Source organism: Kitasatospora sp. NBC_00070 (assembly GCF_045041205.1).
In the GTDB taxonomy this organism is placed as follows: domain Bacteria; phylum Actinomycetota; class Actinomycetes; order Streptomycetales; family Streptomycetaceae; genus Kitasatospora.
On record NZ_CP108247.1, the window covers coordinates 6,316,350 to 6,374,020 of the forward strand.

The window sequence follows — 57,671 nt, forward strand, 5'->3', positions numbered from 1 at the left end:
GGGAGCCCGACGGCCGGGTCAGCCCGTCAGCCGGCGCTCCAGCGGGGTCCGGAAGCGCGGGGTGACCCGGGCCGGGCCGAGCCAGGCCGCGAGCCGGTCGGCCTCGGCGTCGACCGCCGCGACGGCTTCGCGGGGGAGCGGCTCGAGAGCCTCCCAGCGGAGCCCGCCGTCGGTGCGCTGGGCCCAGCCGCCGACCACCCGGCCGTTCCACCAGACGGTCGGGCCGATGTTCCCGGAGCGGTCGATCAGGTCGGCCCGGTGGGGGACCGGCAGGTACCAGTCGCGCTGCTGCCAGCCCATCGGGGTGGGGTCGAGCGAGGGGAGCAGCGCGGCCCACGGGGCGGGCTCCGGCAGCGGGTCGAGGTCGTCCGGGAGGGCGTGGCCCTCGCCGCAGTCGAGGTCGACCGCCACCGCGCCGCAGGCGGCCAGCGCCGCCCTGACCTCGCGGACGCCCCAGCCCGTCCACCAGCGGACGTCCTCGGTGGTGGCGGGGCCGAAGGCGGCCAGCCAACGGCGGGTCAGCTCCGCCTGCGCCTCGGCCACCGGGAGCCCGGGCAGCGCGCCCTGGACGGCCCAGTGGTGCTGCCCGCTGGTCCAGCCGCCGACCGGCCGGCCCCGGACGATCTCGTTCTCCATCCCGAGCACCCGGAGCAGCCGGACCCCGATGGTCTGCCTGGCCTCGTACGGCTTGCCCACCGCGACCGTGATCGCCTCGCGCAACTCGGGCACCAGCTCGCCGAGTTGGCTGCCGGTGGCCTGGCCGGCCGCGGCCAGGGCGGCCAGCGTGCGGCGCTGCACCCCGGCCAGCCAGTCGGCGTCGAAGCCGCCCTCGGCCGCGAACGCGAGCAGCCCGCGCCGCTCCTTCTCGGCCACCTTGCGGGTGGTGGAGGCGTACAGCACCGGGGCCAGGCCGGTCGGGACCACGAACAGGGTGTGCCGCATGCCGTGCATCCGCACCAAGGTCCGGTCCTGGTACAACGCCCGCTCCAGATCGGCCGGTTCGGGCCGGGCCAGCCGGGCGGCGGTGGACAGGAAGACGGACGCGGGGTCGGTCGCGTGCAGGGCCACCAGCGCCTCGGTGACCTGCTCCGGGGAGGCGGCCCGGTGGGTGGGTGCGAGGAGTTGACGGGTCGCCAGCCGGGCGCGGCGCTGCCGGTCGTCGATCCTGGGACGGGCGGTCATCGGGCGGCCTCCGAGCTGGGTGGGACTCCGAGGTTCTCACGGGACACCGTCAACTCCCTTTCGGGAGCGCTCCCATGGGGAGTGCCGTGTTCACTTGCTGAAGTCGGTCAGAAGGCTTGACGCCTCCGCACCTTCATGGGTTGATATGCCGTGAGCTCAGGGGCCGCCCTGAGATGCGGGGAGTCGTTCACCCGTCGAGTCGGTCAGGCAGTACCACCCCCATCCACCGTTCCTCGCAGGGCCAGCTGATTCCAACAGTGTGGGAGCGCTCCCACGTTGGGCTCGACTCTCCCGCTCCTCCGCCCCACCGGATCTCCCCCCACCCGAAAGGAATCCGCACGTGTCAGGACAGCTCCTCCGCCGCCTCCGAACGGCCGCATTCGCGACCGCGCTCGGCGCGGCGACCCTGCTTCCGATGGCGAGCACCGCGCACGCCGCGACCCCCAAGGTCGACAACCCCTATGTCGGCGCCGGCGTCTACGTGAACCCCGAGTGGTCTGCCAACGCCGCAGCCGAACCGGGTGGTTCGGCCGTCTCCAACCAGCCGACCTACGTCTGGCTGGACCGGATCGCCGCGATCAGCGGCTCGAGCAGCTCGATGGGCCTGCGGGCGCACCTGAACTCCGCCGTCAGCCAGGCCACGGCCGCGGGCAAGCCGTACGTCTTCCAGGTGGTCATCTACGACCTGCCCGGCCGCGACTGCGCCGCGCTGGCCTCCAACGGCGAGCTCGGCCCGACCGAGATCGGCCGCTACAAGACCGAGTTCATCGACCCGATCGCCGCGATCCTGGCCGACCCGGCCTACGCGAACCTGCGGATCGTCACCACGATCGAGCTCGACTCGCTGCCGAACCTGATCACCAACGCGGGCGGCACCGCCACCGCCACCCCGGCCTGTGACGTGATGAAGGCCAACGGCAACTACGTGGCCGGCGTCGGCTACGCGCTGAACAAGTTGGGCGCGATCTCCAACGTCTACAACTACATCGACGCCGGGCACCACGGCTGGCTGGGCTGGGACTCCAACTTCGGCCCCACCGCGAGCCTGCTCTACCAGGCCGCCAACGCCTCCGGCTCCACCGCCGCCAACGTTCACGGCTTCGTGGTGAACACCGCCAACTACTCGACGTTGAAGGAGCCCTACTTCACCATCAACGACACCGTCGGTGGCCAGTCGATCCGGGGCACCTCGAAGTGGGTGGACTGGAACCGCTACGTCGACGAGCTGTCGTACGCCCAGGCGTTCCGGGCCAAGGCGGTCGAGGCCGGCTTCCAGTCGAACGTCGGCATGCTGATCGACACCTCCCGCAACGGCTGGGGCGGCGCCAACCGGCCGACCGGCCCGGGCCCGCAGACCAGCGGTGACGCGTACGTGGACGGTGGCCGCCTCGACCGCCGGTTCCAGACCGGCAACTGGTGCAACCAGTCCGGTGCGGGCCTCGGCGAGCGGCCCACCGCCGCACCCGAGCCGGGCATCGACGCCTACGTCTGGGTGAAGCCCCCGGGTGAGTCGGACGGCGCCAGCAAGGAGATCGCGAACGACCAGGGCAAGGGCTTCGACCGGATGTGCGACCCGACGTACACCGGCAACCCGCGCAACAACAACAACATGTCCGGCGCGCTGCCGGACTCGCCGCTGGCCGGTACCTGGTTCTCCGCCCAGTTCCGCGAGCTGCTCAAGAACGCCTACCCGCCGGTGGGCGGTGGCACCGGTGACACCGTGGCCCCGTCCGTGCCGGCCGGGCTGGCCGCGAGCGGCGTCACCGCCTCGGGTGCGACGGTGAGTTGGGCCGCGTCGACCGACAACGTCGGTGTGACGGGGTACCAGGTCTTCCGTAACGGTGTGCAGGTGGGCACCTCGGCCACGACCTCGTACGTGGACAGCGGTCTGACCGCCGCGACGGCGTACAGCTACACGGTCAAGGCCCGCGACGCGGCCGGCAACGTCTCGGCGGCCTCCGCCGCGCTGGGCGTCACCACCTCGGCGGGCACCGGTGACACCGTGGCCCCTTCCGTGCCGGCCGGGCTGGCCGCGAGCGGCGTCACCGCCTCGGGTGCGACGGTGAGTTGGGCCGCGTCGACCGACAACGTCGGTGTGACGGGGTACCAGGTCTTCCGTAACGGTGTGCAGGTGGGCACCTCGGCCACGACCTCGTACGCGGACAGCGGTCTGACCGCCGCGACGGCGTACAGCTACACGGTCAAGGCCCGCGACGCGGCCGGTAACGTCTCGGCGGCCTCCGCCGCGCTGAGCGTCACCACCCTGGCCGGTGGCGGCGGTGGCAACGCCGGGTGCACCGCGACCTACAAGGTGAGCAGCGACTGGGGCGCCGGCTTCAACGCCGACGTCACGGTGACCAACACCGGCACCGTGGCCACCAAGTCCTGGAAGGTCACCTGGACCTGGGGCGGCAACCAGCAGATCACCAACCTGTGGAACGGCAGCGTCACCCAGAGCGGTGCGGCGGTCTCGGTCGCCAACGCCGGCTACAACGGTGCGGTCGCGGCCGGTGGCAGCACCGGCTTCGGCTTCGGCGCCAACTACTCGGGCGGCAACAGTGCCCCGACCCTGAGCTGCACCGCCACCAGCTGACGGCGGTTCAGTGAACGGCGGCCGATCCCACGCCGGTGGGGTCGGCCGCTTCGGCGTCGGCCAGGCCGAACGCGGTGTTCACCAGCGCGACATGGGTGAACGCCTGGGGGGCGTTGCCGAGTTGGCGGCCGGTGGCCGGGTCGTACTCCTCAGCCAGCAGGCCCAGGTCGTTGGCCACCGCCAGCGAGCGCTCGAACAGCTCCCTGGCCTCGGCCCGCCGCCCGGTCAGCGCGAGCGCGTCGGCCAGCCAGAACGAGCAGGCCAGGAAGGCCCCTTCGGAGCCGGGCAGCCCGTCGGTGTCGGGGGCGGCCCGGTAGCGGCGGACGAAGCCGCCCTGGTCCAGCCCGGTCCGGACCGCGTCCACGGTGCGCACCACCCGGGGGTCGTCGGGCGGCAGGAAGCCGGACTTGGCGATGAACAGCGTGGCGGCGTCCAACTCCTCGGCGCCGTACGACTGGACGAAGATCCCGCGCCGGGCGTGGTAGCCGTACTCGCAGACCTCGGTGTGCACGGCGTCCCGCAGGGCGCGCCACTGCTGCACCGGCGCGGGCAGCCCGGTGGCCTCGGCCAGCCGGACGGCGCGGTCGGCGGCCACCCAGACCATCACCTTGGAGTGCACGAACTGCCGCCGCCGGCCCCGGACCTCCCACAGGCCCTCGTCCGGTTCGCGCCAGTGCAGGGTGAGGAAGTCCATCAGGCTGCGGAGCAGCCCCCAGACCTTGCGCTCCATCGGGATGCCGGCCCGGTAGGCGAGCTCCAGGGTGTCCAGCACCTCGCCGTAGACGTCGAGTTGGAGCTTCCGGACGGCCGCGTTGCCGAACCGGACCGGGGTCGAGTCGAGGTAGCCGGGCAGCCAGTCCGCCTCGGTCTCCGGCAGGGTGCGCTCGCCGGCCACCCCGTACACCGCCTGGAGGTCGCCGGGGTCGCCCGCGATCGCCCGCAGCAGCCACTTCCGCCAGGCCGCCGCCTCGTCCCGGAAGCCGCCGCGCAGCAGGGCCGCCAGCGTCATGCTGGAGTCCCGCAGCCAGCAGAACCGGTAGTCCCAGTTGCGCTCGCCGCCCGGATGCTCGGGCAGCGAGGCGGTCGGGGCGGCCACGATGCCGCCGGTCGGGTCGTAGGTGAGCGCCTTGAGGGTGATCAGCGAGCGCAGCACCTGCTCCCGGTACGGGCCCTGGTAGCGCAGGCCGTCGGCCCAGGACTGCCAGCCGGCCAGGGTGCGTCCCAGCAGCTCGGCCGGGTCCACCCGGGGGGTGTCGGTGCGGTGCGAGGGCTGCCAGGTGAGCACGAACGGGACCTGCTCGCCCGGGTGCACGGTGAACTCGGAGACGGTCGCGCCGTCCTCGCCCCAGGTGTGCACGCCGGGCGGCACCCGGAGCCAGGCGGAGTCGGGCCCGGCCACCGCGATCCGGTGGTGGTCGGTCCGGCGCACCCAGGGCTCGATCCGGCCGTGGTTGAACCGCAGCCGCAGGGTGCCCCGGACCCGGACGGCGCCCTCGACCCCCTCGACGATCCGCACCAGGCGGGGCAGGCGCTCCCGCCGGGGCATGAAGTCGGTGACCCGGACGGTGCCGGCGGGGGTCCGCCAGAGTGACTCCAGCACCAGGCTGGCGGGCCGGTAGCGGCGCTCGGTGCACCGGCCGCCGGTGACGGGGGCCAGCCGCCAGGCGCCGTGCCGGTCGGTGCCGAGCAGCCCGGCGAAGCAGCTGGGCGAGTCGAAGCGGGGCAGGCAGAGCCAGTCGACCGATCCGTCCCGGCCGAGCAGGGCGGCGGTCTGGAGATCTCCGAGGAGCGCGTAGTCCTCGATGGGTCCGGCCATGACGGTCCCATTCTCGTCCGGCGGGCCCGGAACGGCGCCTCTTCGGGAACGTGCCCCTTCCGTCACACCGGCCTCCCCTGTTTCACTGCTTGCAGCGGAGAGGCGATGATAGGAAGATCCTCATGCTTTGTAGTCCACTCCACGTCCGGTAGGGATGCCGTCATGCAGCAAGCGAACTGGGTCCCCGACGGTACCGACACCGAGAAGCCGAACGCGGCCCGGGTGTACGACTACTACCTCGGCGGCTCGCACAACTTCGAGGTCGACCGGGTGATGGCCCGGAAGGCGATGGAGTTCTGGCCCGAGCTCCCCGAGATCATGCGCGCCAACCGGGCCTTCCTGCGCCGGGCCGTGCAGCACCTGGCCGAGCAGGGCGTCACCCGCTTCCTGGACATCGGTTCCGGCATTCCGACCTTCGGGCCGGTGCACGAGATCGCCCGGGCGATCCGGCCGGACAGCCGGGTGGTCTACGTGGACCACGACCCGATCGCGGTCGCGCACAGCCGCCTGCTGCTCAAGGACGACCCGCAGAGCGTGGTGGTCGAGGCCGACCTGCGCAAGCTCGACGACCTGCTGTCCCGCCCCGAGGTGGTGGACCTGCTGGCGGCCGGGGAGCCGGTCGGCCTGCTGATGGTCTCGGTGCTGCACTTCATCTCGGAGGAGGACGACCCGTACGGGCTGGTGCGGACGCTCCGGGACGCGTTGCCGCCGGGCAGCGCGCTGGTGGTCTGCCACGCCTCGCTGGAGGGCCGGCCGGACCAGGCCGGTGCCCACCAGGACCTGTACAGGCGCACCCCGACCCCGATCACGATGCGCAACCGCGAGGCGATCACCCCGTTCTTCGACGGCTTCGAGCTGCTCGAGCCCGGCCTGGTCTTCCTGCCCGAGTGGCGCCCCGAGGACCCGGCGTCGGTCGGTCCGCACCCGGAGCGGATGACCGGCCTGGCGGGCGTCGGACTGCTGCCGTGACCACGGGGTCGGACGGGGCGGGCCGGGTGGACGCCCCCACCTGGTTCCACCAGGAGTGGGAGCGGCTGCTCCGGAGCGGCCACGGCATGGCCGTGCACCCGGGCATCCTGAGCCGCCTGGTGTCCCGGACGGCCGTGCTGCTGCACCGGGCCCAGCACGAGGAGCCGTTCCGGCCCGAGCTGGCCGGGCAGGCCGGCGCCCAGCTGGTGGAGGCGCACTTCACCGACCCGGCGGTGCTGGCCAGGGCGGTCGAGCTGCTGCAGCTCGGCCCGGTCGGCGACGGCCGGGGCCCGGCGCTCTGCGGCGCCTTCGCGGCCGGCTGGGCGGAGGCGCTGCGGGAGCGCACGCTGCGCGAGCAGGAGGCGATCCGGCTGGCCGCCGACACCGCCCGGCGCGAGGTGGAGAAGGCGCTCCGGGAGTCGGAGAACAAGTTCCGCGCGCTGTTCGAGAGCGCCGCGATCGGTATCGGCATCGGCGACACCGACGGCAAGATCATCTCGGTCAACCGGGCGCTCGGCGAGATCTTCGGCATCGGCTCGACGGACATGACGGGCCGTCGGGTGGACGAGCTGGTGCACCCCGAGGACACCCCGGGGGTCTGGGAGGCGTACGAGGACCTGATCGCCGGGCGCCGGGAGTACTTCCAGTTCGACAAGCCGTACTACCGGCAGGACGGCGAGGTGGTCTGGACCCACCTGACCGTCTCGCTGATCCGGGACGACGAGGGCGTGCCGCTCTACCAGGTGGCCATGCTGGAGGACATCACCGACCGGTACCGGCTGCAGGAGCGGCTGCGGCACCAGGCCACCCACGACCCGCTGACCGGGCTGCCGAACCGGGTGGCCTTCTTCGAGCGGCTGGAGAAGCTGTTCGAGGAGCCGGAGCCGGGGGCCAGGTTCGGCCTCTGCTACGTGGACCTGGACGGCTTCAAGGTGGTCAACGACAGCCTCGGGCACGACACCGGCGACCAGCTGCTGGCCGCCGTCGGGCAGCGGCTGGAGACCGCCCTGACCCCGCTCGGCCACCTGGTGGCCCGGCTCGGCGGCGACGAGTTCGTGGTGCTGCTGGAGGACTGCCGGGGCGAGCAGGAGGCGGTGGCGGCCGCCAAGACGGTGCTGGCCGCACTGGCCAAGCCGGTCCAGGTGGGCGACCACTCGCTGGCGGTCGGCGCCAGCGTCGGCGTGCTGGAGCGCCGGGTGGCCACCACCACCCCGGGCGCCGCGGTCCGGGCCGCCGACCTCACGCTGTACCGGGCCAAGGAGGCCGGTCGCGGCCGCTGGACGCTGTTCGACCCGAAGGAGAACGCCCGCGCGGTCAGCCGGTACGCGGTGTCCGTGCGGATGCCCGCCGCGCTGGACCGGGGCGAGTTCTTCATCGACTACCAGCCGCTCTGCTCGCTGGCCGACGGCTCGCTGGTCGCGGTCGAGGCGCTGGTGCGCTGGCGGCACCCGCAGCTCGGGGTGCTCGGGCCCGACGAGTTCATCGGGGTGGCCGAGGAGACCGGCCTGATCATGCCGCTCGGCCGCTGGGTGCTGGAGCAGGCCTGCCGCCAGGCCACCGACTGGGTACGGGAGTTCGGCCCGGACGCGCCGCAGATCAACGTCAACCTGGCGGTCCGGCAGGCCCGCAACGCCGGATTGGTCACCGACGTCGAGCGGATCCTGCGGATGACCGGGCTGCCGCCCGGCAAGCTCCAGTTGGAGATCACCGAGTCCACCGTGGTCGGTCCCGAGGACGAGGCACTGAAGGCCCTGCACGGGGTGCGCGACCTCGGCGTCTCGCTGGCGGTGGACGACTTCGGCACCGGCTGGTCCAACCTGGCCTACCTGCGCGACCTGCCGGTCTCCTGCCTGAAGATCGCCGGCTCCTTCGTCGGCGACCTGCACGACCCGGCCAAGGACGCGCACACCGGCTGGCGGATCGTCAGCGGACTGGTCTCGCTGGCGCACACCCTCGGCCTGACCGTGACCGCCGAAGGCGTGGAGAGCGGCGCGGACGCCGAGCGGCTGCGGCAGATGGGCTGCGACTGGGCGCAGGGCTGGCACTTCGGCCGCCCGGTCCGGCCGGACGAGATCTCCCGGCGGATCGCCGAGGAGCGCCGCAGGCCGTAGCCGGAGGGTTCGGTCTGCGGAATTCACAATGCGGACATAAGGGTTGACAGGGGACACCCTCCGGGCGGACGATGAGGCCCTGGCACCAGTTCATTCGCCAGTTGCCCGTGACAGTCGGCGCACAGCCGCCCGAGACCGACCGGCGCACTTCGGAGGGGTTCGGGGGAGTCCGTACCAGCCCGCCGTGCCGCACGTCGTTCTCATTCCAGAACCGGGGCCCGCCCCGCGCCCAGCGCGGCCGGTCCGCCCCGTCTCCCGGGTCACGCCTGTGGGGGGCCCGCGTGCCCGCAGCCTCGGAGAAGGCCGTTTCGCGATGAGCATCACGCTGCCCCCCAACGTCCTCCCGTACCCGACCCGTGACGACGGCCGGCCCAGGCGACGAGCCTCCGACCGACCGCCCGCCGACCGGCCGATGCGCCGGGTCGACGACCGGACAAGGACCAGGCACTCGGTCAGCCTGGTCGTCCCGGCCCAGAACGAGGCCCGCAACATCCCCTGGGTGTTCGAGCAGATCCCGAACTGCGTCGACGAGGTCATCCTGGTCGACGGCTCCTCCACCGACGCCACCGTGGCGATGGCCGAGCACTGCCTGCCCACCGTCCGCAAGGTACAGCAGAGCGCCCCCGGCAAGGGCAACGCGCTGCGGACCGGCTTCGCCGCCGCCGAGGGCGAGTACGTGGTGATGATGGACGCCGACGGCTCGATGTGGCCCGGCGAGATCCCGCACTACCTGCACTTCCTGGACCACGGCTACGACTTCGTGAAGGGCTCCCGGTGCATCGCCGGCGGCGGCTCACTGGACCTGACCCGGATCAGGGCGCTCGGCAACCTGGCGCTGCTGACCGTGGTCAACCGGCTCTACCGGACCAGACTGACCGACCTCTGCTACGGATTCTGCGCCTTCCGCCGGGACTTCCTGGACCAACTCGACCTGCGCTCGGCCGGGTTCGAGATCGAGGCCGAGATGATCGCGCACGCGCTGCGGTCCGGCCTGCGGATCGCCGAGGTGCCGAGCCTCGAACTTCCCCGCCGCAGTGGCCGTTCGCACCTGCACGCCGTCTCGGACGGCCGCCGGGTGCTACGGACGCTGCTCGCCGAACGTCCTGGCGGCAGCGGAACGGCCGGCCACGCCTCGGGGGAGCGGTGATGAACGGCATCGACCGGCGCGCCGCAACGGCCTGCCCCTGCCCCGCCGCCCGGGACTCGCTCTACACCCCCGTCCACGTGGTCGAACTGGACCTGGCCGAACCCGGTGAGCTGCGCTCGCCCGGCGGCACCGGGCCGGCCACTCCGGACGGCCGCGTGTTGGCGTTGGTGCGGCTGCACGGACACCCGCTCGGACTGGTCACCGCCACCGGCAGCGCCGACGATCCGGTCGGTCTGCGCCGGGCGCTGGTCGAAGCCGCCTTCAGCGAGATCCGCATCACCGCACACCAGTTGACCACCGCGACGGTCCGGGCGCCCCGCAGTCGGGTCGGCGGCGCCCGGTCGTCCGCGGAACCGCCCGGGATCAGCGTCGTGATCGCCACCCACAACCGGCCCGAGCTGCTCCGCCAGTGCCTGGACTCCGTGCTGCGGATCGACAGCCCGCGGTACGAGGTGCTGGTCGTCGACAACGCCCCGGCCGGGGACGACGCGAAGACCCTGATCCGCGAGCGGTACGCCGACCGGGTCCGCTACCTGCGCGAGCCGGTGGCGGGCCTGGCCCGGGCCCACAACCTCGGACTGGCCGCTGCCCGGGGCGAGTTGATCGCCTTCACCGACGACGACACGCTGGTCGACCGGGACTGGCTGACCGCCCTGACCACGGCCTTCGCCGAGGACCCGGACGCCGGCTGCGTCACCGGTCTGATCCTGCCCGCCGAGCTGGAGACCGCCGCGCAGGCCGCGCTCCAGCAGCACGGTGGTTACGACAAGGGGTTCGCCGCCCGGCGCTGGTCGCTCGACCAGCCGTCCGGCGACCCGCTGTTCCCGTTCACCGCGGGGCGGTTCGGCTCCGGCGCCAACATGGCGTTCCGGACCGGACTGCTGCGCGCGATCGGCGGCTTCGACCCCGCCACCGGTGTCGGCACCCCCGCGCACGGCGGCGACGACCTGCTGGCCTTCTTCCGGATCGTCACCAGCGGGCACGTGCTCAGCTACCAGCCGGACGCGATCGTCTGGCACCGGCACCGCCGGACCCCGGACGCGCTGCCCGCCCAGCTCTACGGCTACGGCGCAGGGCTGGGCGCCTACCTGGCCGCCGCGGTGGCCGCCGAACCCCGGCTGCTGCCCGCGCTGCTGCGCCGGATCCCGCGCGGGGTGCGGCAGGCCGCCGCCCAGGCCCGGAGCCGCACCACGCCGAGCGGCCGACGGTCCACCCGGATGGCTGCGTTGGAGCTGCGCGGGATGCTGTACGGGCCGGTCGGCTACCTTCGTTCGCTGCACCAGGCCAGAGCGGAGTGAGGGCGATGGCCACCGCCCTCTCCGGGTCCGGCACCGCCGACTGCGGCTGCCCGCTGCCGCTGCCCTGCCAGTGCTCCTACCCGGCCCTGCTCCGGGCCCGGCTCAGGGCCGCCGTCCCGTCCGAGCCGCTGTTGCACAACGGCCATGTGCTGACCGCCAGTTCGCTGCTCAGTGCGGCACTCGGCGCGTTCTTCTGGCTGCTCGCCACCGCCTGGTACAGCCCGGAGACGGTCGGCCGCAGCTACGCCGCGCTGTCCGCCGCCGCGCTGCTCTCCGGGGTCGGCCAGTTCAACCTGGGCGACGTGCTGATGCGGTTCGTCCCCACCGCCGGGCCGCACACCCGGCTGCTGCTGCTGCGCTGCTACGCCGTCAGCTCGGCGGCCAGCGTGCTCGCCGCGGTGGCCTTCCTGCTGCTGATCCCGGTGCTCGCCCCCGGCCTCGACTTCCTGCGCGACCCGGCGGTGGCCGTTGCCTTCGTCGCCGCCAGCGCCGGGTACACCCTGTTCGTGCTCCAGGACGGCGCACTCACCGGGCTGCGCCGGCCCGGCTGGGTGCTCGGCGAGAACACGCTGTTCGCGGTCGCCAAGGCGGTCCTGCTGGTCGGCTTCGCCCTGCTGGCGCTGGACTCCGGCATCCTGCTGGCCTGGAGCGCCGCGCTGGTGGTCTCGCTGGTGGTCACCAACGGCTACCTGTTCGGGCGGGCCGTACCCGCGCACGCCAAGGCGGACCGGGACGGGGTGCCACCGCCCCGGCTGGTGCGCTACGCGGCCGCGGACTACGTCGGCGCGCTGCTGCGGACCGCCGCCTACAGCCTGATGCCGCTGCTGGTGCTCGGACGGCTCGGCGCCGACCAGAACGCCTACTTCTCGCTGGCCTGGGTGATCGCCTACACCTGCTACCTGGCCACCCTCAACATGGGCAGCTCGCTGATCGTCGAGGCCGCCCACGCCCCCGAACGGCTGGCCGAGCACGGGCGCCGGGTGCTCCGGCACGCCGGACTGCTGGTCGGCACCGGAGTCCTGCTGCTGGTGGTCGCCGCCCCCTGGGTGCTGGCCGCCTTCGGCCCGGACTACGCCGCGAACGGCACCACCCTGCTGCGCCTGCTCGCCCTCTCCGCACTGCCCAACCTGGTGCTCGGCGTCGCCATCGACGTCTGTCGGGCCCGCCGGGCGATGGGCTGGGTGATCGGCCTGCAGGCCACCCTGCTGGTGGTGGTGCTCGCGCTGACCGTCTGGCTGATCCCGCTGTACGGCCTGACCGGCGTCGGCCTGGCCTGGCTGATCGCGGAGAGCCTGCTGGCCCTGCCGCTGCTGGTCACGCTGCCGCGCTGGCTCCCCCGGGAGACGAGCCCCCGGACGACGAAGGGAAGCGAGTGAGATGACCGACCGACTCGACCCGGTCCGCCCGGGGGCCGGAACGCAGCTGACGGGGCATCGGCTCACCCTGAGCGTGGTGGTCTGCTCGTACACGATGGCCCGCTGGCCCGACCTGGTCGCCGCCGTCGGCTCGCTGCAGAGCCAGCACACCCCCGCCGACGAGCTGCTGCTGGTGGTCGACCACTGCCCCGAACTGGCCGTCCGCGCGGCCGGGGTGCTGGCCGGCGTACGGGTGGTGGCGAACCGGGAGCAGGCCGGCCTCTCCGGCGCCCGGAACACCGGGGTGGCGCTGGCCAGGGGCGACGTGGTCGCCTTCCTGGACGACGACGCCACCGCCGACCCGGACTGGACCGAGCGGCTGCTCGCCGGGTACCTGGACCCCCGGGTGCTGGGCGTCGGCGGCCTGGTCCGGCCGCGCTGGGAGACCGGCCGGCCCGCCTGGTTCCCGCCCGAGTTCGACTGGGTGGTCGGCTGCTCCTACCGGGGCATGCCCGAACAGGCCGCCCGGGTAAGGAACTTCATCGGCGCCAACATGTCCTTCCGGCGGGCCGAACTGCTGGCGGCCGGCGGTTTCCGCCCCGACCTCGGCCGGATCGGCAACCGGCCGCTCGGCTGCGAGGAGACCGAGCTGTGCATCCGGCTGGCGGCCGGCCGGCCGGAGGTCGAACTGCGCTACGAACCGGCCGCCGGGGTCAGCCACCGGGTCCCCGAGGGGCGGACCAACTGGACTTACTTCCGGGCCCGTTGCTACGCCGAGGGCCTCTCCAAGGCGGTGGTGGCCCGGCACACCGGGAAGGGCCCGGCGCTGGCCAGCGAACGCCGCTACCTGCGCAGCACGGTGCCGCGCGGGATGGCCAGGACGGTCCGTCCCGGCGGCGGCGGCCCGCGCGAACTCGCGGCCCTCGCCCTGGGCGTGGCCGCCACGTTGACCGGCTACGCCAACGGCCGGTTCGGCCGGGCCGGCACGCTGGGCCGGCTGGTCGGCCCGGCGCACCGGGCCGAGGACCCGGAGGGTGCGCCATGACCGTCGTCCCGGTGTTCCTGTACCACTCGGTGTCGGACGACCCGCCGCCCTGGATCGCACCGTTCACCGTCACCCCGCGCACCTTCGCCGAGCAGCTGGACCGGATCACCGACGCCGGCCGCACCGTCGTCCCGCTGCACCGCCTGGTGGCGGCGCTCCGCGGCGGCCCGGCACTGCCCGCCGACGCGGCGGTGCTCACCTTCGACGACGGCTTCGCCGACTTCTACTGGACGGTGGCCCAGCTGCTGACCGAACGCGGCCTGCCCGCCACGCTGTTCGTCACCACCGGCGCGATCCACCCGCCGGGCGGGGTGGCGGCCGGCAGCCTGCTGCCGCCGGCCCCGATGCTGAGCTGGCGTCAGCTGACCACGCTGGACGCCTGCGGCGTGGAGATCGGCGCGCACACCCGGACCCACCCGCAGCTGGACACCCTGCCGGGCCGCCTGCTGGCGAGCGAGATCGTCGGCTGCCGGCAGGAGCTGGAGGACGTGCTCGGCCACCCGGTGACCTCCTTCGCCTACCCGCACGGCTACTCCAGCGCCGTCGTCCGCCGACAGGTCTCGGAGGCCGGGTTCAGCTCCGCGAGCGCCGTGCTGAACGCCCTCAGCTCGGGCAACGACGACCCGCTGCGGATCGCCCGGCTGATGGTCCGGGCCGACACCCCGGCCGAGCGGTTCCGGAGCTGGACGCACGGCGAGGGCGCCCCGGTGGCACCGCTCAGGGAGCAGCTGCGGACCAAGGGCTGGCGGCTCTACCGCCGGGCCAGGGCCGCCGTGGGCAGCCCGGTCGGCGGGCCGCCGGAGATCTGAGACCCGCCGCCGGATCGGTGGGCCGGTCGGTCTCAGTGCTGCCAGACCCGGACCCAGTCCACCTGCAGCCGGGCGGTGTCCACGCCGTCCGGCGGGGCCTTGGGGTAGCCGACCGCCAGGTTGAGCAGCACCTCCATCGGCTGGTCCGGAATCCTGGTCGGGTCGGTCTCCCGGTGCCGGGCCACCCCGTCGACGTACCAGGTGAGCGAGTCGCGCTCCCAGGCCAGCGCGAAGACGTGGAAGCCGGCCGGGTAGTCGGCCGGGCCGACGTACGCCGCGTCGTGCTGGTCGGAGCCGTCCGGGCCCGGCCAGTGCACGGTGAGCTGGGCGGTGGTGGCGCTGGTGTCGCCGAGGAACTCGACCACGTCCAGCTCGGGCGGGGTGGTGCGGCCGGCGGGCATCAGCCAGAAGGCCGGGAACATGCCCGACTCGGCCGGGATCCGGATCGAGGCGGCGAAGTAGCCCCGGGTGAAGGTGAACCGGGGCTGGGCGTTCCAGCCGTCCCGGCCGGTGCTGACCATGCCCGAGGTCCACGGGTAGCGCCGGTCGTCGCTGCCGTCGGTGCCGCGCCGCTCGGCGGTCAGGGTGAGCAGGCCGCGGCCGACCGAGACCTGGGACGGCAGGTACCACTCCAGCTCCCGGTTGCCCCGGTTGGTGCAGCCCCGGTCGTTCCAGTCGTAGCAGGTGGCCCACTGGCTGCGGTCCAGCCGGGCGCCGTCGAACTCGTCCTGGAAGACCAGCTGCCAGGGCCCGGGGGCGGCCGGTGAGGCGCCGTCGGCCGGGCCGCTGGCGTTGGACGGCGCGCCCGGGGTGTTCCACACCTCCTGGCCCGTGCCGCTGCCCGCGTTGCAGGCGGTGACCAGCAGCAGCGCGGCCAGCGCCACCCGGCCGAACGGCGGCCGGGCCAGCACCGCCGAGGTGGTCAGCACGGCGAGCAGCAGGACGGCCCGGGCCGGGGTGAACCAGCCGCCCAGGAAGAGTGCGACCGCCAGCAGCGTCTCGACGGCGAGGCTGAGCGTGACCGCCAGGACCACCGTGGTCAGGGCGCGCCGTCCGGCCCGGGGCGGCCTGCTCAGCGCCAGGCCGGGCCCGACCAGCAGGTAGACCAGGGTGACGGGCAGTCGGACCGGCGCGGGGAGGGCCAGCGCGCCGAGCGCGACCCAGCCGGAGGCGGCGAGCAGCAGCGGGACCGTCAGCTTCGAGCGCCGGACCCGCCGGAAGACCCGTGGTGTCATCGGTGACGCCTCCTCAGGCCGCGTTCGGGACGAAGCGGTAGACCACCGCGTCGTCGTTGCGGTACACCACGGTGAACCGGGGCGCCCCGTCCACCGCGGTGCCGAGCCGGGCCACCGTGTCGGCCGGCAGTACGCCGGTCAGGTAGCACTCGGCGGCCTGACCCCGGTTCAGGATCAGGTACGCGGGGGTGCCGGCCTCGGCGAACGAGGTGGCCCTGATCAGCCCGGCGAGTGGGTCGGCGAGCAGCAGCTGCTGGGTCTCCCGGCTCTCCTGGGTGAGCTGGATGCGTGGGTGCAGGTCGTATTCGGCGACGCCGCCCGGTACGTCGCCGGTGACCGAGACGATCACCGCGCCGGGCGGGGCGAGCGCGATCATCCGGCGGGCGGCGGTGACCTCGCCGGGGGAGAAGTAGTTCATGTTCTCCTTGCTGTAGTAGCCGAAGAACAGGCCGCCCAGCAGGCCCAGCGTCACCACCACCGAGGTGACCGAACGCAGGGCGGGCAGCCGCCCGGGGCGCAGCAGCGCGGCGACCAGGAAGGCGCTGGCGGGCAGCGCGAACAGGTAGACCCGGAAGATCATCTCGCCGCCGTAGCTGTTCGCGGCGAGCAGCGGCAGCGGCGCCACCGCGAGCAGCGGCAGCCCGGTCCGGCGCACCCAGGGCTGCCGCCAGACCGCCGCCGCCGCGAGCAGGATCACCGCCGCCGACATCCCCCGGTCCACCCAGGCCACCACCACCTGGCCGGGCGCGGCGGCGCCGAGGCCGGCCAGCCCGGAGACGACGTTGCCCTCCGGGGAGGTCAGCCCGGCCGCGAAGTCCGACAGGTTGGCCGCCAGGAAGGGCCGGGCCACCGTGGAGTACCAGACGCCGGTGAGCACCAGCAGCCCGGCCAGCGCGGGCAGCACCGCCCGCCGGTTGCGCCGGGGCAGCGCGAGCGCGGTCAGCGAGCAGAGCAGCATCAGCGGGGTGAGCTGGTGCGAGACCACGATCGCGGCCTCCAGCAGCAGCACCACCAGCAGCCGGCCGAGGCTGGGGGCGGCCCGGGCCGGGGTGAGCGAGGGCCGGGCGCCGCCGCCCGGCCCGGTCCCGCCGTTCGGCAGCTGCCCGGCCACCAGGGCCAGCACCGTGACGAACAGCAGGAAGGCGAACGCCTGCGGGGCGAAGTAGTCCTGGCCGACCCAGGCGCAGCAGTAGTAGACCCAGAGCGCGCCCCAGACCAGCCGCCGGTCGGTGGTGAAGGTCCGGTAGAGCAGCAGCAGCGGCGCGATCAGCAGGGCGTTGGTGGCGGCCGGGGCCCAGGCGGCGTACCCGAGGGCCGACTCCGTGCCGGTGACCCGCAGGAAGAGCCCGTTCAGCACGAAGAAGCCGGGCCACTGGTTGTAGATGTCGAAGCCGCCGGGGCGCGGCACCGCGCCGTCGTTGCGGATCATCGCGTCCAGCACCGCGATGTGCTTCCAGGCCCAGGAGTACCGCAGGGTCGGGTAGAGCAGGCTCGGGGTGGCGTGGATCATCCCGATCAGGCCGAGCAGATACGCCGTCAGCCACCCGGTGCGGACCCGGGGGTCACGCAGCGCCAGCCAGAAGCCGAGGGTCAGCAGCACCACCGCGATCCAGTACAGCGGCGGCAGCACCTGGAGCAGCCCCAGGTCGTTCATCGCGGCCAGGTCGACCGAGCGCAGCGAGAGCAGCCAGAGCAGCAGCGCGACCGGCAGCACCAGGTACGGCGCCGGCACCCTGGCCCGCCGGCCGGCCGCCGGCGGCGTCCTCCCCGGTGTCGGCGCCGGACGCGGTGGCTAGCACGGGGGTGCCCCGGGCCGGCCGGGTGGTGACGGGCTCACCGGACGGCCCCGGCGACGGTGGCGCAGATCCGCTGGGCGGCGAAACCGGTGCCGCAGACGAACCGCATCAGCGGCCCGAAGGTGGCCGCCGACGCCAGCCCGGTGAAGTACAGGCCGGGCACCGAGGACTGGAAGGTCTGGTCCAGCCGGGGCGCGCCCTCGATCCGGCGCAGCCCGCGCCGGAGTTCGGGCCCGAGCAGGCCGAGCCGGTCGACGTCCACCCGGTAGCCGGTGGCGGCCAGCACGTGGTCGGCGTCCAGCAGCTCGGTGCCGCCGCCCGGCCGGTGCAGGGCCAGTCTGACCCGCCCGGCGGACTCCTGGGCGGAGCCCAGCCGGTGGCCGGTGAGCACCGGCACCCGGCCCTCCACCCGGTCCCGCAGCCACCAGGCGCCGGACGGCCCGAGCACGGTGCGGACGAAGTGCAGCCTGGTCCGGTCCGGCAGGTGCCGGAAGGCCCCGGGCGCCCGGCTGAACGCGAACAGCGACCAACCGGGCCCGAGCGGCGAACCCGGTTTGGTCACCCGGACGGTCAGTGTCCGGTCGGTGCTGCGGTCGGTCTCCGGAGGGGTGCCGAACAGCACCGTGTCCGTGCGGGCCACCACGGTCGGCTCGGCCCCGGCCTCGTGCAGCAGCGCCGCGCTCTCCAGGGCGGACTGCCCGGCGCCCAGCACCGCCACCCGCCGCCCGGCGAACCGGGTCAGGTCCTGGTGCTCCGAGGAGTGCGAGGCCAGGCCCGCCTCGGCGAGCGGCGCCAACTCCCGGGGCAGGTACGGGTACGCGCCCAGGCCGGTGGCCAGCACCACCTGACGGCTGGTGAACTCCTCGCCGTCCTCCAGCGCGATCCGGAAGGCGGTCCGCCCGGCGTCGATCCGGCGCACCGTGGTGCGCTCCAGCGCGGGCACGCAACGCTCCTGGAACCAGAGGCCGTAGCGGATGAACTCGTCGATCGGGACCGGATAGAGGTCGCCACCGGTGACCCGGCCGTCGGCGGTCCGGAAGTCGTCCAGCCGGTGCACCTCGGCCGGGTCGGAGATGGAGGAGGCCGAGGGCGTGGACTTGAGGTACATCCCGGCGGGCATCCGGGCCCGCCAGCTCTCCATCGGCTCACCGAACACCCGTAGCGGCACTCGGCTGCCGCGCAGGTGGGCGGCAGTGGCGAGCCCGTACGGGCCGGCTCCGATCACGGTCACCGGCACCGCTTCGGCGGTGGTCACGACGACCACCCCGACCCGGTCCGACAGACGGTCAACAGACGGTTGGTCAACATCCGGCGCCCTCCTCGAACGGAGCACCCCTCAGTCCAGGGTGCACCCGCGGAGGCGACCGGGAACACCCCCCATTCGGGTCACGGCCGGTGTCGCTGCGTACTCGTGCGCCCCTGCACTGGCCCGACCGGCCCCGGTGGCGCGAGAATTGTCCTCACCGGCACGGCACGGGGAGGGGGCATCGCCCGTCCGGCGCCGGACAGCACCAGCGATGAGGCCGACATGCCGCAAGCCCGGATCGAGCCGGACCGCGCGACCCCCGCCCTGCTGGTGAAGATCGGGCACTACCCGCAGCACCACGGCGGGGTCGGGGTGATCCGTACCCTCGGCCGGCTGGGTGTCCCGGTCTACGCCATGGTGGAGGACCGCTGGACCCCGGCCGCGCTCTCCCGCTACCTCACCGGTGCCTTCGTCCGCCGCACCGACGGTTCGGAGGAACCGGCCGCGCTGCTGGCCGTGCTGCTCGAGATCGGCGCCGCGATCGGCCGTCCGACCGTGCCGGTGGCCACCGACGACGAGGCGGCCGTGCTGCTGGCCGAGCACGCCGGGGAACTCTCCCGGTACTTCCTGCTGCCGCCGGTGCCGCCCACGCTGCCCAGGCTGCTGGCCAGCAAGGCCGGGCTGTTCGAGGTCTGCCGCCGGTACGGCGTGCCGAGCCCGGCGGCCTGGGCGCCGCAGGGGTACCGGGAGCTGCTGGCGGTGGGCCGGGAGCACGGCTACCCGCTGGTGCTGAAGAACCTGGAGGCGTGGACCAGGCTGCGGGCCCCCGCCGTCCGGCACACCACGGTGGTGCACGACGAGGCCGAGCTGAAGGCCGCCTGCCAGCCGGAGCCGGTGCCCTCGGTGCTGGTCCAGGAGTACCTGCCGCCGGAGCAGGCCGAGGACTGGATCACCCACCTGTACTGCGGCCCGGACGGTGCCCCGCCGCTGGTCTTCACCGGCCGCAAGCTCCGCTCCTGGCCACCCGGCGCCGGGGTCACCACCCGGGCGCAGTCGCTGCCCAATCCCGAACTCGCCGATCTGGCGGCCGAGTTCTGCGGCCGGATCGGCTACCACGGGGTGGCCGACCTGGACTGGCGGCTGGACCGGCGGGACGGGCAGTACAAGCTGGTGGACTTCAACCCGCGCACCGGGGCGCAGTTCCGGCTGTTCCAGAGCACCGCCGGGGTGGACGTGGTGCGGGCCCTGCACCTGGGGCTGACGGGCCGTCGGATCCCGGCCGGCCCCCAGCTGGTCCGCAGTTTCGGGGTCGGTCAGCTCGACCTGCCGTCCGCCGTGGTCACCGCCTGGCGGGAGCGCCGGCCGCCGGTGGACGTGCTGCCCAGGGCGGCCACCGAACGGGGCTGGCTCTGCCGGGACGACCCGCTGCCCGCGCTCGGCGAGGCGGCCCGGTTCACCGGCACGGTGGCGGAGCGGCTGCGCCGGGCGGCGCGCCGGCCCTGACAGGGCGGCTCAGCCGACCAGCTCGGTCAGCGCGATGGCGTGGTTGGTGTGCTCGACCTTGGCCCGGAGGTAGCGGACGTTGCTGGCCGAGACGTGCACGCCGGTGGGGACCCGCTCGGTCACCTCGATACCCAGCCCGGCCAGCTGGCCGGCCTTGTCGGGGTTGTTGCTGAGCAGCCGGACGCCGGTGACGCCGAGGGTGCGCAGCATCTGGGCGGCGGCGGTGTAGTCGCGGTCGTCCTCGGGGAGACCGAGCGCGGTGTTGGCCGCGTAGGTGTCGAGACCCTGGTCCTGCAGCTGGTAGGCGTCGAGCTTGTTGTAGAGGCCGATGCCCCGGCCCTCCTGGCGGAGGTAGAGCAGGTAGCCGCCGGTCTCGGCGATCCGCTCGACCGCCTCGCGCAGCTGCGGGCCGCAGTCGCAGCGGGCCGAGCCGAACACGTCGCCGGTCAGGCACTCGGAGTGCAGCCGGACCAGCGGCGCACCGGGGCCCGGCTCGCCGAGCCGGAGGGCCAGGTGCTCGGCGCCGTCGGTCAGGCCGTGGAAGGTGAAGACCTCGGCGGTGACCCGGTAGCCGTCCGGGAACACCAGCGGGATCTGGACGTTGGAACGTACCGTCGCGGTGCTCAGCTGATCCGTCATGCCGGACCTCCTTCGGGCTGTTTCGAACGACCGTACACTGTTGTTCCAATTTGAACAACATCCTTCCGGGCTGTCCCGTTCGGCTCAGCATCCCCCTCCGCCCCGGGCCCGCCGCCCGCAAGCTGGTGAAGGCGGACGAGCTCCCGAGCGAAGGAAGAACATGTCCAAGGCATTCGGATTCGTGGCGTACGGCGGGCCGGAGCGACAGGAGTTCCTGGACCGGCCGGTGCCGGTGCCCGGGCCGGGGCAGCTGTTGATCGCGGTGCACGCGGCCGGGGTCAATCCGGCGGACTGGAAGGTCCGGCAGGGGCTGTTCGGCACCGCGCAGCCGACGCCGCGGGTGCTCGGACTGGAGGCGGCCGGGGTGGTCCAGGTGCTCGGCGAGGGGGTGACCGGCCTGGTGGTCGGCGACCCGGTGTTCGGGCCCACCCCCGGCGGGGCGTTCGCCGAGCACACGCTGCTGGAGTCGGACAACGCCGCCCAGGTGCCCGACGACGTGTCCTTCGCCCAGGCGGCCACCCTGCCGGTGGCCGCCGCGACGGCCTACGACGCGGTCGAGCAGCTGGCCCTGACGCCCGGTCAGGTGCTGCTGGTGCTCGGCGTCGCGGGCGGGGTCGGCAGCGCGGCCGCGCAGATCGCGGTGGCCCGGGGCGTCAAGGTGCTCGGCACCGCGAGCGACCAGAGTCGGGAGTACGTGGCGAGCCTGGGTGCGACCCAGATCGCGTACGGCGAGGGGGTGGCCGGGCGGGTGAAGGCCGCCGCGCCCGGCGGGGTGGACGGCATCCTGGACCTGATCGGCGGCGACGATGTCCGGTCCGCCGCGGCGGCGCTGCGCCCCGGCGGCCGGCTGGTGTCCACCGTCGACCCGGTCGCCGCCGTCGAGCTGGGCGGCGCGTTCGTGAAGCGGCGGAACAGCGGCGAGGTGCTGACCGCACTGGCGGCGCTGGTCGCCAACGGCGGCCTGGACCCGCACGTCTCGGAGACCTTCACGCTGGACCGCGCGGCCGAGGCGATGGCCGCGGTCGAGTCCGGCCACGCGCGCGGCAAGTGCGTCGTCGAGATCCGCTGAGAGGGCGCACCCGATGAGGATCACCGAGAGCCGGCCGGGCGCGCCCTGCTGGGTCGAGCAGGGCAGCGCCGACCCGCGGGCCGCCCGGGCCTTCTACGGCGAGCTGTTCGGCTGGCGGCCCGAGACTGACCCGGACCCGGCGGGCGGCGGCTACACCGTGATGCTGCTCGGGGACGACCCGGTGGCCGCGATCACCCCGCTGTCCGCCCCGGGGCGGCCCGGCGTCTGGACGGTGTCCCTCGCCAGCGCCGACGTCGACGCCACCGCGGCCACCGCCACGGCGGCCGGCGGCCGGGTGCTGACGGGGCCGGCCGAGGCCCTCGACCTGGGCCGGTACGCGGTGCTGGCCGATCCGGCGGGTGCGGTCTTCTCGGTCTGGCAGGCCCGCGCCTTCCGGGGCGCGGCGGTGCTGGCGGAACCGGGGTCGCTGGGCTGGATCGAACTGGCCACCCGGGACGTGCCCGGCGCGCTGGCCTTCTACCCGGAGCTGTTCGGATGGAGCGTCAGCCCCGCCGAGTCGTACACCCAGTGGGGCCTGGACGGCCGGGACTTCGGCGGGGTGCTGGACATGGGCGAGCAGTTCCCGGCCGACCTGGCGCCGTACTGGATGCCGTACTTCTCGGTCGCCGACGTGGACCTGTCGGCCGAGCGCGCGGTGGGGCTGGGCGCCGAGGCGGTGCTGCCGCCCACCGACGTGCCGGACGGGCCCCGGCTCGCGGTGCTCCGGGACCCGCTCGGCGCGGTGTTCGGGATCTACCTGGACGACACCTCGGGCTGACGCTCGGCCGGCCGCCGCTCCGGCGCCCGGCGGCGGCGCAGCTCACCGACGGCGGCGGCCAGCGTGACGGCCGCCGCCGTGTACGGGACCCAGTCGCCGAGCCGCAGGTACCAGGTGTCGGCGCCCGGCGCGGCCAGCGGCAGGGTGACGGTCAGCGCGCCGCTGTCGTCGGTGCCCAGTGCGGCCAGCCGGCGGCCCTGCCGGTCGTACGCCACCGACTCGCCGGTCAGCGCCGCCTGCACCACCGGGCGGCCGGTCTCGGCGGCCCGCAGCGCACCCAGCGAGGCGTGCTGCTGCGGCGCCCAGGAGGACTGGAAGGTCGAGGTGGAGGACTGGAAGACCAGCATCCGGGCGCCGTCGGCCGCCGCCACCCTGGACATGTCGGGGAAGGTCGACTCGAAGCAGACCAGGGCGCCGAACGGGAGCGGCCGGCCCGCCCGGTCGGTGCCGTGCAGCAGGTGGAAGGCGGCGCCGGGGGCCCGGTTCTCGCCCGCCGCCTTGCTCACCCCGGTCAGCCAGCCGAGCACCGGCCGGAGCGGGACGTACTCGCCGAACGGGACCAGCCGGATCTTCCGGTAGCGCTCCGCCACGCCGTCCGGGGTGACCAGCACGGCGTCCTTGGAGATCTTCCCGTCCGCCTTCCTGGCGTCCTCGCCGACCAGCAGCGGGGCATCGGTGGCGACGGTCAGCTGCCGCAGCCGGGCCAGTGTCGCGGGGGAGCGGTCCAGGTCCTCGGTGGTGCTGCTCTCGCCCCAGACCACCAGGTCGAGCGGCCGGCCGGCCAGTTCGGCGGTGATCCGCTCGCCGGTGGCCAGCCGCTCCTCAGGACCGGCGGTCTGGCCGGGCTGGACCAGTGCGACGGTCGCGGTGTCGCCCGGCGCGGGCGCGCGCTGGGCGGCGAACAGCAGCGGACCGGCCAGCAGCGTCGCGGTCACCGCCGACACCGCCAGCAGCCGGACCGGGAGCCGACGGCCGGTCAGCAGGATCAGCACCCCCACGTTGGCGGCCACCACCGCCGCGCTCACCAGCCACGCCCCGCCCACCGAGGCCAGCCCGAGCACCGCCGGGTGCTGCCACTGACTCGCACCGAGCAGCGCCCACGGCCCGCCGAGCGCGTGCCAGGACCGGACGAACTCGGTGCTCACCCAGACCGACGGCACCACCAGCAGCGCGAGCGCGGCCCGCCCCGGGGTGGCCGGTTGGTGCAGCAGCCGGTGCACGGCGAGCCCGACCGCACCCTGGAGCGCCCCGAAGACCACCGCGAGCGCGAGCAGCCCCGGGCCGATCGACGGCACCAGCCAGTACATCGCGGTCAGGATGAACCCCGCCCCGAACCACCAGCCCCGGACCGCCGCCTCCCGCCCGGTCGCCGCCCGCCGCATCAGTTCCAGCCCGGGCACCAGCGCCACCCAGGCCAGCCACGCCAGACCGGCCGCCGGGAAGGTCAGCACGGGCAGCGCCCCGGCCAACACCGAGGCGTACCGGGCGGGCTGGCGGAGCGAGGCAGGCGGTCTCATGCCCCCACGCTAGACCCGTCCCGCCGGAGTCGGCGGGACCACCGCGCCTCGGGCCGGGGCCGACCGGGGGCGCCGGCCCGACGGTGCCGGTTGCTGGTTCGTCAACTACCTTGTCCGGTCCAGGACTCGGCGAGGGGCGGGGTGGGCCTGTCAAGAGGCCGGGCCGGGAGTTCTGCATGGCGGACAACCGGTTGACGCCATTGGTTCAGACCAATACTTTCCCTGCAGCACAGCTCCGCACAGTTCTCACAGGAACGAGAGCCAATGCCTCACCGATCCATCACCAAGCTGACCGTCGGCGCCACCGCGGCAGCCCTCGGACTGCTCGTCTCGCTCGCCCCCGCCGCCAGCGCGTCCTCCTCCGGGGGCGGCGAGCACGGACAGTCCGGCCCGTACACCTACAAGCGGGTCGGCTACTTCACCCAGTGGGGCATCTACGGCCGCAACTACCAGGTCAAGGACCTGGCGACGAGCGGTACGGCGGGTAGGCTCACCCACATCAACTACGCCTTCGGCGCGATCGGCGCGGACGGCAAGTGCCTGGTGGGCAACGTGCCCGGCGCCGACCCGTGGGCCGACTACGTCCGCCCGGTGGACGCGGCCAACTCGGTGGACGGCACCGCCGACACCGCCGAGCAGAAGCTGGCGGGCAACTTCAACCAGCTCCGTGAGCTGAAGGCGAAGAACCCCGGCCTCAAGGTCATGATCTCGCTGGGCGGTTGGAGCGGATCCGCGCACTTCTCCGACTCGGTGCGCACCGACGCCTCCCGCAAGGCGCTGGTCGCCTCCTGCCTCGACACCTACATCAAGGGCAACCTGCCCGTGGACGGCGCCCGCGGTGGCGTCGGCGCCGCGGCCGGCCTGTTCGACGGCATCGACCTCGACTGGGAGTGGCCCGGCTCCGAGGGCGCCCCCGGCAACGGCATCCGCCCCGAGGACAAGCAGAACTTCACCAAGCTGGTGCACGAGTTCCGGGTCCAGCTGGACGCGTACGGCAAGTCGCTGGCCAAGCGCAAGCACTTCGACCTGAGCGCGTACGCCCCCGCCAACCCGGCGAAGATCGACGCCGGCTTCGAGGTCGCCAAGATCACCCGGGACTTCGACTTCGTCAACCTGCAGGGCTACGACTTCCACGTCTCCGGCGAGAAGACCACCGCCCAGCAGTCCGCGCTGTTCGCCAAGAAGGGCGACTTCAGCGTCGACCAGACCGTCAACGACTGGCTGCGGCGCGGCGCCCCGGCCAAGAAGCTCGTGGTCGGCATGCCGTTCTACGGCCAGGGCTGGACCGGCGTCACCGGCGGCGGCAACGGTCTCGACCAGCCGGCCACCGCCCCCGCCCCCGCGACCTGGGTCGCGGGCACCGAGGACTACAAGGCCCTGAAGAAGCTCGCGGACTCCGGCACCTACCAGGTCCACCGGGGCATCGGCAGCGCCTGGCTGTTCGACGGCACCACGCTCTGGACGTACGACGACCCGACGGTGCTCCGTACCAAGGCGGCCTACGTCCAGCTGCGCGGACTGGGCGGCGCCATGGTCTGGGCCCTGGACGGCGACACCCCGAACGGCGAACTCTACGCCGCCATCGACCAGGGCCTCAGCCACCGCTGACGGCTCCGCCAACCCTTTTGGCAGGTGCTTCGGAAGAGTCAGGGGCTCGGGGCCCTGTTGATGTGCGGCTCCGCCGCGTGGGCGACGCCGACCTTCTGGCAGGTGGTTCAGCACAGCAGGGGGCTCGGGGAACTGCGACGCCGGCCTCGGAAAAGGTGATCGTCGCGTAGGTGGTCAGGCACTTTCGCAGTGACCCCGGCGCCAGATCTCCTCGCAGTTCCCCGAGCCCCTGCACCGTAGATGCCCGAGCGCCTGGAAAAAGTAGAGCGCCTGCCTGCGCCCCGCGAGTTGGGGTGCAGGCAGGCGGGTTGGGTCAGGCGTCGCCTTCGAGGTCGCCCTCGGTTTCGAGGAAGGCGGTCCGGAGGGCGTCGATCAGGGCCGGGTCGGGCTCGGCCCAGAGCCCGCGCTCGGCGGCCTCCAGCAGGCGTTCGCTGATGCCGTGCAGGGCCCAGGGGTTGGCGCCGCTGAGGAACTCGCGGTTGGTCGGGTCGAGCACGTACTCCTGGGTGAGCTTCTCGTACATCCAGTCGGCCACCACGCCGGTGGTGGCGTCGTAGCCGAACAGGTAGTCCACCGTGGCGGCCATCTCGAAGGCGCCCTTGTAGCCGTGCCGCCGCATCGCCTCGATCCAGCGCGGGTTGACCACCCGGGCGCGGAAGACCCGGGCCGCCTCCTCGGTGAGGGTGCGGGTGCGGACCGTCTCCGGCCGGGTCGAGTCGCCGATGTAGGCGGTCGGGGCCTTGCCGGTGAGGGCACGCACGGTGGCCACCATGCCGCCGTGGTACTGGAAGTAGTCGTCCGAGTCGGCGATGTCGTGCTCGCGGGTGTCGGTGTTCTTGGCCGCGACGGTGATCCGCTTGTAGGCGGTCTCCATCTCCTCCCGGGCCGGGCGCCCGTTCAGCTCGCGGCCGTACGCGTAGCCGCCCCAGACCGTGTAGACCTCGGCCAGGTCGGCGTCGGTGCGCCAGTCCCGGCTGTCGATCAGCTGGAGCAGGCCCGCGCCGTAGGTGCCCGGGCGGGAGCCGAAGATCCGGGTGGTGGCCCGGCGTTCGTCGCCGTGCTCGGCCAGGTCGGCCTGGACGTGGGCCCGGACGAAGTTCTCGTCCTCGGCCTCCTCCTGGGCGGCCGCCAGCCGTACCGCGTCGTCCAGCAGCGCCACCACGTGCGGGAAGGCGTCCCGGAAGAAGCCGGAGATCCGCAGCGTGACGTCGATCCGGGGGCGGCCCAACTCGGCGAGCGGGACGGCCTCCAGGCCGGTGACCCGGCGGGAGGCGTCGTCCCAGACCGGCCGGACGCCGAGCAGCGCGAACGCCTCGGCGATGTCGTCACCGGCGGTCCGCATCGCGCTGGTGCCCCAGAGCGAGAGACCGACCGAGGGCGGGAACTGGCCGTCGTTGTCGGCCTGGTAGCGGTCCACCAGGGACTGCGCCAGCGCCTGCCCGGTCTCCCAGGCGAGCTTGGAGGGGACGGCCTTCGGGTCGACCGAGTAGAAGTTGCGGCCGGTCGGCAGCACGTTCACCAGACCGCGCAGCGGCGAGCCGGACGGGCCCGCCGGGACGAAGCCGCCGCCCAACGCGTGCAGTACGGCGTCGAGTTCGTCGGTGGTGGCGGAGAGCCGGGGGACCACCTCGCGGGCCGCGAAGTCGAGCACCTCGCGCACCGCCTCGGGGTGCCCGGCCGCGACCTTCTCGACCGCCGACGGGGCCCAGTCCTCGGCCTCCATCGCCTCGACCAGCGCCCGGGCCTGCGCCTCGGCCGCGTCGGTGGCGCCCAGGGTGAGGGCCGCCTCGTCCAGGCCGAGTGCCTCGCGCAGGCCGGGCAGCGCGCTGACGCCGCCCCAGATCTGCCGGGCCCGCAGGATGGCCAGCACGATGTTGACCCGGTCCACCCCGGCCGGGGCCTGGCCGAGCACGTGCAGGCCGTCCCGGATCTGGGCGTCCTTGATCTCGCACAGCCAGCCGTCGACGTGCAGCAGGAAGTCGTCGAAGCCGTCGTCCTCGGGGCGCTCCTCCAGACCGAGGTCGTGGTCCAGCTTGGCGGCCTGGATCAGGGTCCAGATCTGCGCCCGGATCGCGGGCAGCTTGGCCGGGTCCATCGCGGCGATGTTGGCGTGCTCGTCGAGCAGTTGCTCCAGCCGGGCGATGTCGCCGTACGACTCGGCCCGGGCCATCGGCGGCACCAGGTGGTCGACCAGGGTGGCGTGCGCCCGGCGCTTGGCCTGGGTGCCCTCGCCCGGGTCGTTCACCAGGAAGGGGTAGACCAGCGGCAGGTCGCCGAGCACCGCGTCGGGGCCGCACTCGGCGGACAGCGCGGCGGTCTTGCCGGGCAGCCACTCCAGGTTGCCGTGCTTGCCGAGGTGGACCACCGCGTGCGCGCCGAAGCCGCCGTCGGCCTGCGCCGCCTCGATCCAGCGGTAGGCGGCCAGGTAGTGGTGGCTCGGCGGGAGGTCGGGGTCGTGGTAGATCGCCACCGGGTTCTCGCCGAAGCCGCGCGGCGGCTGGATCAGCACCAGCAGGTTGCCGGAGCGGATGCCGGCCAGCACGATGTCGCCGTCCGTGTTCTGCGAGCGGTCCACGTACAGCTCGCCGGGGGCCGGGCCCCAGTGCTCCTCGACCTTGGCGCGCAGGCCGGCCGGGAGGTCGGCGTACCAGCGCCGGTAGTCGGCGGCCGGGATGCGGACCGGGTTGCGGGCGAGCTGGTCCTCCGTCAGCCAGTCCTGGTCGTAGCCGCCGGCCGCGATCAGCGCGTGGATCAGCGCGTCGCCCTCGTGGCCGTCCTCGGTGTCGAGGTCCAGGCCGGGCACGGCGGTGCCGATGTCCATCCCCTCGGCCCGCAGCCGGGCCAGCAGCCGCATCGCGGAGGCCGGGGTGTCCAGGCCGACCGCGTTGCCGACCCGGGCGTGCTTGGTCGGGTACGCGGACAGCACCAGCGCCAACCGCCGCTCAGCGGCCGGGACATGGCGCAGCCGGGCGTGCTTGACCGCGATGCCCGCGACCCGGGCGGAGCGCTCGGGGTCGGCGGCGTAGACGGTCAGGCCGTCCTGGTCGAGCTCCTTGAAGGAGAACGGGACGGTGATCAGCCGGCCGTCGAACTCCGGCACCGCGATCTGGGTGGCGGTGTCCAGCGGGGACAGGCCGTCGTCGCTGGCCTCCCACTGGGCGCGGGACCAGGTCAGGCAGAGCGCCTGCAGGATCGGACGGTCCAGCGCGGCCAGCGCACCGGCGTCCCACGCCTCCTCGTCGCCGCCGGCCTGGGCGTCGGCCGGGCGGGTGCCGCCCGCCGCCAGCACCGTGGTGACCAGCGCGTCGGCCTGGCCCAGCTCGGCCAGCAGCTCGGGCTCGGCACCGCGCAGCGAGGCGCAGTAGAACGCCCGGGCCCGGGCGCCCTGGTCCTCGATCGCCCGGCAGAGCGTCTCGACGAAGGCGGTGTTGCCGCTCATGTGGTGGGCGCGGTAGTAGAGCACGGTGACCAGCGGGCCGTCGTGCTCGGCGGCCTGACGCTCCAGCGGACCCCAGGCGGGGGCGGAGGCGGGCGGCTCGAAGCCGTGGCCGGTGAGCAGCACGGTGTCGGAGAGGAAGGCGCCGAGCTCGCCCAGGTTGGCCGGCCCGCCGTGCGCGAGGTAGGCGTGCGCCTCGGCGGCCAGGCCGGCCGGGACGGTGGAGAGCTCCATCAGCTGGGCGTCCGGCGCCTGCTCACCCGTCAGCACGATCACCGGGCGCGGCCCGGCGAGCAGCGCGTCCAGGCCCTCCTGCCAGGCTCGGCGGCCGCCGAGCAGCCGGACCACCACCAGGTCGGTGCCCTCCAGCAGCGCGGGCAGGTCCTCGACGCCGAGCCTGGCCGGGTTGCCCAGGCGGTACGGGACCGGGCCGGCCGAGGAGCGGGCGCTCAGCAGGTCGGTGTCGGAGGTGGAGAGGAGCAGGATCATGCGAGGGCCCTCCCGGCCGTGACGACGCCCCGGGACGGGCAGAGGACTCGCGAGGAACTGCGACAGCGCATGGTGAAGCCTTCCTCGAGGTCCGCGCCCCGGGCAGTGTGAGGACGGCAGGAGTTCCTGGCTCCCACGGCTGAGCCGTGGTCACAGTGGCGGGACCGCACCGGTTTCGCACCGGTTTCCTCCACTTTGCCGTCGCTGGCGGTGGTTGGGCTGGCAGGCCCGTCCGGTCAGCATCGTACGGGGTGCGCCCCGGCTGCGGACCAGGGCCGGGGGGAGTGCGGAGGGTGATACCGATCATGGCCGGTAGCTGCGGGTACGTGATGCACCGGACACCGGCGAAGGCGCCGATGGTCGGTATGCTCGCCGCCATGCCACCCACGCCTGCCGCTGCCGAAGCACGTCCCGGTCCGCCCGACCGGGCGGGTGGCGACGCCTGTCCGGGGGCGCTCCGGCTGCATTCGGCCGACGACGGTGCGCTGGCCCGGGTCCGGCTGCCCGGTGGGTTGCTGACGGACCGTCAGGCGAGGGTGCTGGCCGGGATCGCCGAGCAGCTGGGCGACGGTGCGCTGGAGCTGACCTCGCGCGGCAACGTGCAACTGCGTGGCCTGTCCGCCGACTCGGGTCCGGAACTGGGCGCCCGGCTGCGGACGGCCGGGCTGCTGCCGTCCGAGACCCACGAGCGGGTCCGCAACATCGTCGCCTCCCCGCTCGCCGGGCTGGACGGCGCCGGGCACGCCGACCTGCGCGGCTGGCTGACCGAGCTCGACCGGCGGCTCTGCGCAAGCGAGTTGGCGGCCGGACTGGCCGGGCTCTTCCTGTTCGCGCTGGACGACGGACGCGGGGACGTCGCGGCGCTGGACGCCGATGTGACATTGATCGCAACCCCCGGCGGCGGCGCGCTGCTCCGGCTCGGCCGGGCCGACACCGCCCGCCGGATCGCGCCGGGTGACGAGGTGTCGGCCGCGCTCGGCGCCGCCGAGGAGTTCGTCCGGGCGCTCCGCTCGACCGGCACCGGAGCCTGGTTCGTCCGGGACGCCCCCGACCTGCTCGACCCCGGCAGCGTCCCGCTGCCCGCGGTGACCTGCGACCCGCCGGAGCCAGGCCCGTTCGCGGGCGGCCTGGTGGTCGGCACCCGGTTCGGGCGGCTGACCGCCGGGCAGCTGCGCCGGCTCGCCGACGCCGCCCCCGAGCTGCGGATCACCCCCTGGCGCAGTGTGGTGCTCCCGGGCGCCACCGGCCCGGCCCCGGACGGCCTGCGGGCCGAGCCCGGCTCGGCCTGGGAGCGGGCCACCGCCTGCACCGGCGCACCGGGCTGCGCCAAGTCGCTGGCCGACGTCCGGACGGACGCGGCGGCGGCGCTGGAGCGCGGCGTACCCGGCCTGCCGGTGCACTGGTCGGGCTGCGAGCGGCGCTGCGGGCACCCGGCGGGCCAGTGGGTGGACGTGCTGGCCACCGGGCAGGGCTACCGGGTGACGGCGCATCACGGTGCCGGGTATGACGGACAGACCTCGCAGGACCTGACAACGGAGCAGATGGCCGAGGCGGTAGCCGAGGCCCGGAGGACCACGTGATCGAGTACGAGAAGGACGGCGCGGCCATCTACCGCGAGTCCTTTGCCACCATTCGGGCCGAGGCCGAGCTGGCCCACCTGCCGGCCGACGTCTCCCAGGTCGTGGTGCGGATGATCCACGCCTGCGGGATGACCGACCTGGTGCGGGACGTGCTGTACTCGCCCCGGGTGGTCGCTGACGCGCGGGCCGCGCTGCGGGCCGGGGCGCCGATCCTGTGCGACGTGTCGATGGTCGCCAGCGGGGTCACCCGCAAGCGGCTGCCCGCCGACAACCAGGTGATCTGCACGCTCTCCGACCCGGCCGTCCCCGGGCTGGCCAAGGAGCTGGGCAACACCCGCAGCGCCGCCGCGATGGAGCTCTGGCTGCCGCACCTGGAGGGCGCGGTGGTCGCCGTCGGCAACGCGCCGACCTCGCTGTTCCGGCTGCTGGAGCTGATCGAGGCCGGTGCGCCGCGTCCGGCCGCCGTGATCGGCGTCCCGGTCGGCTTCATCGGCGCGGCCGAGTCCAAGGAGGCGCTGGCCGCGCACCCGGCCGGCCTGGAGCACCTGGTGGTGCGGGGCCGGCGTGGCGGCAGTGCGATGGCGGCCGCGGCGATCAACGCGATTGCGAGCGAGGAAGAATGACGGAGCGTACGACCGGTCTGCTGTACGGCGTCGGGCTCGGCCCCGGCGACCCGGAGCTGGTGACCGTCAAGAGTGCCCGGCTGATCGGCGAGGCCGACGTGGTGGCGTACCACAGCGCCCGGCACGGGCGTTCGATCGCCCGCTCGATCGCGGCGCCGTACTTCCGCGCGGGCGTGATCGAGGAGAAGCTGGTCTACCCGATCACGGTGGAGACCACCGACCACCCCGGCGGCTACCGGGGCGCGCTGGACGAGTTCTACGAGCAGGCCGCCGCCCGGCTGGCCGAACACCTGGACGCGGGCCGCACGGTGGTGGTGCTGGCCGAGGGCGACCCGCTGTTCTACGGCTCGTACCAGCACATGCACAAGCGCCTCGCGCACCGCTACCCGACCGAGGTGGTGCCCGGGGTGACCTCGGTCAGCGCCGCCGCCGCCCGGCTGGGCAAGGCGCTGGTGGAGGCCGATGAGGCGCTCACCATCCTGCCCGGCACGCTGCCGGAGGAGGAGCTGACGGCCCGGCTGGCCTCGGCCGACTCGGCTGTGGTGATGAAGCTCGGCCGGACCTTCCCGACCGTACGGCGGGCGCTGGAGCGCTCCGGCCGGCTGGCCGAGGCGTACTACGTGGAGCGGGCCACCATGCCGGGCGAGCGCACCGCGCCGCTGGCGGAGGTGGACCCCGAGTCGGTGCCCTACTTCTCGGTCGCCGTGCTGCCCAGCCGGGTCGCGGCCGGTGCCTCGGCGCCGGCGTACCAGGGCCCCGGCGAGGTGGTGGTGATCGGCACCGGACCGGCCGGACCGCTCTGGCTGACCCCCGAGGCACGCGGTGAACTCGCCGCCGCCACCGACCTGGTGGGCTACACCACCTACCTCGACCGGGTGCCGGTCCGGGTCGGGCAGCAGCGGCACGGCTCGGACAACAAGGTGGAGGCCGAGCGGGCCGAGTTCGCGCTCGACCTGGCCCGGCGCGGCCACCGGGTCGCGGTGGTCTCCTCCGGCGACCCGGGCGTCTTCGCGATGGCCACCGCCGTGCTGGAGGCGGCCTGCGCCGATCCGTACCGCGCGGTCCCGGTACGGATCGTCCCCGGCATGACGGCCGCGCACGCGGCCGCCTCCCGGGCCGGCGCCCCGCTCGGCCACGACTACGCGGTGGTCTCGCTCTCGGACCGGCTCAAGCCCTGGGAGGTGGTGGCGGCCCGGCTGCGCGCCGCCGCCGCCGCCGACCTGGTGCTGGCGCTCTACAACCCCGGCTCGCAGTCCCGCACCACCCAGGTCGGGCTGGCCCGCGACCTGCTGCTGGAGCACCGCGCCGCCGACACCCCGGTGGTGCTGGCCCGCGACGTCGGCGGCCCGACCGAGCGGGTCCGCACCGTGAAGCTCGGCGAGCTGGACCCGGCCGAGGTCGACATGCGGACCATCCTGCTGATCGGCTCCTCGCAGACCCAGGCGGTGGCCAGGGACAACGGCACCGAGGTGGTCTGGACGCCGAGGCGGTACCCGGAGGTCTGATCCGGAAGGTGGGGAGCGTGCGACCGTTCGTGCGCTCCCCACCGAGCCGGTCCACCGTCAGCGGGCGCCGGTTCCGGCGGCCTTGTCGTGCCGGGCGACGAAGGCGCTGAACTCCGCCAGCTCGGCTGCCTCGAACGCTCGCTTGGGGATGACCGCCACCGCCCCCCTCGCCCCGTGCAACAGCATGAACTCGTCGGTCTCCTGGAGCCGCCGCAGCGTCGACCACCGCACCTCGACCCGCTCCAGGTCGGTCTCCACCAGGTAGCACTCGTCGGTCAGGGTCGCCCGGCTCGGGCGGCAGAGCCGGGTGCTCTGCCGGGCGACGACGGCCCGGTAACCGACCGTCAGCAGCAGGGCGTAGCCCGCTCCGGCCGTCAACGAGACCACCTCGATCGGGAGGTTGCCCAGCGCGAGGTTCGCCGATCCGGCGGTCAGAGCGAGCGCGGTGAGGGTCCAGCCGAGTACCCGCTGTGGCCTTCTGGCCAGTTTCAGTCCGCGGAGCAGCTCCCCGGGGGTCAACTGGTCGGTCTTGCTGATGTTCATCGGACGCTCCTGCGGCAGCGGTGGGCGGGGCCACCCCACCGGTCCTCATGATCCCTCCCGGCCGTCCGACCGCCGAACGGGGGTCCGGTAAATCGGTCGTGGTCCTGCGGGGCAGCTCGTACCATTCGCGCTCATGACCTCCAACAACGAGATTCTCGACGCTGCCCTGTCCAAGATCGACACCCGGTACGTCTTCCCCGAGCTGACCGCCGGGATCGGGCAGGCGCTGCGCGGGCACGCCGAGAAGGGCACGTACGACGGGCTGGCCGGGCCCGAGTTCTGCGCGGCCGTGACCGTCCACCTCCAGGAGGTGTGTCCCGACAAGCACCTGCGGCTGCTCTGGAGCGACGAGGCGGTGCCGGTCGAGGAGGAGGACTCGCCGGCGGAGGAGAAGGAGCGCTGGGCGGAGTACTACCGCAAGGGCAACTTCGGTATCGCCAGGGCCGAGCACCTGGACGGCAACGTCGGCTACCTCGACCTGCGGTTCATCCCGGACGCCGACGCCGGGTACCAGGCGATCGGCGCCGCCATGCAGCTGGTCGCGCACACCGACGGCCTGGTGATCGACCTGCGCACCTGCCGGGGCGGCTCGCCGAACGGGGTCGCGCTCTGGTGCAGCTTCTTCTTCGCCGACGACGAGGTGCACCTGAACGACATCTACGACCGGGAGACCGACTCCACCCGGCAGTACTGGACCTACCCGCACCTCCCGGCGCCGCGCTACCTGGACCGCCCGGTGACCCTGCTGACCGCCGCCTTCACCTTCTCCGGCGGCGAGGAGCTGGCCTACAACCTGCAGGCGCTCAAGCGCGCCACCCTGATCGGTGAGACCACCCGGGGCGGTGCCCACCCGACCGACCGGTTCGCGCTCACCCCGCACATCATGGTCACGGTGCCGACCGCCCGCTCGATCAACCCGGTCACCGGGACCAACTGGGAGGGCGTCGGCGTCGTCCCGGACGTCGCGGTGCCGGCCGACCAGGCGCTGGAGACCGCGCTCTCACAGCTGCGCGAGCCAGCCCAGGGCTGACGGGACGTCCGGGACCGTCGGCACGCCCGCCGGCGGTTCCGGACGCCGCACCAGCACGACCGGCAGGCCCAGTTCGCGGGCGGCGGCGAGCTTGGGGGCGGTGGCCGCGCCGCCGCTGTCCTTGGTGACCAGCACGTCGATCCGGTGCTCGCGGAGCACCGCCCGCTCGCCGTCCAGGGTGAACGGCCCCCGGTCGAGCAGCACCTCGGTCCGCCGGGGCATCGGCGGCTCCGGCGCGTCCACCGAGCGGGCCAGGAAGAAGAGGTCGTCCAGAGCCGCGAAGGTGACCAGCCCCTGGCGTCCGGTGGTCAGGAAGACCCGGCTGCCGAGGGCCGGGAGCGCTGCGGCGGCCGCCTCCAGGGAGCCGACCGGGTGCCAGCGGTCCCCGGGAACCGGCACCCAGCTGGGACGACGCAGGGCCAACAGGGGAACATGGACCTGGGCGGCCGCTTCGGCCGCGTTCCGACTGATGGTGCCGGCGAAGGGATGGGTGGCATCGATGACCGCGTCCACCGCCTCGGCCCGCAGCCAGTCCGCGAGTCCGCCCGCCCCGCCGAAGCCGCCGACCCGGACCTCCCCGGCAGGCAGCCGGGGCTGCGCCACCCGGCCGGCCAGCGAGCTGGTGACCCGTGGCGCGGGACGCTCCGCGAGGGCGGCGGCCAGCTCACGGGCTTCGGTGGTGCCGCCGAGGATCAGGATGTGCAACGGAACTCCAGGGGACGTACGTGGCTGCTGAGACTACGGGAGGCCGGGCCGGACAGCTCAAGAGCAGCGGTCTGCGACCCGGCTGGACCACCGGCGCCTGCGCCACCGCCGCCACCACGGCCGCCTACACCGCGCTGCTGACCGGCGACTTCCCCGACCCGGTGACCATCACCCTGCCCAAGGGCCAGCGGCCCGCCTTCGCGCTGGCCGCCGAACTGCTCGCCGACGGCCGGGCGATGGCCGGGGTGGTCAAGGATGCCGGGGACGACCCGGACGTCACCCACGGGGCCCTGATCCGCTCCACCGTACGGCTCGGCCCGCCCGGCAGCGGCGTGGTCTTCCGGGCCGGGCCCGGGGTCGGCACGGTCACCAAGGCCGGGCTGCCGATCCCGGTCGGCGAGCCCGCGATCAACCCGGTGCCCCGGCAGCTGATGCGTGATCACATCGCCGAGGTGGCCGCCCGGTACGGCGGCGCCGGCGACGTCGAGGTGGAGATCTCGGTCGACCACGGCGAGGAGATCGCCCGCTCCACCTGGAACCCCCGGCTCGGCATCCTCGGCGGCCTCTCCATCCTGGGGACCACCGGCATCGTGGTGCCGTACTCCTGCTCGGCCTGGATCGACAGCATCCGGCGGGGTGTGGACGTGGCCCGGGCGGCCGGGCGGACCCATGTCGCCGGGTGCACCGGTTCCACCTCGGAGAAGGTCGCCGCCGCGGTGCACGGTCTGCCGGAGGACGCCCTGCTCGACATGGGCGACTTCGCGGGCGCGGTGCTCAAGTACGTCAAGCGCCACCCGGTCGACCGCCTGACCATCGCGGGCGGCTTCGCCAAGCTCTCCAAGCTCGCGGCCGGGCACCTCGACCTGCACTCGGCCCGCTCCCAGGTCGACAAGGGCCACCTCGCCTCGCTGGCCCGGCAGGGCGGTGCCTCCCCCGAACTCACGGCGGCCGTGGCGGCGGCCAACACCGCGCTCGAGGCGATCCAGCTCTGCTCGGCCGCCGGGGTCCCGCTCGGCGACCTGGTCGCGGCGGGGGCCCGGGCCACCGCACTCGACGTGCTGCGCGGGGCACCGGTCGCGGTGGACGTGATCTGCATCGACCGCGCGGGCACCATCGTCGGCCGTGCCTGAGCCCTGCGGGGCTGCGCCTTTTGCAGGGCGTTCAGTTGCACTACCCAGGGGCTCGGGGCCCTGCTGATGTGCGGCTCCGCCGCGTGGGCGAGGAGATCTGGCGCCGGGGTCACTGCGAAAGTGCCTGACCATTTACGTACGGATCACCTTGCCAGGGTCGGCGTCGCCCACGCGGCGGAGCCGCACATCAGCAGAGCCCCGGGCCCCTGACTCCGTAGCGGGCTGAGCACCTGCCAAAGAGTCGGCGGAGCCGCAGGCTCAGTTGCAGGTGTGGTCGCGGTCGCGGTCGGCCGAGTAGAGGTGGCTGTCGGGGAACTGCGAGGCGGCGAGGGTGCGGCCGACCAGGATGACGGCGGTGCGGAGGACGCCTGCGGCTTCGACCTGGGCCGCGATGTCGGCGAGGGTGCCGCGCAGGACCAGTTCGTCGGGGCGGCTGGCCATCGCGACCACGGCGGCGGGGCAGTCCGCGCCGTAGTGCGGGAGCAGCTCCTCGACCACGCTCGTCACGTACCGGGTGGCCAGGTGCAGCACCAGCAGGGCGCCGCTGCGGCCGAGGGTGGCCAGGTCCTCGCCTTCGGGCATCGGGGTGGCCTGCCGGGAGACCCGGGTGAGGATGACGGTCTGACCCACCGTCGGCACGGTCAGCTCGCGCTTGAGCGCGGCCGCCGCCGCGGCGAAGGCGGGCACGCCGGGGATCACCTCGTACGGGACGCCCGCCGCGTCGAGGCGCCGCATCTGCTCGGCGACCGCGCTGAACACGGAGGGGTCGCCGGAGTGCAGCCGGGCCACGTCCTGGCCGTCCCGGTGGGCGCGGACCAGTTCGGCGACGATCTGATCGAGGTTCAGGTCGGCGGTGTCGACCAGCCGGGCGTCGGGCGGGCACTCGGCGAGCAGCTCGCGCGGCACCAGGCTGCCCGCGTACAGGCAGACCGGGCTGGCGGCGATCCGGCGCTGGCCGCGCATGGTGATCAGGTCGGCGGCGCCGGGGCCCGCGCCGATGAAGTAGACGGTCATGCCTCGTTGGTCCTCTCGGTTTCCTTGGCCACCGACCACTGGGTGACCGGCATCGCCTGGCGCCAGCCGGTGAAGCCGCCGACCGGGACGGCGTGCGCCACCGCCAGCCGGAGCAGTTCGCCGCCGTGGCGTCGGTACCACTCGGTGAGCAGCGCCTCGGACTCCAGCGTCACGGTGTTGGCGACCAGCCGGCCGCCGGGCGGGAGGGCGGCCCAGCAGGCGTCCAGCAGGCCGGGGGCGGTCAGGCCGCCGCCGACGAAGATCGCGTCGGGGGTCGGCAGACCGTGCAGCGCGGCGGGCGCGGGGCCGGTGACCACCCGGAGCCGGGGCACGCCGAGGGCGGCGGCGTTCCGGGTGATCCGCTCGGCCCGGACGGGGGAGCGTTCGACGCTGACGGCCTGGCAGTCCCGGTGCGCGCGCAGCCACTCGACCGCGATCGAGCCGGAGCCGCCGCCGACGTCCCAGAGCAGTTCGCCCGGTGCCGGGGCCAGGGTGGCCAGGGTGGCGGCCCGGACGTGACGCTTGGTCAGCTGGCCGTCCGACTCGTACGCGTCGTCGGGCAGACCGGGCACCACGGAGGAGCGCGGACCGTCCTCGGCGCAGTCGAGGGCGATCACGTTGAGCGGGTCGCCGGGCGGGTGCGGCCAGTCGGCGGCGGTGCCGTCGAGGTGGTGCTCGGCCGGGCCGCCGAGCTGTTCGAGCACCCGGAGCCGGGTCGCGCCCCAGCCCCGGCGGGTGAGCAGTCCGGCCACGGCGGCGGGGGTGCCGGCGTCCGCGCTGAGCACCAGGACGCGACGGCCGGGGTGCAGCGCGAGGTTCAGCGTCTCCAGCGGCCGGCCGACCAGGCTGACCAGCTCGGTGGACTCCAGCGGCCAGCCCAGCCGGGCGCAGGCGTACGAGAGCGAGGACGGGTGCGGCAGGACGTTCAGCCGCTCGGCCCCCGCCAGCTCGGCGAGGGCCCGGCCGATCCCGAAGAACATCGGGTCGCCGCTGGCCAGTACCGCCAGGCCGCGGCCCGCGTGCTCGGCCAGCAGCCCGGGGACGGCGGGCCGCAGCGGCGTCGGCCAGGCGACCCGGATCGCCGTCACCTCGGCGGGCAGCAGCTCGAGTTGGCGCGGTCCGCCGAGCACCACCCCGGCCGTCCGCAACGCCGCCCTGGCCTGCTCCCCGAGCCCGCCCCAGCCGTCGGCTCCGATCCCGGCCACCACGATCGGCGGCCCGGGCGGCAGAACGGGCGGGACACTGCTCAACACGGACACCTCGGCACGGAACACGCAGGTCGGAAGGGGCACCCGGCAGCCTACCCGGGCCCCGCCGGGGCACCCACGGCACCCGGCGGTGCCGCCCGCCCGGACCTCAGGCGGTGGTGGGGCGGCGGAGTTTGAGGGTGTTGTCGATCCGGACCAGGGGCTGGCCGTCGGGGCCGGTCTGGGTGCGTTCGTGTTCGGAGCAGGTGAGGACCTGCCAGCCGGGGAGGGCGAGGTCGGCGAGGAGCTCGTCCGGGGTGGGGAGTTCGATGTCGGGGCGGGGGCCCTGGTGCCAGTCCGGCCAGGGGCCGTGGCCGAGGATCAGCAGGGTGCCGCCGGGGGTGACCGCTTCGGCGGCGGTGCGCAGGATCTCGGTCCTGGGCAGCTCGGGGGAGTAGAGGAAGCCGGCGGTGACCAGGTCGTACCGGCCGGCCGGGAAGGTGGCCGCGAGGTCGTGCCGCTGCCAGTCGATCCGGTCGGCGACCCCCTGGGCCTCGGCGTGCTCGGCGGCCCGGGCCAGTGCGATCCGGGAGATGTCGGAGGCGGTGACCCGCCAGCCCTGCCCGGCCAGCCAGATCGCGTCGCCGCCCTCGCCGCAGCCCAGCTCCAGCGCGGTGCCGGGGGTGAGGCCGGTGACCTCGCGGACCAGGGCGGCGTTCGGCTCGCCGCTCCAGATCCGGTCGCTCTGGCCGTACCGCTCGTCCCAGAACTGTTCGGTGGTCATCAGGTGCTCTCCGTCCGTCGGGTGCCTACCCGACGATGTTCCGTCCGGCCCCCGCCCCGGGCCAAAGATCGTTGCCGAACCGGCAACCGTCTCACCAGTCCCGGGCAGCGATCAGCTCCTCCACGTCCGCGTCCGCGAAGCCGTACGCGGTGGCGACGAACCAGAAGTCCTCGGCGATCTCCTCCCTGGCCACCGTCTCGATCTCGCTGTCCGCCTCCTCGAAGGCGGCCTCCAGCGCGTTGAACTCCTCGGTCGCGACCTCGGTGAGCAGGTACAGCGCCGCCAGGTCGGCCGGCCGCTCGGCCTCGATCCGCTCGCACAGCCGGAGCAGGATCGCCTTGCCCAGGTCGAGGACGTGGTCCGGGTAGTAGTCGTCCGCGTACAGCCCGCGCAGGAACGGGTGTTCGGACACCTGCCGGTTGGTGATCGTCATGGCGGCATCCTGCACCGCCGCACCGACAGCGCCCGGAAAACCCGGTGACGACGAGCGGGGCCGTTGGGCAGGATGCCGGCATGAACAGCCGACGAAAGGCCCATGGCGCGTAAGCCGCCCGCCCGCGTCCGCGCGGGCCTCGCCCGGGGGCCCAGGCCCTACCACCGCAATTTGCGCCGGGTGGTGCCCGGCCTCTCCGCAGCCGCCCAACGGGCGGTCGCCGCCTTCGAGCTCGCCCGTGACCGGCCCGGCGGCATCGCGGCCGCGGCCGAGGGCTGGGAACGCTTCGTCCGGGGCAGAGCCCGGCACGAGCCGTACGCCAACCGGGAGCAGCCCCTCTGCCCGTGCTGCGAGGAGGCGGACCTCGACGGCCGGATCCTGCTCGAACAGGCCCTCCGTGCACTGCCGTTGCGCGCCGCCCGGGAACTCCGGTCCGTGGTGGGCGCGGTGGACCGGGTCTACCTGGCCCGGGTGCGCCCGGATCCGTGGGCCCGTGGGCAGGACGACTGGTGGCGCTTCCTGTGACGGACGCGTCAGGGCCCCGCCGGAGCGATCCGGCGGGGCCCCTGGACGGGTGACGGTGGGTCAGTCCAGGCCGAGGCCGGGGAAGAGGTCGATGAAGGGCTGGGCGGTGACCGAGATCCCCCGGCCGAAGGGGTTGTCGAAGTCCCAGATCAGGAAGAGCAGGAAGGCGATCAGGGCGGAGAAGGCCGCGGCGAGCAGCAACTCCCGGGTGGAGCGGCGGATCTGGAGTGCGAAGAGCATGCCGACGGTGACCAGGGCGCCGACCACCAGGCCGAACCAGACCACGCCCGGCATGGTCGGGCCGACGCTCTGGCCACGGGAGTTGCGGGCCTCGTCGACGGTGGCGATGCGGTCCACCATGGGCTGGTAGGCCTGGTTCTCCAGCTCGGTCTGCGGGGCCCGTTCGGTCACCGTCCGGCGCAGCTGGGCGAGCAGGTCGGTGCCCTCGGCGGAGATCTCCTCGTGCTCCGACATGTAGGACCACTCGGTCTTCACCACGTACGAGACGTAGGCGTCGACCTCGCTGCGGACCTTGTCCCGGACGTCGGGCGGCAGCACCTCGGCCCGGGCGCTCACCTCGTGCAGGGCCTGGGCCTCGCGCAGGGTGTCGGCCTGGGCCGAACCCATGCCCTCCCAGACGCCGGCGATGGCGAGGCCGAGGACGATCGCGTAGACCACGCCGATCATCATCGTCATGTACTCGATGACGTCCGGCGTCTCCGACGGGTCGTCGTCCTCACCGACCCGACGTTGTCGCAGTACGACGACCGCCAGCACCACGGCGCAGACTGCGACCATGGCGATGAGGAGTGCCACCCACTCAGACATGAGAGAGCTCCAATTCGGTGTTCCGGTGACGGTGAGGGTTCGGGGTGCTCGCCGGGAGCGGGGGTTCAGGAGCGGCCACGGCCACCGCCGGACGAGCGGCCGCGGGGGCGGAGGGCCCCGGCGGCGAGGACGGCCGGGACGGTCACCAGCAGCACGGTCCTGGTCGGCGGCATGCCGGTCCGCTTGGGCGGGGCGGCAGCCGGGACGGGGGCCGGGTGGCGGAACGTTACGGCAGGTGAGGGAGCGGGGCGCGGTGGCGTCACGGTCGGCGGCGGCGGCGACGGGGGCGGGGTGACCACCGGAGGCGGGACCACCGCACGGGTCGGCGTCGGCGACGGGGTCGGACGCGGCGTCACCTTCGGCTTGGGGGAAGGCGGCGGGGGCGGAGGCGGCGGTGGGGTCGGTGAGGGCGGCGGAGTCGGGGTCGGCGAGGGCTTGGGGGTCGGCGACGGGGACGGCTTGGGCGAGGGCGTCGGCGTCGGCTTGGGCGGGCACGGGTGGTGGTGCGGCGGCCAGGGCCAGGGCCAGTGGCCGTGCCCCTGGCCGTCCTCCCGGCCGAGCGCGAACCCGGTGGTGACGTCCACCGTGACCGGTGCGAGGCCCACCTCGACCCGTACGCACCACTCGTAGCCGAACCCGGCCTGGTTCCCGTGGTCCTGCGGGGCACCGGGAGCGGCCGCCCCGGCCAGCGCCGAGCAGAGCGCGGTCGCGCCGGCGACCGTGACGGCTCGCCAGAGCCATCGGCGCGCTGTCGAAGGGGAGTTGTCGCTCACGTGGAAGATCACCGAGCGACCGGGTGGATAGGTTCTCCAGTTGGACACTGAATACCTCGAAAGGGCTAACCGATCGTCAGCCAGTGTGATTGGTTCTCGAATTGGACGGTGTGCCGAAGAAGGGGCCCGGGTGCGCACCCGGACCCCTCCGTCGGGATCAGCTTCGGCCGATCAGCTCCAGCACTCTGGCGGCCGACGTCCCCAGGCCGGTCGGACCGCCGAGCGGCTGCCGGACCGGTGTGATGGTCGGGGCGAAGTGCCGCTGCAGTGCGGCCTCGTTGTAGCGGTCGCAGCCGGCGTGCCAGACCAGGATTCCGTACATCCAGTGCCGGATCTCCTGGACGTAGCCCTCCAGCTCCTTCCTGGCCTCCGCTTCGAGCCCGAACTCGTCCAGCAGCGCCGGGAGTTCGATCTCGGTGAGGTGCTCGAACTGCTTCATCCGACTGGTCATCAGGTCGCTCACGATGTCCAGCGCCTGGTGCCGGTCGCAGTCCAGGAAGTTCTGCACCACCAGCACCGCGTTGTGCAGCTCGCCCTCGAACTCGATCTCCTTCTGGTAGGAGAAGACGTCGTTCATCATGCAGGAGTAGTCGGCGGCGGCCGCCTCCAGCTCGACGATCGGGGTGGAGAGGAACACCTCCGGCGGGATGCTGTTGCCCCGGGCCAGCCGGGCCAGCGCCCGGGTGAGGTCCGAGCCGAAGGTCTGCCGGCGCATCTCGATGTAGTCCACCGGGTCCGGGATGTGGTTCTGCATCTGGTTGGCCAGCTCCCAGAGCCAGCTCTCCAGCATCCGTTCGACCGCGCCCCGGAAGTCCCGCCGGGACTCGACCGGCATCGGGCCCGCCGTCCGCTGCCACAGGTCGGCCAGCGAGATCTCGATCGGGTGCACCGGGGTGACCGGTGACACCCCCTCGACCGCCATCAGGCCGAGCATCCGCTGGTGCAGCTGCTTGGCGCCGAGCATGTCCCCGGTGCGGCCGTAGACCAGCGGGTAGAGGTCGTCGCCCCAGGTGCCCCAGGTCAGCCAGGAGGTGGTGAGGTCCAGCTGCTCCAGGGTGGCGTCCGGGTGGATGCCGGCCGAGCAGAGCGCGAAGTCGTACGCGCGCAGCTTCTCCTCGGTCCACAGCCCGGAGCCCGGCACGCCGGGGACCAGGTCCAGCAGGCCCATCCGGTGCGCCCAGCCGACCACGTTCTCCCTGGACTGCGCCAGGTGCGGGCTCAGGTCGTTCTTGAACGGCAGGTAGAAGTCCGGCAGTTCGGTCGGGCCGACCTGCTCGAACGGCGTCCGGCTGAAGCTGCGCAGCCGGGTGGGCATGGTCCGGGCGACCGAGCCGAACAGCCGGACGGCCGAGGTGCCGAGCCCGGACGGGCCGCTCAGGTAGCCGGGCAGCGCGGCGTCGGCACCGGCCGACTCGTTCATGTACCGGCTGGAGCGCAGGTGCCACTCGTGGCCGCCGGACTGCCAGTCCTGCAGCCCCTTGACGTACGCGAACACGTCGGCGGCGGCCCTGGTGTCCAGCCCGTGCTCGGCCAGCAGCAGCGGTACCTCGGTCAGCGCGGTGTGCTCGAACTGCTGGAGCCGGGAGGTCAGCAGGTCGTTCACCCGCTCGGCCGCCTCCTGCGTGGAGCAGTTCAGGAAGCGCTCCAACACCAGGACGCCGTTGGAGAGTTCGCCCTCGCCCTCGACCTCGCGCTGGTAGGAGAACAGGTCGTTGCGCAGGTGCACCCCGTCCGAGAAGGAGTCCCGCAGCACCTCCATCGGGCGGCTGGCCGCGATCACGTCCGGCACCTCGGCGCCCGCCGCGTGCTCCACCAGACCGGCCGACCAGGGCGCGCCGCCGACCTTGCGGCGCATCGCGATGTACTCGATCGGGTTGGCGACCCGGCCCTCGTTGATGTTGGCCAGCTCCCACATCGACTCGTCCAGCAGCGCCTTGGTGGCCACCGCGAAACGTTTCCGCCAGCCCATCGACATGGCCGGTACGGACCGGGCCCACAGGTCGGCGAGCCCGGCCTCGACCGCGTTGGTCGGCTCCGGGTGGCCCTGGCCGTCGTCCAGCGGCATGTAGGCGGGCAGCCGGTCCAGGTACTCCTTGCCGCCGACCAGGTCGCCGCTGCGCTTGAAGATGTCCAGGAAGTGGTCGTCGAAGAAGAACACCCAGACGTACCAGTCGGTGATCAGGGCCAACTCGGCCGCGTCGCAGTCCGGATGGGTGTACGCGCAGAGCAGCGCGTAGTCGTGCCGGTCGAAGTCGTCCTCGTCCCAGATCCCGGAGCCCTCGATCATCACCATCTCGCGGGCCCAGGCCTTGGAGTGCTCGCGGGCGCTCTCCAGGTGGGGGTTCAGCCGGGCCGGGTACGGCATGTAGAAGTCCGGCAGTTGGAAGGGTTGCGGCGCCATCGGCGTGCCAAGCCTTTCGTGGGTCTCCCCTGACATGGCGTCGGGCGGCCCGGCCACGGCCGGACCGCCCGACGCCCAACCGATGGATCAGTCGCGCCCGTTGGCGATCTGGACGTTCTCCAGCACACCCAGCGCGTCCGGCACCAGGACGGCGGCGGAGTAGTAGGCGGTGACCAGGTAGGAGATGATCGCCTTCTCGTCGATGCCCATGAAGCGGACCGACAGGCTCGGCTGGTACTCGTCCGGGATGCCGGTCTGGTGCAGACCGATCACGCCCTGGTTCTCCTCGCCGGTGCGCATGGCGATGATCGAGCTGGTCCGGTCCTTGCTGACCGGGATCTTGTTGCAGGGCAGGATCGGCACCCCGCGCCAGGCCGGCACCTTGGAGCCGTGCAGGTCCACGTGGTCCGGGTACAGGCCACGGGCGTTGAACTCGCGGCCGATCGCGGCGATGGTGCGCGGGTGGGCCAGCAGGAAGTCGGTGTCCCGGCGGCGGCTGAGCAGCTCGTCCAGGTCGTCCGGGGTGGGCGGCCCGGAGTGGGTCTGCAGCCGCTGCTTGAAGTCGGTGTTGTTCAGCAGGCCGAACTCGGGGTTGTTGACCAGCTCGTACTCCTGGCGCTCGCGCAGCGCCTCGACGGTCAGCCGGAGCTGGTGCTCGGTCTGGTTCATCGGCTGGTTGTAGAGGTCGGCGACCCGGGTGTGCACCCGGAGCACGGTCTGCGCCACGCTCAGCTCGTACTCGCGCGGCGAGGCGTCGTAGTCGACGAAGGTGCCGGGCAGCTGGACCTCGCCCCAGTGGCCGGCCGAGAGGGCGATCTCGGCCTCGCCCAGCTCGTTCTGCCGCTGCTGGGGGAGGGTCAGGAACTCCTGCACGTGCGTCTGGAGCGCGGGCGAGGCGTCCAGGATGCTCTGGAAGTCGGCCCGGGAGAGCGAGAGCACGGTGCCGTTGGTGACGGCCTTGACCGTGTAGTCCCACAGTGCGTTGTCGTCGGTCAGGCTCTGCTCGCCGAACCGGTCGCCGTCGGCCAGCACGCCGAGCTGGGTGGGCGCGTCGTACGCGTCCAGACCGGCCCGGCTGACCTTGCCGTGCGCGAGCAGGTGCAGTTGGTCGATCGGCTCGCCGAGCTCGGCCAGCACCTCACCCGCCCGGAACTCGCGCTGGACGCACCGGCCGGCCAGCGCGACCAGCACGTCCTGGTCGTCGAAGCCGCGCAGCAGTGCCAGCTCACCGAGCTCGGCCGGGATCACCCGCACCTCGGAGCCGGTCTTCACGAAGTCGATCCGGCCGTCGCCGACCGTGTACGTCAGGCGGCGGTTGACCCGGTAGGCCCCGCCGGCGGTCTGCACCCAGGGGAGCACCTTGAGCAGCCAGCGGGAGGTGATCTCCTGCATCTGCGGGGCGGACTTGGTCGTGGTGGCGAGATTGCGCGCAGCGGCTGTGCCGAGGCTCAGCTGCTTCTCCTGCGCCTGTGCGGTCTCCAGGCTTGCGTCGACGGACATCTGCCGGGTCTCCTTCATATGGTCACGGCGGACCGCCTGTCGTCCTGACAGGTCGTCAAATATGTTTGAGCGAAACGGGATTGACGATGTCAGCGGCCCTGCCGACCCCTCGCCCCCGGTCGCTCACGACACTAGATCGTCCGCGTGGCCCGGGCCCTTCATCCGGTCGTCCGCTCGCCTGATCAGGTGAAGAATGTGCATGACGTGTGTAACTCCGGAATTTTCTGCTCAAGGAAGTACCCGAACGAAAAAAGGTGGGCCCGGAGGTACCCGGACCCACCTTCTGCCGTACCGTCAGCGGGTCGGGTGCAGCCAGCCCTCGGGGTCGGCGGCGAGGCCGTGGTGCAGGTCGGTGAGGGCGGTGCGGAGGGCGCGGGTGACCGGGCCGGGGGTGCCGTCGCCGATGGTCCAGTCACCGTCCCGGTCGCGGACCCGGCCGACCGGGGTGACCACGGCGGCGGTGCCGCAGGCGAAGACCTCCGAGACGGTGCCGTCGGCGCACTCGCGGCGCCACTGCTCCAGGGTGATCCGCTCCTCGCCGACCGGGTGCCCGAGCCGCTCGGCCAGGGTCAGGATGGTGTTGCGGGTGACGCCGGGGAGCAGGGTGCCGGTGAGCTGAGGGGTGATCACCCGGGCGTCGGCGCCCCGGCCGCGGACCAGGAACATGTTCATCCCGCCCATCTCCTCCAGGTAGCGCCGCTCCACCGCGTCCAGCCAGACCACCTGCTGGCAGCCGGCCGCCTCCGCCTCGCGCTGGGCCAGGAAGGACGGGGCGTAGTTGCCCGCGATCTTCACGTTGCCGGTGCCGCCGGGGAAGGCCCGGACGTAGTCGTGGCTGACGAAGACCGAGACCGACTCGGTGTTCTCGCCGAAGAAGCCGCCCGCGACGAAGGCCATCAGCAGGAACCGGTAGGTCCGGGACGGGCGCAGCATCAGCGAGGTGTCGGTGCCGAACATCATCGGCCGCAGGTAGATGCTGTGCGACGGGTCGTCGGACAGGCTGCCCTGGTCGGCGTTGATCAGCTGGTCGACCACCGAGACGAAGACGTCCGCCGGGAGCTCGGGCATGGCCAGCCGGGCGCAGGAGCGCTGGAACCGCAGGGCGTGGTCGGCGGAGCGCCAGACGCCCATCGCGCCGTCGGCCCGGCGGTGCGCCTTGAGGCCCTCGAAGGCGACCTGGCCGTAGTGCAGGCCGATCATGCCGGGGTGGACGGACAGGTTCTGCAGGGAGGTCAGCTCGGGGGCCGACCAGCCGTCCTGCTCGTTCCACTCCATGCTGATCATGTGCTCGGTGAAGGACTCGCCGTGGCCGGGGTTCGCGACGACCTGGGCGGTGGGCTCGAGGGTGGTGGTCATGGTGGGACTCTCCTTGTCGAGGGTGCGGAAGGGGGTGCGGGCGATCAGACGAGCGGAGCGAAGAAGTAGGTGTCGCGGGTGGCGAACAGCCCGTCGGGGCGGACGGTGAAGCTGTCGGCGAACCGCAGGTCGACCGGCGCGCCGGAGTGCAGCACGCCGTGGAACTCGCCGAAGACGCCGACCGTCGGGCCGTCCGCGAGCACGGTGGTCAGGGTGTGGTTGCCCGCGCGGATGGTGCGGTCCCGCCCGTAGAAGCCGAGCAGGCCCTCGGGGCCGGTCATCAGCCCGTAGCCGGGGCGGCGGTACTCGGCGTCCGGCGCGAACAGCGCGGCCAGGCCGGCGGCGTCGCCCTGGTCGACCAACTCGTAGAAACGGCGGACCACCCGGACGGCGAAGGCGCTCTCGGTGGTGGGCGGGGCAGTGGTCATCGGGGGTCTCCAGGAAGCAGGGCGGTGGTCAGGGTGGGGCGGATCGCGGCGAGCGGCGCGGGGCCGGTCATCCGGGCGTGGGTGCAGTCGATCGGGTGCACGGTCAGTCCGCCGCCGACGTACGGCTGCCAGACGGCGGGGTCGGGGGCGTCGGCCGGGCGGTCGGCGGTGGCCAGGTAGAACAGCACCTCGCCGTCGAAGTGGCCGGGGCGGTGGTCGGCCAGCAGGTTGAGGTTGCCGGCGAACACCCGGGGGAGTGCGGCCAGCAGTTCGGGTTCGAGCCCGGCCAGCGGGCCGTCGGGGCGGTGCACCGCCGTCCGGTACTCGGCCGGGGTCGGCCGGCCGTCGGGGTAGCCGTCCAGCGGGTAGCCGAGGGTGCCGAGCAGGGCGGCCAGCGTCTCGCCGTCCTCCGGGGACCAGTCCCGGAGCTGGGCCGGGATCGGCGGGTAGCCGTCCAGCATCGCCAGCAGCGCGACCTGCTCGCCCGCCGCCCGCAGCTGGACCGCCATCGAGTGCGCGACCGCGCCGCCGTACGACCAACCGAGCAGCTGGTAGGGGCCGGTGGGCTGGACCTGGCGGATCTGCTCCAGGTAGTCCTTGGCCATCTCCTCGATGCTCGCGGGGGCCGCCTCCGGGTCGGCGAAGGCCCGGGACTGGAGGCCGTACACGGGCTGGTCGGGGTCGAGGGTGCCGAGCAGGCCGGAGAACACCCAGCTCACCCCGGCGGCCGGGTGGACGCAGAACAGCGGGGTGCGCGAGCCGCGCGGCCGGAGCGGCAGCAGGACGGCCAGCGAGTCCGACTCCTCGCCGGAGTCCAGGCGTTCGGCCAGTTCGGCCACGGTCGGTGCCTCGAACAGGGCCCGCAGGCTGAGCCGGGCGCCGAGCGCCGAGCGGAGCCGGCTGACCAGCCGGGTGGCCAGCAGGGAGTGGCCGCCGAGGTCGAAGAAGTTGTCGTCGATGCCCACCTCCGGCTGCCCGAGCACCTGGGCGAAGATGTCGCAGAGCGTCCGGTCCCGTTCGTCGCGCGGGCCCCGGCTCGCCTGCCGGGTGGGCAGGTCGGGGGCGGGCAGCGCGCGGCGGTCGAGCTTGCCGTTCGGGGTCAGCGGCAGCGCGTCGAGCTGGACGAAGGCGGCCGGGACCATGTAGTCGGGCAGCTGCTCGGCGGCGAACGCCCGCAGCCCGGCCGGGTCGAGCGGGTGCGGGGCGGTCAGGTAGGCGACCAGGCGCCGGCTGCCCGGTCGGTCCTCCCGGACGTCCAGGGCGACCTGGACGACCTCCGGGTGCCGGGCCAACTGGGCCTCGATCTCACCGAGTTCGATCCGCAGGCCGCGGATCTTGACCTGCTGGTCGGCCCGTCCGGCGAAGGCCAGCTGACCGTCCGGGCGGCGGCGGACCAGGTCGCCGGTGCGGTACATCCGCTCGCCCGGTGCGCCGTACGGGTTGGCGGTGAACCGCTCGGCGGTCAGCCCGGGCCGGTTGAGGTAACCCCGGGTCAGGCCCGCGCCGGCCAGGTAGAGCTCGCCGGTGGCGCCGACCGGGACGGGGGCCAGGTGCCGGTCGAGCACGTAGACCCGGGTGTTGTGCACCGGTCCGCCGATCGGCGGCAGTGCGCCCGGGCCGGGCTCCGGGCCGAGGTCGGCGGCGGTGGCCGCGACGGTGAACTCGGTCGGCCCGTACATGTTGACCATCCGGAACGGGACGCCCGGCGCGGGCCAGCGGCGCAGGGTGTCACCACCCAGGTAGAGCAGGCGCAGGGCGCCCGGGTCGGCGGTCAGGTCGTCGAGCGCGGCCTCCAGTCGGGGGGTCGGCATGAAGCAGGCGGTGATCCCGGCCTCGGCCACCCAGCGGGTCAACGCCTCGGCGTCGTCCAGCAGTCGGGTGTCCGGCAGGACGGCGGTGCCACCGGCGGTGAGCACCGGCCAGAGCTCCATCACCGAGGCGTCGAAGCCCGGGGTGGCGAGCTGGCTGGCCCGGTCGGCGGCCGTGACACCGTACTCGCCGGTGATCCAGGCGCACAGGTCGGTCAGACCGGCGTGTTCGCAGACCACGCCCTTGGGGCGGCCGGTGGAGCCGGAGGTGTAGATGACGTACGCGGCGTCCCCGGGCCTGATCCGGACGGTGGGTGCGGTGTCGGGCCCGCCGGGGTGGCCGGGCAGCACCAGCGGGACGTACGGCAGGCGGTCGGCCAGTTCGGGCCGGGTGACCACCAGGGTCAGCGCGGCGTCCTCGACCAGGAAGGCGAGCCGCTCGGCGGGGTAGGAGGCGTCCAGCGGGACGTACGCGGCGCCGGCCTTGAGGATCGCCAGCAGGGTGGTGATCAGCTCGGTGCCCCGGTCCAGGCAGACCCCGACCAGCGCGCCGGGGGTGACCCCACGGTCGATCAGATGGTGCGCCAACCGGTTGGCCCGGGTGTCGAGTTCGGCGTAGCTGAGCCGTTCGGCGCCGTGCTCCAGCGCGATCGCGGCCGGGGTGCGGCGGGCGTGCCCGGCGATCAGCTCGGGCACCGGCCGGCCGTCGGCGGCCGGCACGGCGGTGTCGTTCCACTCGACCAGGGCGGTGTGCCGCTCGGCCCCGGTGAGCAGGTCGAGGCGGCTGACCGGCAGTTCCGGGTCGGCCAGCGCGGTCCCCAGCAGGCGGAGGAACTGGCCGAGCAGCCGGGTGACGGTGTCGTGGTCGAGCAGGTCGGTGGCGTAGTCGGCGTTCAGCCGCAGGCCGGCCGGGGCGCCGTCCTCCCGGGTCTCGGCCACGGCCAGCGTGAGGTCGAACTTGGCGGCGCCGGTGCCGATCGCCACCGGGTGGGTGGTCAGCCCGTGGAAGGCCGCGCCGTGGCCCTCGCCGGGCGGCTGGGCGAGCAGCATGATCTGGAACAGCGGGTGCCTGGACAGGCTGCGGGTCGGGTTGAGCTCCTCGACGATCCGCTCGAACGGGACGTCCTGGTTGGCGTACCCGGCGAGGTCGGACTCCCGGACCCGGCGGACCAGTTCGCGGAAGGTCGGGTCACCGGAGACGTCGGTGCGCAGCACCAGGGTGTTGACGAAGAAGCCGACCAGGTCGTCGAGGGCCTCGTCGGTCCGGCCCGCCGTGGCCGAGCCGACCGGGATGTCGGTGCCGACCCCGAGCCGGGCCAGCAGGGCGCCGAGGGCGGCCTGCGCGACCATGTAGAGGGTGGCGTGCTGCTCGCGGGTGAAGGCGAGCAGCCGGGCGTGCAGCTCGGGGCTGCTGGTGACGGTGGCGGCGGCGCCCCGGAAGGACGGCTTGGCGGGCCGGGGGCGGTCCAGCGGCAGCGGCACCTCGTCCGGCAGACCGGCCAGCGCGCCGCGCCAGTGGGCGAGTTGACGGGACAGCAGGCTCTCCGGGTCCTGGTCGGTGCCGAGCAGTTCGTGCTGCCAGTGGGTGTAGTCGGCGTACTGGACCGGGAGCGGCCGCCAGTCGGGTGCGGTGGCGGTGCACCGGGCCCGGTAGGCGGTGGCCAGGTCGCGGAGCAGCGGGCCGAGCGACCAGCCGTCGGTGGCGATGTGGTGCATCACCAGCAGCAGTACGTGCTCCTGCTCGGCCAGGCGGAACAGGAACGGCCGGATCGGCAGGTCGGCGGTCAGGTCGAAGACGTGGCCGCAGGCGTCGGCCAGGACGGTGTCCAGGTCCGGTTCGGCGCAGTCGACCGAGGTCCAGGCGGGTGCGGACCCGGCGGGCCGGACGAACTGCCGGGGCTCGCCGTCGATCTCGCCGTAGGTGGTGCGCAGCGCCTCGTGCCGGTCGAGCACGTCGGCCAGCGCCAGGCGGAGCGCCTCGGGGTCCAACTCGCCGCTCAGCCGCAGCGCGTAGGGCAGGTTGTAGGCGGAGCCCGGGCCCTGGATCTGCTCGTGGAACCAGAGCCGGTGCTGCGCGTGCGACAGCGGGACGGCCGCCTCGCGCTCGACCGGGCGCAGGGCCGGGCGGGTCCCGTCGGTCAGCCTGCCTGCCAGCTCGGCGATGGTGGGTGCCTCGAACACGGCCTGGATGGTGAGTTCGGCTCCCAGGGCGGTGCGGACCCGGCTGATCAGGCGGGTGACCAGCAGCGAGTGGCCGCCGAGGTCGAAGAAGCTGTCGTCGATCGAGACGGCCGGCTGCCCGAGCACCTCCGCGAAGATCGCGCAGAGCACCCGCTCCCGCTCGTCCCTGGGCTCGCGGCCGGTCTCGCCGACCGGGAGCTCGGGGGCGGGCAGGGCGCGGCGGTCCAGCTTGCCGTTCGGGGTCAGTGGCAGCCGGTCGAGCTGCACGAAGGCGGACGGGACCATGTACTGCGGCAGCCACCGGGCGGCGTACCGGGCCAGTTCGGCCGGGTCGAGCGGCTGACCGGCGGTCAGATAGGCGACCAGGCGCTTGTCGCCGGGGCGGTCCTCCCGGACCAGCAGGGCGACCTGGCCGACCTCGGGGTGGCGGGTGAGCAGGGCCTCGATCTCGCCGAGTTCGATCCGCAGGCCGCGGATCTTGACCTGCTGGTCGGCCCGCCCGCCGAAGGCGAGCTGTCCGTCCGGCCGGAGCCGGACCAGGTCGCCGGTACGGTACATCCGCTCGCCCGGCGCGCCGTAGGGGCAGGCGACGAAGCGTTCGGCGGTCAGACCCGGCCGGTCGAGGTAGCCCCTGGCCAGCCCGGCGCCGGCCAGGTAGAGCTCGCCGACCGCGCCGACCGGGACGGGGCCGAGGTGGTCGTCCAGTACGTACACCCGGGTGTTGGCGGCGGGCCGGCCGATCGGCGGCAGGGCACCGGGGCCGGGCTCCGGACCGAGGTCGGCGAAGGTGGTGGTGACGGTGAACTCGGTCGGCCCGTACTGGTTCGACATCCGGAACGGGACGCCGGGGGCGGGCCAGCGGTGCAGTGTGTCGCCGCCGAGGTAGAGCAGGCGCAGCGCGCCGGGGTCGGCGGTCAGGTCGTCGAGGGCGGCCTCCATCCGGGGGGTCGGCAGGTAGCAGGCGGTGATCCGGCTGTCGGCCACCCACCGGGTCAACGCCTCGGCGTCGTCCAGCAGACGCGGCGTCGGGAGGACGGCCGTGCCGCCCGCGCAGAGGATCGACCAGAGCTCCATCACCGAGGAGTCGAAGCCCGGGGTGGCGAGCTGGCTGGAGCGGTCGGCGGCGGTCAGCCCGTACTCCCGGATCATCCAGTCGGCCAGGTTGCTCAGCCCGGCGTGTTCGCAGACCACGCCCTTGGGGCGGCCGGTGGAGCCGGAGGTGTAGATGACGTACGCGGTGTCCCTCGGGTGCACGGTCACCGGCGGCGCGGTGTCGGGGCCGGTCTGGGTGCCGAACAGGACGGCGGGGGTGCCGGGCAGCCGGTCGGCCAGTTCGGGCTGGGTGACCAGCAGGGTCAGCGCGGCGTCCTCGACCAGGAAGGCGAGCCGCTCGGCGGGGTAGGAGGCGTCCAGCGGGACGTACGCCGCGCCCGCCTTCAGGATCGCCAGCAGGGTGACCACCTGGGCGGTGCCGCGCTCCAGGCAGACCCCGACCAGGGTGCCGGGGGTCACCCCGCGGTCGATCAGATGGTGCGCCAACTGATTGGCCCGGGCGTCGAGTTCGGCGTACGAGAGCCGTTCGGGGCCACACTCAAGGGCGGTCGCGGTCGGGGTCAGCCGGGCCTGCCGGGCGATCACCTCGTGCACCCGGCGGTCGGTCGGGAAGGCCACGGCGGTGTCGTTCCACTCCACCAGGACGGTGTGCCGCTCGGCCTCGGAGAGCAGCTCCAGGGCGCCGACCGGCCGGGTGGGGTCGTCGAGGGCGGCCTCCAGCAGGCGGAGGAACTGGCCGAGCAGCCGGGTGACGGTCTCCTGGTCGAACAGCTCGGTGGCGTAGTCGGCGTTCAGCCGCAGCCCGGCCGGGGCGCCGTCCTCCCGGGTCTCGGCCACGGCCAGCGTGAGGTCGAACTTGACCGCGTCGGTGCCGACCGGGACGGGCTCGGCGGTCAGGTCGGTGAACTCGGGCCCCTGGCCGCTGCCGGGCGGCTGGGCGAGCAGCATGATCTGGAACAGCGGGTGTCTGGACAGGCTGCGGGCCGGGTTGAGCTCCTCCACCAGGCGCTCGAAGGGCACGTCCTGGTGGGCGAAGGCGGCGAGGTCGGACTCCCGGACCCGGCCGACCAGTTCGCGGAAGCCGGGGTCGCCGGAGACGTCGGTGCGCAGCACCAGGGTGTTGACGAAGAAGCCGACCAGGTCGTCCAGGGCTTCGTCGGTGCGGCCCGCCGTGGCGGAGCCGAGCGGGATGTCGGTGCCCGCGCCGAGCCGGCTGAGCAGCGCCGCCAGCGCGGCCTGGGCGACCATGTAGAGGGTGGCGTGCTGCTCGCGGGTGAAGGCCAGCAGCCGGGCGTGCAGCTCGGGCGAGCTGGTCAGGGTGACGGCCGCGCCCTGGTGGGTGGGCGTGGCGGGGCGAGGGCGGTCCAGCGGAAGGGTGACCTCGTCCGGCAGCCCGGCCAGGGCCTCGCGCCAGTGGGCGAGTTGACGGGACAGCAGGGTGTCCGGGTCGTCGTCGGTGCCGAGCAGTTCGTGCTGCCAGCGGGTGTAGTCGGCGTACTGGACCGGCAGTGGCTGCCAGTCCGGTGCGGCCCCGTCCCGGCGGGCCCGGTAGGCGGCGGCCAGGTCCCGGGTGAACGGCCCGAGCGACCAGCCGTCGGTGGCGATGTGGTGCAGCACCAGCAGCAACACGTGCTCCCGGTCGGCCAGTCGGAGCAGGTGCGGCCGGATCGGCAGGTCGGTGGCCAGGTCGAAGGGCACGTTGCAGGCGCGGGCCAGCTCGGCGCTCAGCTCCGGCTCGGCGCACCGGCCGAAGGTCCAGCCGGGGCGGGCCGCCTCGACCGGGACGATCCGCTGCCGGGGCTCGCCGTCGACCTCCTGGTAGACGGTGCGCAGCGTCTCGTGCCGGGCGATCACATCGTCCAGTGCCAACTGGAGTGCCGCTCCGTCCAGTTCGCCCCGGAGCCGGATCGCGTACGGGAAGTTGTAGGCGGTGCTCGCGGCGCCGCCCTGGGCCTGCTCGTAGAACCAGAGCCTGGCCTGGGCGGGCGACAGCGGGATCGCCGAGTCCCGGTCGGTACGGCGCAGCCCCGGGCGCGGGCCGCCCTCGGTGACCAGTTGGGTGACCAGGTCGGCGACGGTGGGCGACTCGAAGACGGCCTTGACGGTGAGTTCGGCGCCCATCACCGTGCGGACCCGGCTGATCAGGCGGGTGACCAGCAGCGAGTGGCCGCCGAGGTCGAAGAAGTTCTCGTCGATGCCGGCCGACTCCAGGCCGAGCAGGTCCGCGAAGATGCCGCAGAGCAGCTCCTCCCGGGCGTTCCGGGGGCCGCGGCCCGCCTGCCGGACGGGGAGTTCGGGGGCGGGCAGGGCGCGCCGGTCGAGCTTGCCGTTCGGGGTCAGCGGCAGCGCGTCGAGCTGCACGAACACGGTCGGGACCATGTAGTCCGGCAGCCACCGGGCGGCGTGCCGGCGCAGCTCGGCCGGGTCGAGCGGCCCGCTGCTGGTCAGGTAGGCGACCAGCTCCTTGCGGTCGCCGGGGCCCTGGTGGAGGTCCAGGGCGACCTGGGTGACCTCGGGGTGGCGGGTGAGCATGGCCTCGATCTCGCCGAGTTCGATCCGCAGGCCGCGGATCTTGACCTGTTGGTCGGCCCGTCCGGCGAAGGCGAGCTGTCCGTCCGAGCGGCGGCGGACCAGGTCGCCGGTGCGGTACATCCGCTCGCCCGGTACGCCGTAGGGGCAGGCGACGAAGCGCTCGGCGGTCAGGTCGGTCCGGTTGAGGTAGCCCCTGGCCAGCCCGGCGCCGGCCAGGTAGAGCTCGCCGGTGGCGCCGGTCGGGACGGGGGCCAGGTGGCGGTCGAGCACGTACAGCCGGGTGTTGTGCACCGGTCCGCCGATCGGCGGCAGTGCGCCCGGGGTGGGCTCGGGGCCGAGCTCGGCGGCGGTGGCCGCGACGGTGAACTCGGTCGGCCCGTACTGGTTGGAGAGCCGGAACGGCGAGTCCGGCGCGGGCCAGCGGCGCAGCGTGTCGCCGCCCACGTAGACCAGGCGCAGCGCCCCCGGCCGGGCCGTCAGGTCGTCGAGTGCGGCCTCCAGCCGCGGGGTCGGCATGAAGCAGATCGTGGTGCCGGAGTCGGCCACCCACCGGGTCAACGCCTCGGCGTCGTCCAGCAGTCGGGTGTCGGGCAGCACGGCGGTGCCACCGGCGGCCAGCACCGGCCAGAGCTCGATCACCGAGGAGTCGAAGCCCGGGGTGGAGAGCTGGCTGGCCCGGTCGGCGGTGCCGAGGCCGAACTCCCGGACCATCCAGGCGGACAGGTCGGTCAGCCCGGCGTGTTCGCAGACCACGCCCTTGGGGCGGCCGGTGGAGCCCGAGGTGAAGATGACGTAGGCGGCGTCCCTCGGGTGCAGGGTGACGGCGGGTGCGTCGACCGGGCCGTCGGGCAGGCTGTCGAGCAGCACCAGGGCGGCCGAGGTGGTGGGCAGCCGGTCGAGCAGGCCGGGCTCGGTCACCAGCAGCGGCAGCGCGGCGTCCGCGGCGATGACGGCCAGCCGGTCGGCCGGGTAGGAGGCGTCCAGCGTGACGTACGCGGCGCCGGTCTTCAGGATCGCCAGCAGGGTGACGATCCGTTCGATGCCGCGCTCCAGGCAGAGCCCGACCAGCACCCCGGGAGCGGCGCCCTGCGCGATCAGGTGGTGGGCCAACCGGTTGGCCCGGGCGTCGAGTTCGGCGTAGCTGAGGCTCCGGTCCCGGTGTTCGACGGCGATCGCGGCGGGGGACCGGCGGGCGTGTCCGGCGATCAGCTCGGGCAGCGGGCGGCCGTCCGGCAGCGGGGCGGTGGTGTCGTTCCACTCCACCAGGACGGTGTGCCGCTCGGCCTCGGTGAGCAGGTCGAGCCGGCTGACCGGCAGTTCGGGGGCGGCCAGGGCGGAGTCCAGCAGCCGGAGCAGCTGGGCCAGCAGCCGTCGGACGGTGTCGGCGTCCAGCACCTCGGTGGCGAAGTCGGCGTTCAGTCGCAGCCCGGCCGGGCCGCCGTCCCGGTGGGACTCGCCGACCGCCAGGGTGAGGTCGAACTTGACCGCGTCGGTGCCCACCGGCAGCGGGGCGGCAGTGAGCTCGGCGAAGTCCGGTCCCGCACCGGTGCCCTCGCCGGACTGCTGGGCGAGCAGCATGATCTGGAACAGCGGGTGTCTGGACAGGCTGCGGGTCGGGTTGAGCTCCTCCACCAGGCGCTCGAAGGGCACGTCCTGGTGGGCGAAGGCGGCGAGGTCGGACTCCCGGACCCGGCCGACCAGTTCGCGGAAGCCGGGGTCGCCGGAGACGTCGGTGCGCAGCACCAGGGTGTTGACGAAGAAGCCGACCAGGTCGTCCAGGGCTTCGTCGGTGCGGCCTGCGGTGGCGGAGCCGACCGGGATGTCGGTGCCGGCGCCGAGCCGGGACATCAGGGTGGCGAGCGCCGCCTGCACCACCATGAAGACGGTGGCCTGCTGCTCCCGGGCGAAACCGAGCAGCCGGCTGTGCAGCTCCGGGGTGCTGACGGCCGAGACGGCGGTGCCCTTGTGCGCGGGGACGGCCGGGCGGGGGCGGTCCAGCGGCAGCGCGACCTCGTCCGGCAGACCGGCCAGCGCCTCGCGCCAGTGGGCGAGTTGCTGACTGAGCAGGCTGTCCGGGTCGTCGTCGGTGCCGAGCAGTTCGTGCTGCCAGA

Annotated in this window: 39 protein-coding genes and 1 riboswitch (1 of these 40 only partly in view); of the genes, 18 read left to right on the top strand and 21 right to left on the bottom strand. The window is 73.8% G+C overall.

Going from position 1 to position 57,671, the window contains the following annotated elements; genetic code table 11:
- Positions 1-18: 18 nt before the first annotated feature.
- Entirely contained in the window at positions 19-1,182 is a 1,164-nt protein-coding gene (locus OHV05_RS28770) for a winged helix DNA-binding domain-containing protein (RefSeq protein WP_405020258.1), read from the bottom strand.
- Positions 1,183-1,597: 415 nt separating this feature from the next.
- Between OHV05_RS28770 and OHV05_RS28775 the strand changes: the two genes are divergently transcribed.
- A complete protein-coding gene (locus OHV05_RS28775; RefSeq protein WP_405021570.1) occupies positions 1,598-3,775 on the top strand; it encodes a glycoside hydrolase family 6 protein in 2,178 nt (725 codons plus the stop codon).
- 7 nt (positions 3,776-3,782) lie between these two features.
- Here OHV05_RS28775 and OHV05_RS28780 read toward each other — a convergent pair whose 3' ends face one another.
- Entirely contained in the window at positions 3,783-5,591 is a 1,809-nt protein-coding gene (locus tag OHV05_RS28780; protein ID WP_405020259.1) for a glycoside hydrolase family 15 protein, read from the bottom strand.
- A 162-nt stretch (positions 5,592-5,753) separates the two neighbouring features.
- On the opposite strand from OHV05_RS28780, the gene OHV05_RS28785 reads away from it, so the two are divergent.
- The 7 genes from OHV05_RS28785 to OHV05_RS28815 all read left to right on the top strand — a co-directional run bounded on the left by OHV05_RS28785 (position 5,754) and on the right by OHV05_RS28815 (position 14,325).
- On the top strand, positions 5,754-6,560 hold the full coding sequence (locus OHV05_RS28785; RefSeq protein WP_405020260.1) for an SAM-dependent methyltransferase: 807 nt from the start codon (positions 5,754-5,756) through the stop codon (positions 6,558-6,560).
- On the top strand, positions 6,557-8,671 hold the full coding sequence (locus OHV05_RS28790; RefSeq protein ID WP_405020261.1) for a putative bifunctional diguanylate cyclase/phosphodiesterase: 2,115 nt from the start codon (positions 6,557-6,559) through the stop codon (positions 8,669-8,671). The genes OHV05_RS28785 and OHV05_RS28790 overlap by 4 nt, the downstream gene beginning before the upstream one ends.
- A gap of 313 nt (positions 8,672-8,984) precedes the next feature.
- Positions 8,985-9,818: a glycosyltransferase family 2 protein gene (locus tag OHV05_RS28795; protein WP_405020262.1), complete on the top strand. Its 834-nt coding sequence runs from the start codon at positions 8,985-8,987 to the stop codon at positions 9,816-9,818.
- Entirely contained in the window at positions 9,818-11,116 is a 1,299-nt protein-coding gene (locus tag OHV05_RS28800) for a glycosyltransferase family 2 protein (protein WP_405020263.1), read from the top strand. The genes OHV05_RS28795 and OHV05_RS28800 overlap by 1 nt, the downstream gene beginning before the upstream one ends.
- A 5-nt stretch (positions 11,117-11,121) precedes the next feature.
- A complete protein-coding gene (locus OHV05_RS28805; protein ID WP_405020264.1) occupies positions 11,122-12,492 on the top strand; it encodes a lipopolysaccharide biosynthesis protein in 1,371 nt (456 codons plus the stop codon).
- A 1-nt stretch (position 12,493) separates the two neighbouring features.
- On the top strand, positions 12,494-13,516 hold the full coding sequence (locus tag OHV05_RS28810) for a glycosyltransferase family 2 protein (RefSeq protein ID WP_405020265.1): 1,023 nt from the start codon (positions 12,494-12,496) through the stop codon (positions 13,514-13,516).
- Positions 13,513-14,325 carry a polysaccharide deacetylase family protein gene (locus tag OHV05_RS28815; RefSeq protein ID WP_405020266.1) on the top strand — a complete coding sequence of 271 codons (813 nt, stop codon included), beginning with the start codon at positions 13,513-13,515 and terminating at the stop codon, positions 14,323-14,325. Before OHV05_RS28810 ends, OHV05_RS28815 begins: the two co-directional genes overlap by 4 nt.
- 32 nt (positions 14,326-14,357) lie before the next feature.
- On the opposite strand, the gene OHV05_RS28820 is transcribed toward OHV05_RS28815, so the two are convergent.
- From OHV05_RS28820 to OHV05_RS28830, 3 genes are all read right to left on the bottom strand, one after another.
- Positions 14,358-15,560 (bottom strand): family 16 glycosylhydrolase, encoded by a 1,203-nt coding sequence (locus OHV05_RS28820; protein WP_405020267.1) that lies wholly within the window; start codon positions 15,558-15,560, stop codon positions 14,358-14,360.
- A 13-nt stretch (positions 15,561-15,573) separates the two neighbouring features.
- Positions 15,574-17,292 carry a glycosyltransferase gene (locus OHV05_RS28825; RefSeq protein ID WP_405020268.1) on the bottom strand — a complete coding sequence of 573 codons (1,719 nt, stop codon included), beginning with the start codon at positions 17,290-17,292 and terminating at the stop codon, positions 15,574-15,576.
- Positions 17,293-17,393: 101 nt separating this feature from the next.
- Positions 17,394-18,611, bottom strand: a complete 1,218-nt coding sequence (locus tag OHV05_RS28830; protein ID WP_405020269.1) for an FAD-dependent oxidoreductase — start codon at positions 18,609-18,611, stop codon at positions 17,394-17,396.
- Positions 18,612-18,884: 273 nt separating this feature from the next.
- On the opposite strand from OHV05_RS28830, the gene OHV05_RS28835 reads away from it, so the two are divergent.
- A complete protein-coding gene (locus OHV05_RS28835; RefSeq protein WP_405020270.1) occupies positions 18,885-20,105 on the top strand; it encodes an ATP-grasp domain-containing protein in 1,221 nt (406 codons plus the stop codon).
- Positions 20,106-20,114: 9 nt separating this feature from the next.
- On the opposite strand, the gene ribA is transcribed toward OHV05_RS28835, so the two are convergent.
- On the bottom strand, positions 20,115-20,744 hold the full coding sequence (gene ribA, locus OHV05_RS28840; protein WP_405020271.1) for a GTP cyclohydrolase II: 630 nt from the start codon (positions 20,742-20,744) through the stop codon (positions 20,115-20,117).
- A 160-nt stretch (positions 20,745-20,904) separates the two neighbouring features.
- On the opposite strand from ribA, the gene OHV05_RS28845 reads away from it, so the two are divergent.
- Positions 20,905-21,813 carry an NADP-dependent oxidoreductase gene (locus OHV05_RS28845; protein WP_405020272.1) on the top strand — a complete coding sequence of 303 codons (909 nt, stop codon included), beginning with the start codon at positions 20,905-20,907 and terminating at the stop codon, positions 21,811-21,813.
- Positions 21,814-21,826: 13 nt separating this feature from the next.
- Positions 21,827-22,591 (top strand): VOC family protein, encoded by a 765-nt coding sequence (locus OHV05_RS28850; protein ID WP_405020273.1) that lies wholly within the window; start codon positions 21,827-21,829, stop codon positions 22,589-22,591.
- On the opposite strand, the gene lnt is transcribed toward OHV05_RS28850, so the two are convergent.
- Positions 22,567-24,108: an apolipoprotein N-acyltransferase gene (gene lnt, locus OHV05_RS28855; protein WP_405020274.1), complete on the bottom strand. Its 1,542-nt coding sequence runs from the start codon at positions 24,106-24,108 to the stop codon at positions 22,567-22,569. The two genes, OHV05_RS28850 and lnt, sit on opposite strands and share 25 nt — an antisense overlap.
- A gap of 264 nt (positions 24,109-24,372) precedes the next feature.
- Here lnt and OHV05_RS28860 point away from each other — a divergent pair, with 264 nt between their 5' ends.
- On the top strand, positions 24,373-25,716 hold the full coding sequence (locus OHV05_RS28860) for a glycoside hydrolase family 18 protein (protein WP_405020275.1): 1,344 nt from the start codon (positions 24,373-24,375) through the stop codon (positions 25,714-25,716).
- A gap of 313 nt (positions 25,717-26,029) precedes the next feature.
- Here the strand turns inward: OHV05_RS28860 and cobN are convergent, their stop codons facing one another.
- Entirely contained in the window at positions 26,030-29,641 is a 3,612-nt protein-coding gene (gene cobN, locus OHV05_RS28865; protein ID WP_405020276.1) for a cobaltochelatase subunit CobN, read from the bottom strand.
- Positions 29,642-29,738: 97 nt separating this feature from the next.
- A riboswitch (cobalamin riboswitch) is annotated at positions 29,739-29,859 on the bottom strand.
- A gap of 159 nt (positions 29,860-30,018) precedes the next feature.
- On the opposite strand from cobN, the gene OHV05_RS28870 reads away from it, so the two are divergent.
- The 3 genes from OHV05_RS28870 to OHV05_RS28880 are packed head-to-tail and all read left to right on the top strand — an operon-like array spanning position 30,019 to position 33,349.
- Positions 30,019-31,221: a cobalamin biosynthesis protein CobG gene (locus OHV05_RS28870; RefSeq protein WP_405020277.1), complete on the top strand. Its 1,203-nt coding sequence runs from the start codon at positions 30,019-30,021 to the stop codon at positions 31,219-31,221.
- Positions 31,218-31,844 carry a precorrin-8X methylmutase gene (locus OHV05_RS28875; protein WP_403032107.1) on the top strand — a complete coding sequence of 209 codons (627 nt, stop codon included), beginning with the start codon at positions 31,218-31,220 and terminating at the stop codon, positions 31,842-31,844. The genes OHV05_RS28870 and OHV05_RS28875 overlap by 4 nt, the downstream gene beginning before the upstream one ends.
- Positions 31,841-33,349: a precorrin-2 C(20)-methyltransferase gene (locus tag OHV05_RS28880; RefSeq protein WP_405020278.1), complete on the top strand. Its 1,509-nt coding sequence runs from the start codon at positions 31,841-31,843 to the stop codon at positions 33,347-33,349. The genes OHV05_RS28875 and OHV05_RS28880 overlap by 4 nt, the downstream gene beginning before the upstream one ends.
- A 57-nt stretch (positions 33,350-33,406) precedes the next feature.
- On the opposite strand, the gene OHV05_RS28885 is transcribed toward OHV05_RS28880, so the two are convergent.
- The gene (locus OHV05_RS28885) at positions 33,407-33,892 is read right to left on the bottom strand and encodes a YcxB family protein (protein WP_405020279.1); all 486 of its coding nucleotides are present in this window, start codon (positions 33,890-33,892) and stop codon (positions 33,407-33,409) included.
- Between the two features lie 133 nt (positions 33,893-34,025).
- Here OHV05_RS28885 and OHV05_RS28890 point away from each other — a divergent pair, with 133 nt between their 5' ends.
- Positions 34,026-34,922: a S41 family peptidase gene (locus OHV05_RS28890; protein ID WP_405020280.1), complete on the top strand. Its 897-nt coding sequence runs from the start codon at positions 34,026-34,028 to the stop codon at positions 34,920-34,922.
- Here the strand turns inward: OHV05_RS28890 and OHV05_RS28895 are convergent.
- Positions 34,893-35,627: a cobalt-precorrin-6A reductase gene (locus OHV05_RS28895; protein ID WP_405020281.1), complete on the bottom strand. Its 735-nt coding sequence runs from the start codon at positions 35,625-35,627 to the stop codon at positions 34,893-34,895. The genes OHV05_RS28890 and OHV05_RS28895 overlap by 30 nt on opposite strands.
- 20 nt (positions 35,628-35,647) lie before the next feature.
- On the opposite strand from OHV05_RS28895, the gene OHV05_RS28900 reads away from it, so the two are divergent.
- Positions 35,648-36,757, top strand: a complete 1,110-nt coding sequence (locus OHV05_RS28900; protein ID WP_405020282.1) for a cobalt-precorrin-5B (C(1))-methyltransferase — start codon at positions 35,648-35,650, stop codon at positions 36,755-36,757.
- Between the two features lie 258 nt (positions 36,758-37,015).
- Here the strand turns inward: OHV05_RS28900 and cobM are convergent, their stop codons facing one another.
- The 4 genes from cobM to OHV05_RS28920 all read right to left on the bottom strand — a co-directional run bounded on the left by cobM (position 37,016) and on the right by OHV05_RS28920 (position 40,175).
- Complete coding sequence (gene cobM, locus OHV05_RS28905) at positions 37,016-37,771, bottom strand: precorrin-4 C(11)-methyltransferase (protein WP_405020283.1); 756 nt, start codon at positions 37,769-37,771, stop codon at positions 37,016-37,018.
- Positions 37,768-39,021 carry a precorrin-6y C5,15-methyltransferase (decarboxylating) subunit CbiE gene (gene cbiE / locus OHV05_RS28910; RefSeq protein ID WP_405020284.1) on the bottom strand — a complete coding sequence of 418 codons (1,254 nt, stop codon included), beginning with the start codon at positions 39,019-39,021 and terminating at the stop codon, positions 37,768-37,770. Before cbiE ends, cobM begins: the two co-directional genes overlap by 4 nt.
- Before the next feature lie 106 nt (positions 39,022-39,127).
- Positions 39,128-39,742: an SAM-dependent methyltransferase gene (locus tag OHV05_RS28915; protein WP_405020285.1), complete on the bottom strand. Its 615-nt coding sequence runs from the start codon at positions 39,740-39,742 to the stop codon at positions 39,128-39,130.
- Between the two features lie 91 nt (positions 39,743-39,833).
- Positions 39,834-40,175, bottom strand: a complete 342-nt coding sequence (locus OHV05_RS28920) for a DUF5713 family protein (protein ID WP_405020286.1) — start codon at positions 40,173-40,175, stop codon at positions 39,834-39,836.
- A gap of 102 nt (positions 40,176-40,277) precedes the next feature.
- Here OHV05_RS28920 and OHV05_RS28925 point away from each other — a divergent pair, with 102 nt between their 5' ends.
- On the top strand, positions 40,278-40,700 hold the full coding sequence (locus tag OHV05_RS28925; RefSeq protein WP_405020287.1) for a hypothetical protein: 423 nt from the start codon (positions 40,278-40,280) through the stop codon (positions 40,698-40,700).
- A gap of 60 nt (positions 40,701-40,760) precedes the next feature.
- On the opposite strand, the gene OHV05_RS28930 is transcribed toward OHV05_RS28925, so the two are convergent.
- From OHV05_RS28930 to OHV05_RS28960, 7 genes are all read right to left on the bottom strand, one after another.
- The gene (locus OHV05_RS28930; RefSeq protein WP_405020288.1) at positions 40,761-41,528 is read right to left on the bottom strand and encodes a hypothetical protein; all 768 of its coding nucleotides are present in this window, start codon (positions 41,526-41,528) and stop codon (positions 40,761-40,763) included.
- Positions 41,529-41,593: 65 nt separating this feature from the next.
- Positions 41,594-42,301, bottom strand: coding sequence for a hypothetical protein (locus OHV05_RS28935; RefSeq protein ID WP_405020289.1), 708 nt, complete (start codon positions 42,299-42,301; stop codon positions 41,594-41,596).
- 157 nt (positions 42,302-42,458) lie between these two features.
- Positions 42,459-44,702: a germacradienol/geosmin synthase gene (locus OHV05_RS28940; protein ID WP_405020290.1), complete on the bottom strand. Its 2,244-nt coding sequence runs from the start codon at positions 44,700-44,702 to the stop codon at positions 42,459-42,461.
- An 87-nt stretch (positions 44,703-44,789) separates the two neighbouring features.
- Complete coding sequence (locus tag OHV05_RS28945) at positions 44,790-46,202, bottom strand: family 2B encapsulin nanocompartment shell protein (RefSeq protein ID WP_405020291.1); 1,413 nt, start codon at positions 46,200-46,202, stop codon at positions 44,790-44,792.
- 294 nt (positions 46,203-46,496) lie between these two features.
- Positions 46,497-47,558 (bottom strand): branched-chain amino acid aminotransferase, encoded by a 1,062-nt coding sequence (locus tag OHV05_RS28950; RefSeq protein WP_405020292.1) that lies wholly within the window; start codon positions 47,556-47,558, stop codon positions 46,497-46,499.
- Between the two features lie 44 nt (positions 47,559-47,602).
- Entirely contained in the window at positions 47,603-47,986 is a 384-nt protein-coding gene (locus tag OHV05_RS28955) for a nuclear transport factor 2 family protein (protein ID WP_405020293.1), read from the bottom strand.
- Positions 47,983-57,671, bottom strand: the 3' portion of a protein-coding gene (locus OHV05_RS28960) for an amino acid adenylation domain-containing protein (RefSeq protein WP_405020294.1). It continues 514 nt past the right edge of the window; only the last 9,689 of its 10,203 coding nucleotides appear in the window; its start codon lies beyond the right edge, outside the window; its stop codon occupies positions 47,983-47,985. Before OHV05_RS28960 ends, OHV05_RS28955 begins: the two co-directional genes overlap by 4 nt.

Coding starts and splice junctions, on each gene's coding strand:
- OHV05_RS28800 (WP_405020263.1), top strand. CDS start 9,818: ATGAACGGCATCGACCGGCGCGCCGCAACGGCCTGCCCCTGCCCCGCC.
- OHV05_RS28940 (WP_405020290.1), bottom strand. CDS start 44,702: ATGGCGCCGCAACCCTTCCAACTGCCGGACTTCTACATGCCGTACCCG.
- OHV05_RS28945 (WP_405020291.1), bottom strand. CDS start 46,202: ATGTCCGTCGACGCAAGCCTGGAGACCGCACAGGCGCAGGAGAAGCAG.
- OHV05_RS28925 (WP_405020287.1), top strand. CDS start 40,278: ATGGCGCGTAAGCCGCCCGCCCGCGTCCGCGCGGGCCTCGCCCGGGGG.
- OHV05_RS28770 (WP_405020258.1), bottom strand. CDS start 1,182: ATGACCGCCCGTCCCAGGATCGACGACCGGCAGCGCCGCGCCCGGCTG.
- cobN (WP_405020276.1), bottom strand. CDS start 29,641: ATGATCCTGCTCCTCTCCACCTCCGACACCGACCTGCTGAGCGCCCGC.
- OHV05_RS28850 (WP_405020273.1), top strand. CDS start 21,827: ATGAGGATCACCGAGAGCCGGCCGGGCGCGCCCTGCTGGGTCGAGCAG.
- OHV05_RS28835 (WP_405020270.1), top strand. CDS start 18,885: ATGCCGCAAGCCCGGATCGAGCCGGACCGCGCGACCCCCGCCCTGCTG.
- OHV05_RS28860 (WP_405020275.1), top strand. CDS start 24,373: ATGCCTCACCGATCCATCACCAAGCTGACCGTCGGCGCCACCGCGGCA.
- OHV05_RS28820 (WP_405020267.1), bottom strand. CDS start 15,560: ATGACACCACGGGTCTTCCGGCGGGTCCGGCGCTCGAAGCTGACGGTC.
- OHV05_RS28845 (WP_405020272.1), top strand. CDS start 20,905: ATGTCCAAGGCATTCGGATTCGTGGCGTACGGCGGGCCGGAGCGACAG.
- OHV05_RS28890 (WP_405020280.1), top strand. CDS start 34,026: ATGACCTCCAACAACGAGATTCTCGACGCTGCCCTGTCCAAGATCGAC.
- OHV05_RS28870 (WP_405020277.1), top strand. CDS start 30,019: ATGCCACCCACGCCTGCCGCTGCCGAAGCACGTCCCGGTCCGCCCGAC.
- OHV05_RS28795 (WP_405020262.1), top strand. CDS start 8,985: ATGAGCATCACGCTGCCCCCCAACGTCCTCCCGTACCCGACCCGTGAC.
- OHV05_RS28920 (WP_405020286.1), bottom strand. CDS start 40,175: ATGACGATCACCAACCGGCAGGTGTCCGAACACCCGTTCCTGCGCGGG.
- OHV05_RS28815 (WP_405020266.1), top strand. CDS start 13,513: ATGACCGTCGTCCCGGTGTTCCTGTACCACTCGGTGTCGGACGACCCG.
- OHV05_RS28805 (WP_405020264.1), top strand. CDS start 11,122: ATGGCCACCGCCCTCTCCGGGTCCGGCACCGCCGACTGCGGCTGCCCG.
- ribA (WP_405020271.1), bottom strand. CDS start 20,744: ATGACGGATCAGCTGAGCACCGCGACGGTACGTTCCAACGTCCAGATC.
- OHV05_RS28950 (WP_405020292.1), bottom strand. CDS start 47,558: ATGACCACCACCCTCGAGCCCACCGCCCAGGTCGTCGCGAACCCCGGC.
- cobM (WP_405020283.1), bottom strand. CDS start 37,771: ATGACCGTCTACTTCATCGGCGCGGGCCCCGGCGCCGCCGACCTGATC.
- OHV05_RS28885 (WP_405020279.1), bottom strand. CDS start 33,892: ATGAACATCAGCAAGACCGACCAGTTGACCCCCGGGGAGCTGCTCCGC.
- lnt (WP_405020274.1), bottom strand. CDS start 24,108: ATGAGACCGCCTGCCTCGCTCCGCCAGCCCGCCCGGTACGCCTCGGTG.
- OHV05_RS28780 (WP_405020259.1), bottom strand. CDS start 5,591: ATGGCCGGACCCATCGAGGACTACGCGCTCCTCGGAGATCTCCAGACC.
- OHV05_RS28955 (WP_405020293.1), bottom strand. CDS start 47,986: ATGACCACTGCCCCGCCCACCACCGAGAGCGCCTTCGCCGTCCGGGTG.
- OHV05_RS28880 (WP_405020278.1), top strand. CDS start 31,841: ATGACGGAGCGTACGACCGGTCTGCTGTACGGCGTCGGGCTCGGCCCC.
- OHV05_RS28810 (WP_405020265.1), top strand. CDS start 12,494: ATGACCGACCGACTCGACCCGGTCCGCCCGGGGGCCGGAACGCAGCTG.
- OHV05_RS28785 (WP_405020260.1), top strand. CDS start 5,754: ATGCAGCAAGCGAACTGGGTCCCCGACGGTACCGACACCGAGAAGCCG.
- OHV05_RS28930 (WP_405020288.1), bottom strand. CDS start 41,528: ATGTCTGAGTGGGTGGCACTCCTCATCGCCATGGTCGCAGTCTGCGCC.
- OHV05_RS28775 (WP_405021570.1), top strand. CDS start 1,598: ATGGCGAGCACCGCGCACGCCGCGACCCCCAAGGTCGACAACCCCTAT.
- OHV05_RS28915 (WP_405020285.1), bottom strand. CDS start 39,742: ATGACCACCGAACAGTTCTGGGACGAGCGGTACGGCCAGAGCGACCGG.